Source organism: Bradyrhizobium sp. WSM4874 (assembly GCF_055811835.1).
The window spans coordinates 1-54,307 of the sequence record NZ_JBVVPR010000022.1 but is presented as its reverse complement, the minus strand read 5'-3'; the positions used below and the strand labels follow the sequence as shown (position 1 = coordinate 54,307).

Sequence of the window (54,307 nt, the reverse complement as noted above, 5' to 3'; positions counted from 1 at the left end):
AGATGCTTGAGCACCTCGGCATCGTCCTTCGACACGCTCTTCGGCGGGATCCGCGCCATCGAGGCGATCGTGGTCTCGATCTCCTTGATGCCGATGGTCTTCTTGCGCTTGTTCTCGGCGACCAGCATCTGCGCTGCGCCGGATTCGTCGATCACGTCGATCGCCTTATCCGGCAGCTTGCGGTCGTGGATGTAGCGCGAAGAGAGCTGCACCGCAGCCTCGATCGCCTCATTGGTGTATTTCAGCCGGTGGTAGTCTTCGAAATACGGCTTGAGGCCCTTGAGGATTGCGATCGCATCCTCGACAGTCGGCTCGTTGACGTCGATCTTCTGGAAGCGCCGCACCAGCGCGCGGTCCTTCTCGAAGTGCTGGCGGTATTCCTTGTAGGTGGTCGAGCCCATGCAGCGGATGGTGCCGGAAGCGAGCGCGGGCTTGAGCAAGTTCGAGGCATCCATCGCCCCGCCCGACGTCGCGCCCGCACCGATCACGGTGTGGATCTCATCGATGAACAGGATGGCGTTGGGATGCGCCTCGAGCTCCTTCAGCACCTGCTTCAAACGTTCCTCGAAGTCGCCGCGATAGCGCGTGCCGGCGAGCAGCGTGCCCATGTCGAGCGAGAACACGGTCGCAGCCGCCAGAACCTCCGGCACCTCGCTGTCGACGATGCGCTTGGCCAGGCCCTCCGCAATCGCGGTCTTGCCGACCCCGGCTTCGCCCACGAACAGCGGATTGTTCTTCTGCCGGCGGCACAGCACCTGGATCGCACGGTTGATCTCGGAATTGCGTCCGATCACCGGATCGATCTTGCCGTCGCGCGCCTTCTTGTTGAGGTTGACGCAATAGGTCTCGAGCGCCTCGCCCTTCTTCTTGGCGTCCTCGCTGCCCTTGGTCTCGGTCTCCTCGTCGACACCGCGCACCGGCCGCGCCTCGGAGACACCCGGCCGCTTGGCGATACCGTGGCTGATATAGTTGACGGCGTCGTAGCGCGTCATGTCCTGCTCCTGCAGGAAATACGCGGCATGGCTCTCGCGCTCGGCAAAGATCGCGATCAGCACGTTGGCGCCGGTCACCTCTTCGCGACCGGACGACTGCACGTGGATCACCGCGCGCTGGATCACGCGCTGGAAACCTGCGGTCGGCTTGGCGTCGTCGGCGCCGTCCGTCACCAGGTTCTCGAATTCGGTCTCAAGATAATTGACGAGGCTCGTACGGAGCTTGTCGAGGTCGACGCTACAGGCGCGCATGACGGCGGCTGCATCGGAGTCGTCGATCAGGGAGAGCAAAAGATGCTCGAGCGTCGCGTATTGGTGATGACGCTCGTTTGCGATCGCCAGTGCACGATGCAGGGATTGTTCAAGGCTTTGGGAAAAAGTCGGCATTCGCGTCCTCTATGGCCCCCACCATCATGATCGTCATCGCCCGGTCAGGCAACAACAACCTTTGTCACATATAGTTATACAAGATCGCGGCGAAAGACCGGTTCCGCGACTCAGGCGGCTGCACAGCTGCGGTACTTTTCGATGCAAAACCCGTTCCGATTGGGGCACGATCCGCACCGGTCCGAAATTCCGTAGTTTTGCCGTCTGCAACGAACATCACGCGCAGACATCACGCGGCAATCACTGCGACATGTCCAAGCACCGGCTTCAAACGTGCCGTAACGTGTGGTGTTTTACTTCTTTTCCATCACGCATTGCAGGGGATGCTGGTGCTTGCGAGCGAAATCCATCACCTGCGTCACCTTGGTCTCGGCGATCTCGTAGGTGAACACGCCGCACTCCCCGATCCCGTGATGATGAACGTGCAGCATGATCTTGGTTGCGGCCTCGGCGTCCTTCTGGAAGAATTTCTCCAGCACATGAACGACGAATTCCATCGGCGTGTAATCGTCGTTCAGGATCAGCACACGGTACAGGTTCGGCCGCTTGGTCTTCGGCTTGACCTTGGTGATGACGGACGTGTTTGGCGCAGAGGGACCGCCGGAACGGTTCTCGTCGTTGCTCATCAGGGGAGCGTGGGCGGCGGCGGCCGCGGACAGGTCTGGTCTGGAAGACAGTTGCGGCATGGCTCAGGCGTTCAAATTCCCCACGGAAGCGTATGGCGGTTCGCCGCGCAGCCCCGGCCTTCGGAGTTCGCACAGGCGCACCGCCTTGTTGGATCGCCGCTTCCAACCGGTCCGGTCCAAGCCAGATCGGCTTCACCGAATATGGGCCTGACCCCGGCTCGCCGCAAGCGTGCGACAGCTCGGCCGAGGCGGCCATGGCGGTCCCGATTCCCGGGTCGGGCGATCCTCGCCAAGGTTAGTCAATCCGGACTGATTTGACAAAACCTTCCGCCCCGCCCGTTTAGAAGATGTTGACCAGGAACCCGGCCGGTCACGCGGCTGCGGCGGTTTCGAGCGGGATATCTCCGGTTTTCTACGGACCAATTGACCCTCAATGGCGTGACGCGAAAAGGGGCAAAGGCACAGATTTCCGGGGATCGTCACGCCTCGCAGATCGACGCGCGGCAGAAGAAGCTGTGCGATAACGCCAAGGCGGCGAACATCACGATCCATACGGTGCAGGTGAACACCGGCAGCGACCCGACCTCCAGCGTGCTGCAATATTGCGCGAACGGCACCGACAAGTTCTATCGAGTGACGAAGGCAGATCAGACGTCTCGGTGTTCAAGGACATCGGCACGTCCCCGTCGAAGCTGCGCGCGGCGCGCTGAGACCACACCCCGCGATAAACAAAAAAGCCCGGCTGCTTCAGCCGGGCCTTTGATTCCAGGACGTCGAGGAAACGTTAGTTCGTCGCCGGAGTGAACTTCGACACGATGGTCTCGACCGGCTTGAACGCCTGCTTGGCGAGGTCGCTGTAGAGGCCGGCGATCTTCTGCGATTCCGCGACGAAGGTCTCGTAGGCGGAACGGGCGAAATCGGTCTGCGCTTCCATCGCCTTGTCCAGCGACTTCACGCCGGAAAGCTTCTCGACAAAGGACTTGGTGTCTTCGAACGACTTCTTGGTGTAGTCGCCGTAGGCGCTGGCGATCGCCTGAAGGCCGTGCTGCATCGAGGTCGCGGAGGCGACGTACTGCTCGAAGTGCTCTTTCCCGTAGCCTTGAAAGTCTTCAACCTTGAACATTCGGAATCCTTTTCCCTAGCTCTCGTCGGGAAGCCCCGGCTCCCTGACTCTGCTCACAATTAGTGCAACGCACAAAAAAGTCAAGAATTTTGTGCGTCGCACAAATTACATACAAAATTCGCCACGATTCCCGGGGTTTCCCGCAATGGTTCCTTAAGCTTTTGGAAACCGCGGCGCCCTACCTTGATTCCCTGGACGTGTTCAACTTCCACAAGCGGCCAAAAGCCGTTGGAGAACATCACCTTAGCCAGAACAGCGGCTCAGGCCCAACGTCCCCCGCGGCGAACATCTGCGGAGGGCCAGCCTGAGCAGGTAATGATCCCGGGTCCATTGGGCACAATTTCGCCTCACGAGCCGGTGATCAAGTCAGAAACGGGGACGGGGTTTCATGCTTCGTAAAAACTTGTCTTCCTCGCGCTTGGCGCGGGTTGGCGTTTTTGGGCTTCTTGCGGTCACCACTGCAGTCATCTTCACCACAGATGCTGCCGAGGCGCGGCGCCACCGGCGTCACACTGCGCACCACCGCGTGCAGCGCGATGTGTCCGAGAGTTCCAGCCCGAAATTCGCGTCGATCATCGTCGACGGCAATTCCGGCTCCGTGCTTCAGGCCACGAGTCCCGACGGGATCCGCCATCCGGCCTCGCTGACCAAGATCATGACGCTCTATCTGCTGTTCGAGCGCCTCGAGTCAGGGAAGATGAAGCTCGATACCGAGATGCCGGTGTCGCAGCACGCCGCCGATCAGGATCCGACCAAGCTGAACCTGCGTGCCGGCCAGACCATTCGCGTCGAGGACGCGATCAAGGGTCTCGTCACCCGCTCCGCCAACGACGCAGCCGTTGTGATCGCGGAAGCGATTGGCGGCGACGAGGACGACTTCGCCCAGATGATGACGCGCAAGGCGCGTTCGCTCGGCATGTCCAGGACGGTTTACCGCAACGCCAACGGCCTTCCCAACGACGAGCAGGTCACGACCGCCCGCGACCAGGCCACGCTCGGCCGCGCCATCCAGGAGCGCTTCCCGCGCTACTATCGTTATTTTGCGACCTCGACGTTCAACTGGCGCGGACAGTCGATCCGGAACCACAATCATCTGCTCGGTAATGTCGAGGGCGTGGACGGCATCAAGACCGGCTACACCCGTGCCTCCGGCTTCAATCTCGTGACCTCGATGCGCCGCGGCAACCGCCACCTGATCGGCGTGGTGCTGGGCGGCCGCAGCGGCGGCTCGCGGGACGCCATCATGCGTAACCTGCTCGCGGAGAACCTCGATAAGGCCGCGACCACCCACACCGTCGCGGCGGTCACCGAGCGCAACGGCTCCGACGCCGCTGCCGAGGTTGCCGATGCGTCGGACACCCCGGCCCGCTCCGCTCCGCAGGTCCAGGCTGCCCCTGCTCCCGAAGCAGCCCCGTCGCGTCTCGCCGCGCGCCTGGCGACGCTTGCGGCTGCGACCGCCGCGGTGCCGCCGGCTCAGCCCAGATCTGAAGCCAACAAGCCTGAAGTTCGGCCGACTGAATCCAAGATCGAGCCTGCGCCGCTCACCAATGGCGTGATCTCGAGCCAGCCGCTCTCGATCATCCCCGGCTCGTCCGAGCCGATGAAGCCGGTCCGGGTCAAGACCGTCCAGGTCAAGGCCGGCGCCGTGAAGGTCGCCTCGGCCGCCCCGGCTCAGATCGCACCGCAGGTCACGAGCACGATTGCGGCTCGCTCCGACATCGCCGAAACCTCCGGCGCCGTCGTCGCCCGGGCAGACCTCATCAACAAGCACGAGATCGTCAGCCAACCGGAAGCGCCGAAGGCCGAGATTGCCCGTGCCGAGCTGCCGCGGCAGCCGGCGGGCTTCGGCACTGGCAACGGCATCCTCGGCGTATTGCCGGCCGCAACCGCCGCTGCGCCCGCCCCGGCTGCTCCGAAGCTCGCGTCAGCCGACCCGGCGCTGCAGCCGATCCAGATGAGCGCCACCACGAAGCCGGTCGTCACCCACAGCGGCTGGATCGTCCAGGTCGGCGCGCTCGAGAGCGAGAACGAAGCCCAGCAGCGCATCGACGCCGCACGCAGCTCGGCCCGCGGCCTGCTCAGCAAGGCCGACCCGTTCACCGAGCCGGTCGTCGCGAAGGACAATCGCAAGCTCTACCGCGCCCGCTTCGCCGGGCTCGACCGAGACCAGGCCGAAGCCGTCTGCCGCACCCTGAAGCGCGCCGATATCTCCTGCATGACCGTCCGCAACTGATCTTTCGCACCGCTCCAATGAAAATGCCCGCGCCTCGCGCGGGCATTTTCATTTTTGGGATGCGGTGACCGACGAGGCTGTTCCACGACAACCTCTCGTCAAGGATTTACGGTTAAAACTTTACGCAAGGGATCGACCACGCCGACAATGGCGGGCATCGGGGCGACGGCAAACAGAGCAAACGGAGCTCACACGGGACGAGCGTTTGTAGCGTGGTGCCGGAGTTAGCCGTTATGCGTGCGAAGCAGAGTATCCTTGGCCTCGTTTACACGGGCAGCGAGATACGTCGAGCCCCCCTGGTCGGGATGCAGTTTCTTCATCAGGGACTTGTGAGCCCGGCTGATGTCGTCACGCCCCGCCCCAGGCTGCAGGCCAAGGATCTGATAGGCCTCCTCCGTCGTCATTTTGCCGGTCGCCACCGTGCGGCGCTGCCCCCCTGCCGCGTCGCCCTGCGCGTTTTGACGCCAAGCGGGAAACCGGCGGTCCAGATAGCTTTCAAGTAAGGCCACGCTCTCGGCGTCGAACGCCGGGACCATTGCCAGCAGGGCCGCGAGATCGAACTCATCGAGATCGCGCCCGGCGTGAGGACCGGCGACGATCCGGCCTCCGAGCTGGCCGGAATCGTGATCGAGCCGCATATCCAGGAATTGCGAGCGCACGCGCGAGGCCTGACCTGCCGGGCGCGTCGCGCCCCCGCCGAACAGCCCGCCGATATTGCCGAAGCCGGCGTTTGCCATCGGTGTCCAGCCCAGGAGCCCGGCACCGAATATCCCGAGCGGGATCGCCACCACCAGTTCGCCCTTCAAGCCCGTGAACGCTGCGACAGCCAGCGCCACCACGCCGCCGCCGAACCTGATCGCGCGTGCCAGCACGGCGGGATTGGCCGAACGGAACATCTGGAGCAGCAGATAAAGGGTGATAACAGCGATAGCGCCGGCGATCAGGGTCATGGCCGGAATATAGTCGGCCTACCGCCAAAAAGCACCGTGTCCTTGTTTCCCTCAGACAGCGCCAGCGCTACTTCATCTGGCCGATCAGCCTGGCCGCGCCACTGGCGGTCTTCGCCAATTGCATCAGCGCCTCGCGTCCGCCGGCCGCGTAGGCGGCGGCTGCGCGCAACAGCTCGCGCAACTGCGCCGCCGCGCCCGGATCGAACCGGCACCAGGCGCCGCCGGTCAGGCGCGCGATCTCGCGAAAGGCCTGCTCGGCCACCGCGTCATGACCTTCCTGAAATACGAACACAGGCACTTTGAGCATGCCTAGCTCGCCGGCCTTGGCGCAGAGCTCGTCGACGTTCTCCTCCATGGCGTCGCCGACGAAGACAACGGCGCGCACGCCGGATGCGACCGCCTCGCGCCGCGCCTCGCTCAGCACCTTGCCGATCTGGGTGTCGCCGCCACGGCAATCGATCTTGCTCATCAGCGCCGCAAGCCTGGCGCTGTCGGAGATCCATCCCGTGGCGCGGCACTCGTTGAAGCCGCGATAGTAGACGAGCCGGATGTCGAGACTGCCGAGCGCGGCGCTCTCACGGAACATGTCGGCTTGAAGCGCGCAGGCCATGTCCCAGGTCGGCTGCCGACTCATCGTCGCATCCAGCGCGAAGATCAGCCGTCCCTTCGCACCGGGCGCATGCGGTGACAGCGCGCGCGCGTTGGCGACGAAGGCGGCAATGTCCTCCGAGGTCGAGGTCCCCGCCTGCGGCACAGCGCCGCCTGGTTGCGCCGAGACGGCATCGCGGCCGCGCGGTTTGATGGGTTCGCCGGACATTTCCCTTGACCCTTGCGTGAGCGGCTAATGTGGTCAGCGCATGCAGCCCGGTCAATGTGCAAAGCCCCCGCAGGCGGCAGCCGGCGGGGGCTTTGAAACGCGATCCACGACGAGGAAGGCGTCAGCTCTTGGCAGGCGCCATCAAGGCGACTGGCCCGGGCTCGAGAATCTTGGGCGGGGACGATTGCGTGTCGACCGGCGCCACTTCGCTGTCGGTCGCGCTCAGGAACTTGTCGAGCATGCCCTGGATCGAGTTCTTGGCCGCGTCCGGACCGGTGTCGCGCATGTCGTTGTGCTGGAATTCAGTCTTCACGACCTGGATGCCGGCCTTCTCGCATTCCTCGTCGGTCGGGATCACGCCCGCATCGGCCTTGAACTGCGGGTCGGTGGAGCGGAACGACAGGATCTTGAACTTGCCGGCGGTGACGAAGGGCACGCGAAGATTGTCGAGCGTGACGACCTTCTTGACCTCATCCGGATACTGCTTGGCGAAATACATCGTGATGTCGCCGCCCATGGAGTGGCCGACCATTGTCACCCTGTCGTAGTCGGCGTTGGGCTGAACCTTCTTCATCTCCTGCATGGCGAGATGGATGTTGGCGACGCCGCGCAGGATCTGCGGCAGCCGGCCGACATAGATCTCGCCGGGCTTGGTCACCATCGGAGGATCGGTCGGCAAATCATGCTGCGGGCTGACGACGAGGTAGCCGCGCGCCGCGAAAATGTTGGCGAGGAAGCCGTACTCGGTGTTCTTGACGGTGTTGCCGTGGTTGATCACGGCGACCGGCATCGTGATCATGCCGGCATTGGCCTGCATTTCCTTGTCACGACGGATCGCGATATCGACGGGCACCGCACGGTTGTCGCGCGAGGCATCGTAGAAGGTGATGGTCTCGTGCCTGATTGCCCACTTGCTCGCCGTGAAATAGGCGACGCCACAGAGGGCACTGACCGAAACCAGAACGGCAATTCCACGCTTCATTTTCGTCCTCAGCCTCAGGCTCTTGCGGCCTGAATCCCTGTTGAAAATCGTGTTCTTCCGGAGCTCTTCGGCCCCTGGTCGCCTATTCCCTAATATATGTCACAGGCGCGTGACAGGAAGGCTAAATATTGTGAACCATCAGCCCTTTCATTGTGCGGCGCACACGTTTCTTGGGCACCCCGCTCTCACGCGGCTACGCCAGGGTGCACCTCACCTTCCGACGCAACCTGTCTCGATCGGGTTCAATTTTGCAGTAAACGCTGGGTGAAAACGGCTGAGCGCAGGCTCGGTTCCCGCGGGAGACCGGCCGCTTTGATCGACTGGAAGTAGCGATATACCGCCGCCTCAGGCGCCGAGGATGTCGTGGACCTCGAGCGGCTTGTCGACCTGATTGAACCACTCGGCGCGGTTGGCCGCGCGGCGACGTCCGCGCTCGTCGAGCGGAAGCTTGAGCTGGCGGAGCAGGCTCGTCACCTCCTCCCGCGCGGTGAGATGGCCGAGATTGGGCCGCATGCCGAGGGTGGCCTCGTCGATCTCGTCCAGCGCGGTCAGGCCGCGCGGGAAGAACTCGCGATAGACAACGCGTTCGGCGAAGCCGTCGACGTAGCGGAAGCCGAGCCGCAACGACAAATCCTTCAACCCCTCGGCAACCAGCTGCTTGTTGCGCGAGCCGAGCATCGACAGGCGGTTGCGCACGACGATCCAGTCGGTGGTCGCGCCGTCGAGCTGGCGACGCTTGCGCCTGACATCCCGCACCATCTCGGCGTAGTGGCTCTCGCCCGTCACCGCGTAATTGGCGGGATCGACGGTGCCGAGCACATCGAAATCGAGAAAGCTGTCGTTGATCGGGGTCACCAGCGTGTCGGCCATCGAATGCGCAAGCCGCATCAGGTAGCTGTCGGTGCCGGGGGTATCGATGACGATGAAGTCGAAACTGCTCTCGACCGCCGAGACCGCTTCCATGAACTGAAGGAACTCCGAATTCTCGTTCTCGGCGACCTGCATGGTCTCACCGAGCTTGATGCAGCGATGCAGCGGCAGTTCGAGGTCGAGCTTGGTGCGGCGCGCCCAGGCGGAACGGTTGTTGATGTAGTGAGTAAAGCTCTGCTGACGGCAGTCGAGGTCGATGGTGGCGACGCGCTGGCCGGCTTTCAGAAGCGCGACTGCGATGTGCAGGGCGGTCGTCGACTTGCCGGAGCCGCCCTTCTCGTTGCCGAGCACGACAACATGCGCCGAGCCGGACTGGCCTTGGCTAGCTTGCACAAGCATCGCGATCCTCAACACCCCTAACGAATATCTTCAAGTTGGCCGCGTCTGCGGTCAAGTGAAATGCGTGACAGGGAATACAATTCGCGGCGCGCCGTCCTTCATCATGAATCGCCGCGCCGCTTCGCGTCTGTGATCCAGCCCACAATGTCGCGACCTCTTGCGCGCGGGATGCTGTGCCGCATCCGGATGCGTGGCGTCCATGGTCGCCGCTTGTTAAGGTTAGCCTGCCGGGCGCCGGGACGCGCCCGTCGATTCCCAACCGCGTCGAGTTCTGATGTCACGCAGCCCCTTGATCGCCCGCACGGTCCCCAACTTGCGACGCGCCATCGACAATCTTCGCAAGCGAAAGGCCACGATCGCGCTGGTCCCGACCATGGGAGCGCTCCATGACGGCCATGTGTCGCTGGTGCGCCTGGCCCGACGGCGCGCGAGCCGCGTCGTGGTGTCGATCTTCGTCAATCCGACCCAGTTCGCTCCGACCGAGGATTTTGGCGCCTATCCGCGAACCTGGAAGGCCGATCTCGCCAGGCTCGCCGCCGAGGACGTCGATATCGTCTGGCATCCCGGCGCCGAGGCCATGTATCCGGAGGGCTTTGCGACCCGCATCGTGCCGGAGGGACCGGCGCTGGCCGGCCTCGAGGACCGCTTCCGCCCGCATTTCTTCGGCGGCGTCGCCACCGTCGTCGGCAAGCTGTTCACGCAGTGCCGGCCGGATGTCGCGATCTTCGGCGAGAAGGATTTTCAGCAGTTGCGAGTGGTGGCGCAGATGGCCCGCGACCTCGACCTCGGCGTCAAGGTGATCGGTTCCCGCACCGTGCGCGAGCGCGACGGGCTCGCGATGTCCTCGCGCAACGTCTATTTGTCGCCACAGGAGCGGCAGACCGCAACCACGCTGTACCGCGCCATGAAGGAGAGCGCCGGGCGCATCCGCGCCGGCGAAGCGATCGCGGCCGCAATGGCGCGCGCAGCCGCGATGATCATGGCGGCCGGCTTTGAGCTCGACTATTTCGAGGTCCGCCATGCAGCGACCCTGGCGCCTGTCACCTCGCGCAAGGACGGCCCCTTGCGCATCCTAGTCGCGGCCAAGCTCGGCACGACCCGGCTGATCGACAATATCGCGGTTTAGAGCAGCCCGAGATCGCGCAGCTCGCGCCGCATCGGCTCCGGCATCGCCGCGATCGAGCCGGCGGCGGACTTGCCGAGATCGGGCGGCACCGAATCGTCGGCAAGGTAGCGCCAGCCCTGGAACGGGCGCATCGGCCGCGGCGACACGGGGATCACCTTCGGCTGCATCACGATCCGGCAGCGCCCGATGCCGTCCTTGTCGCGGAACGGCTCGATGCCGATGATCTTTTCGCGCGCGGCGACCTCGCCCTTGATCACCCAATAGAGCGACCCGCCCGACAGGATCTCGGCGTCGCGCTTGGGCATCATGCGGGTGATGTGGATGTGATGTTGCGGCAGACCCTTCTTCTTGGCGGTCTGCATCCGTTCGGCGGTCCACTCCTTCAATTCCTTGACGGATTCGCAGCCGACGGCGAGCTTGATCAGATGTAGTGGCATGCCCCAGCATTAGCCGGGCAGCCACCCATTTGGAATGCCGATCTACTCGTTATCCGCAGCCGGGGGAGCCCCAGGCGGCGGCGTGAGCGGAACCGGTGCTGCCGCCGGCGCCCGCGCAGCCTTCGGCGCAGGCGGCCTCTTCGCGGCGGGAGCTGCGGCCTGTGCCGAAGCGGCTGCCGGGGCGCGCGGAGCCGGCGCGGCCGCTGCGTTCGCGGCGGGCGCCGTGTGGCGCGTCGGCTCCGGATTCATGATGCTGACCGGCGGCGTCGACGAGGCGCTCGGGAATTCCGCATTGGTCGGCTTGCCCGTCGGCATCGACGGCGGCAGTCCGGCGAGCGCGGCCGTGGCCGGCAACGATTGCGCCGCTGCAGGCGCATTCCAGGTCGGGGCGTAGCGCGCGACCAGCGTGTCGTAGAGATGGGAATCCATGTTGGCGGCGACCTGCTGCTGATCGGTCAGCGAGCGGAAGGCCGCGCAGTCGAACTGCGTGCAGCCGTCGCGCACGACCAGCACCTGCGCGACCAGGCCGTAGCGATCACGCTCCAGCGACTTGCGCAGCACCTTGATGTCGGGCGTCAGGCTGTTCTCGGCGGTCGCGGCATCGCCGAGCGCCGTCAGCCGGTCGATCCTGGCCGCGGTGGTGGAGACGGCCGCCGCCGCCGCGTCAGGCGCGCCGAACAGCGCCTTCTCGCAGCCAATGGCCACGGCATCGCCAGCGAGTTCGTCAAGGCAGGACAGCGCCGGCAGGCTCGCGATCATCGCGGCCTGTGCGCGCGCCTCGGTCGGCGTGGTCTGCCCCGCCGGTCCATCGACGCGCACGACGGCAGCCAGCGCGATGGCAATGGCGAACAGCGTAATGACGCTCAGCGCACCGTTGGCGACCGACCTCTCGGCGCGCAGCAGCGTGACCAGGAGGATCAGTCCGAAGAAGCCGGCAGCCGCCAGCATCATCCACATTGGAAGGGCCGGCGAGCGCCAGATTTGGTCGAGCGACGAGGCCCATGCCCAGTTCATGCGCGACGTCCCCTCACGCGAGCAGAGAGCGAATGGTCAAAGCGAGCACCGAGAGTCGGCAACTGCCCCCGGCCCACCTTTTGAAGGTGAAGCGGGCCTTTTGACGGCGGCAGAATACAATTCCCCGAGGACGCGCCAATGCGCGGATAGCGTCGGCCTTCAGGACAGCGCGAGTTGGCTTTCCTTGGCGACGCGTTCGAAGGCTTCGGTCGAGCTCTTGATCCGGTACTGACAGTCGTCACCATCGGTCGGCAGGAGGCGGATGACCTCATACGAGCCGCTGGCAGCGGGGCGTGCGACATTGCTCGCGGTGAACAATACGCGCGCGCCAATAGGGAATTTGTGCTTCAACACCCTCTCCATCACTCAAACAACGCCTGCCACGCCCATGGTCCCACTGCGTCGGCCGGCCGGAAACCCGGCCGCTGTATAGCATGCAGCGGGCGTTTTTGGCCAGCAGTATGCAACATGGCAAACGTGCGAATTTTGCAGTTATTTCAGCGTGATGCCGCCAGCCGATGATACCGCTGGAACCGGTCCTTCAGGCGGTATGAAGCCAACGGCCGTCGGGGCTGGCGTGATCCACCGCCTTGCGCGGTTCCTGGGCCAGAATCTGGCCCAGCCGGTCGATCGGGATGTCGTGGCGCGCAGCCAATGGGTCGACATTGTCGCTGCGGAACTGGTCGGCCGAGCAAGCCCAGGATTCCCGTGAGGTCCCTCTCCTCGCCGACCACTCGGGCGATCGAGCGAGGCCCGATCGCAACCACGGATTACACGTTCTCGAACTTTTCGATGACCAGCGTTTCGGCGAGCCCGTCCCGAGTCCATTCCTGGAGCGCCGGCAGCGCCAGCATCGTGTCCATGTAGGCCTTGGTCTCCGGCGTGACCTCGATTGCGTAGGTGCGGAAGCGGTGCACCACCGGGGCATACATCGCATCCGCCGCGCCGAAGCGCCCGAACAGGAACGGTCCATCGGCGCCATACCGGGTCCGGCACTCGCGCCAGATCTCCTGCACGCGCGCGATGTTGGCCTCTGCGTCCGCCGACAGCGTCACGGCGCGCACCGGGCGATGCAGGTTCATGCCGCATTCGTTGCGAAGGGCCATGAAGCCGGAATGCATCTCGGCGCACACCGAACGGGCATGGGCGCGGGCGGCGGCATCGTGCGGCCACAGTTTCACTTCCGAATAGCGCTCGGCAATGTATTCGATGATGCTGAGCGAATCCCACACCGTGATGTCGCCGTCGACCAGCACCGGCACCTTGCCGGCGCGGCTGAACGAGATGATCTGCTCCTTGTCCGCGGGATTATCGGTGTAGAGCGGGATGAGGGTCTCCACGAACGGGATGTCGTTGGCGCGGAGCGCGAGCCAGGGCCGCATCGACCATGACGAGTAATTCTTGTTGCCGATTGCGAGTTTCAGCGCAGCCATGTCATCCATCCTTCCCGATACGCCTTGAAGCGAGCCGCTTTTAACGCCATCGCCTGCCGCCAATCAATCGTTGCTGCACCTCGCCATGCGTGGCAAGCGTTGCGATCCTCGCCAGGAGACAGACATGAGCAGGCATTGGGTCGACATCACCGCCGTCGGCTTCTTCATCATCGAATGGCTGGTCTACGCGCTGACGCTGGAGCATTCGGCCTATGGCCGCGACAGCCTGTCGGCGCGCATGAACCGCTACCGCGAGGTGTGGGTGCGCCGCCTGCTCGACCGCGACGCGCGCATGGTCGACATGCAGATCATGGCCTCGCTGCAGAACGGCACCGCCTTCTTCGCCTCCACCAGCCTGATCGCGCTCGGCGGCGCGCTGGCGCTGCTGCATGCGACCAACGACGCGATCACGATCTTGAGCAAGCTGCCGATCGATCTCAGCACCTCGCCGGCCATGTGGGAGCTGAAATGCGTCGGCCTTGTCCTGATCTGCGTCTACGCCTTCTTCAAATTCGCCTGGTCGTACCGCCTGTTCAACTATGTCGCGATCCTGTTCGGTGGCATGCCTGCGGCCTCGCAGCGTGACACGCCGGAGGCCGAAGCTCATGTGATCCGCACCTCGCGCCTGTTCGAATCCGCCGGCCGCCATTTCAACCGCGGCCAGCGTGCCTTCTTCTTCGCACTCGGCTATCTCGGCTGGTTCGTCAGCCCCTGGGTATTGTTCGTGACCACGGCAGCCGTGGTAATCGTGACCTGGCGACGGCAATTCGCCTCGAGCGCGTGGGAGGCCATGGCGCCGGAGGTGGTGGATGGCGAGGAGATGCGGAAGCGCGGTCGTTGACGCGCTCGTGTCCCGGACGCGCTGCAGCGCTCTTGCGCTGCGTCCGGGGTACGAGAGCGGGAGTGTGGCGGACAAGTCGCTGCGCTCGCATTGACGCAGTATGAGGCGGCAGCGCCACTTTTCCAGCTCGCATTTTGAATTGCAGACATAGCTTCGCACTCTCGCGGCGCATTTCCCCCGTATCTTTGCCTGGTCACTTCACCCTCTTATCCAAGAGGGCACAGGGAAGCCTGCGATCAAAGTCCTAAGCCGGCGGTCTCGGCCTGCTATGCGTAGCGATTGCCGCACGGGAAGTCCGTAAAGCCGCTTTGATCTATCTCAATTCTCTGACAGGAGCGGGCATCAGTTTGAGAGAGTCGCGTCCATCGCTTCGCCGCGCCGGCCGGGCGGTTGGGCGCTTCCAGGGAGCTCGATATGATCAAGTCGCTCGGAATTGCCACGTTCGCCTTCTTCTTCGCAGTATCGGCTCAGGCGATGACACCTGCCCCGATTGCACAGCCCGAAAGCCTGATTACGGAAGTCGCTGCTGCTTGCGGCATCGGCAGGACGCGTATCAACGGCGTGTGCGTGGCACGGACGACCGTCCGGCATACCCGTCGGGCGGTTCGCAGATGTGTGAGAGGGACGACGTGCTGATTGGTTGTCCTCAAGGACAATACGCAAATTGGTGCGTCGCGATTAGAATTCCGGAGTACCGACCCCAACGGTACATCGACGCCCCCACCGGCCTCAGTCTTTCCAGACTGAGGCCGTCTTGCGCCTGAAAGGTTGGACGGACCGGTCACCTTGTGGGATTTATCGACGCGGGGAACAACTCCAACCGCAACGCTGATGCCGGCACGCCAACAATCAGTCTTCGAGAGCCGGTCATCGTCAACTGACAAAGCTGACGCTGCAGGTGAATAGCGCAAACACAAAAAGCAAATGTTTACGCAATTTGCCACTCGACCATCAACGCGATGGTCTTCATTTTCTCGTCTGATAATTGCCTTGCGCACCTTGTTTGGTCGGATGCTCGGAGTGGTCCTGTCGTAGTGGAGGTGGCGGCATGTCCGAAATGGTGGAAGTGCTCGCCGGAACGAGTTTATTTCTACTCGCCTTCTCGCTGCTGATATTCGACATCCCCCGCTACACCTTATCGCTGGTGTCTCTTGCTCTGTTCAGCTCGAAGCGGCGAAGCGCCAGCGCGACGGTTAGCCAGGCGACAGTAAGCGTGATTATCCCGACATTCAACGGCGGCTCCGGGCTTGGTCCTTCGATCAACTCGCTGCGCCGGCAAACCCTGCGACCTGTCGAAATCATCGTCGTCGACGACGGCTCCACCGACGAAACACGCGCGGTAGCGGAGCGGGCGAGAGCGCAGGGCCTGGTTGACATGGTCATCTGCCATGGGACCCGCTGCGGCCGCAGCGCTGCCATCAACGCTGCAGCACGGTTCGCCCGCGGCGCTCTGCTTTTGACCGTGGATGCCGACACTGTCTTCGAACCGAACGCGGTTGAGCGCCTCGCTGCTGCGTTCGGCGATCCGCTCGTCGCCGGCGCAAGTTGCAGCATCGCGGTCAGCAACGAGCGCGACTCGATATGGACAGGACTTCAAAGCGTCGAATACCTGATGTCGATCACCGCGGGGCGGTCGATCCTCGACGTGGTGGATGCGATCGCGTGTCTGTCCGGCGCCTGTTCCATGTATCGCCGGGATATTTTCGCGCAGCAGGGCGGGCTCGACGTCGGCCCGGGAGAGGATATGGAGTACACCTTGCGGCTCCGCAGGCTCGGCTATGTCATTCGCTTCGTGTCGGACGCCTGGGCGGAAACAGCCGGCCCCGCAGGCGGCGTAAGTCTGTTGCGCCAGCGGGCGCGCTGGGATCGCGATGCTCTGCGCATCCGTTTCATGATGTATGGCGAGCTGAGTTTTCGCCACCCGCTGGAGCGTTTACCGGACACAATCCAACGGCTGGACTTCATCGTCTTCGATCTCGTTCCGACGCTCAGCCTGCCATTCTACTTGGCCTACATCGTGCTGCTGTTCGGCTCGAATGCCGTGTTGTTTCTGTCGGCGATCTACCTATTGTTGCTCTGGATCTCGGTATTCAATATGGCACTTGTGTTCGCCCTATTCCATCGATCCGTCGGAACCTTCGGCTGGAAGATGGCGCTGATCTTTCCGCTTTACCAAGGCGTCTATCTGAAGTGCGCGCGGTTCTTTTCCTATTCTTCAGAAATTATCTTTGCCTCGTCGCGGAACGATGATTTCGTACCGCCGCGCGTTCGCCGTGCATTATTCGGAGATCGGACAGAAGAGGTGGCCAAATGACAGTCACCCTGACGCGACTCGATCCGCATATTCCCGATCCTATCGAGAGCCGTCGGCGTGCGGCCGGACGGGCCGTCCGCGCCGCCTATGCGACAATCGTATTCGGCATACTCGCATTCTTTGTCGTCTATTTCGGGAGGCCCCTCCTCTATCTCGGCGGCCCAGGTAGCGTGTCCTCGCCGAGATATTTGGTTTCACTGCCTTACATCGTGCAGATTAACAGCATCACCGTGCTGAGAGGTGCATCGGTCAGGGCCGGCGAAGAAATCGGAAGGGTTCGGTCTCCGCAGCACGATGAAATCGTCGCGACTTATATGCGCTCGCTCGCGGACATCGCTGGCCGCAAGGCGGAACTGCGTGTCAAAGCCCGGGTTGCGCGCGAATCTCTCGACGCGACGCGCTCACATTTGCGCCTTGCTGAGGAAGCTGTCGAGCTTATCGCAACCTCATCGGCTGCGAGCCTGAATTACCGCATAGACATGTCCCGGGAGCGCGCCCTGGCGAACAAAGCCGTGGTCTCGCAGGAGGCGGAAGCCGCCGAAGCCAGCACTCAATTGGCTGCTCTCGACGAATTCAGCCGGCAACTCGGTGACCGCCTCGAAAAAATTGAAAGCAGATTTGCCGATGGGAGAGTCTTTGCGCCCATAGCTGGCATCGTCGCGAACAATCCTGCGCGTGCCGGCCAATCGCTGGTGGCGGGCACTCCGATTGCAGAAATTCTCGACCCTACGGATGTCTTCGTCGACTGGTACGTTCCCAACGAACGCCTGTCCGATCCAAAAGTCGGCAACGAAGTCTTTGTGCTGTTCGGCAACCGACGAATTCTGGGCAAAATCGCGGAAATTTTGCCTGTGTCCGATGTGTACCCCGGAGCGGGCTCATCGGCGGCGCGCGAGCGTACCGCCTCGCAAATCGCGCGAATTCGGTTCAGCCCAGGCGCACATCCCCCGGCGCTGAACTCGGCCGTCGACGTTCACATGCACTACACACAACTCAGCGCGCGGATCGCTTCCATGCTGGTGGGACTATTCGGGCTCGACGAGCTGTGAGAGGGAGCGAGGTGCAGCATGCAGATCGAAGGGACTCAAACGAATTGCCCGGCTTGCGGCTCATCCGCTCTGATCTCGTTTCCGGTATTCCACCACATGATCTGCGCCTACGTTGGTCCGGAGTATGACTTCGCACCAAGCATCGCGGGATATACGTGCCCGAAGTGCTGCCGCGACATTGTATCGGCTGACCCGGCTTGCGAGATCGTGGGCACTAGCGCGCGGTGCACAAGGTGTTGGGTTGAGATCGTGGTGTCCCCAGCGTGTGCTCCGGCTGGCTTGTAAGGATTAGCGGCGATCTCGGCTTGTCCGTCGCCAGACGCAACGTTGGACGTCCGGTCATTCTATGCGCTGAGCAGCAAGTGGGGGCCGTACGCTAGGAGGCCATTCCGATCAGGTCTGACAACTTGACGTGCCCGTCGCCGCGACCGACCTGGGTGGTCTCGCTTCAGGCACAAAGCGGAATATATTTGCGAGCGGATTGACAGAGGGGACACAGAGGCGGTCGTGTAGCCCGGATGGAGCGCAGCGGCGCAATCCGGGAAGGTGCCAGACGCAGCGCGAGCGGCCCCGGATTGCGCTGCGCTCCATCCGGGCTAGATGACTACCTGCTAGCCGCCGAAATCCCGTGGTGTGAACGGCAGGTCCATCACCTTCCATTCCCCGTATTTATCGGCCGGCAGCATCTTGTAGGGCTGGCAGGCCTGAAGCGCGCTCATGGCGGACTTCACGAGCGCAACGCCCTTTGCCGACGGCGGGGCTTCGATCAGGATCGGCTCCCGCGCCAGCGTGCCGTCGGTCGCGAGCACCGTGCGCAGCTTGATGTTGACGTTGTCGGTCGGCGCAACCCCGGCCGGCAGTTTGGCGCAGCTACGCAAGTGACGACGCAGCTCGGCGATCACTTCGGCCGGCAACTTGGCCGCGATTGAATCCTTGGCATCGCCGCCATCGTCCTTGGGGGCGTCCTTCGGCAGCTCCGCCGGCAATTCCGGCGGCAGGCCCAGCATGACGCCGTACTTGACAGTGACGTCAGGCTCCGGCGCCTGAAAGGCCGGGGGCGGCGCGGCTGGCTGCTGCATCGCTTGTGGCAGTAGCTGCGGCGCCGGGGGCTGCGGTGTCGGGGGCTGCGGCGTCGCCTGAGGCGGCGGCGACTGCGATGGCTGAGGCTGTGGCTGTGGCTGTTGAGGCTGCGGTTGCGTCTGCGCATTTGCCTCGCGCTGCTGCTGCGACGTCTGTGAAGGCTGTGGCTGCGGCTGTTTCTGCTGCGGCTGTTCAGGCGAGGCCTGCTGCTTCGAGGACGGTGCCGCGGCCTGCTGCCTCGCCTCGGGCTTCGGCGCGGCCGCCGCCTTGTCCTTGTCGGTGAAATCCAACTTCGGCAGTTTCAGGTCAGGGGTCGGCTCCGGCGGCTTCTTGAGTTTTTCCTCGGCCTTCTCCTCGGCCTTGGCCTCCTCCTGCTTCACCTGCTCCGGCGTCACGATGCTGACGGAAACCGATTCGGGCGGGCTGGCGTGAAACGGATGGACTTTGCTGATCACGATGATCAGCGCGACCAGCGTCAGATGGGCGATCGCCGACGCTGCAATGTCCGTCCGTATGATCTTCCGCAGTTCCATCGCCTGACTTCAGGTTGCCAAGCTGGTCCTAGCATACGGCAGCCCCCTCTCAATCCCATTTTGGCGCGAAGCCGAAATCGGTCAGGCGGCCCCTGGGACTGGCCAGCGCGGCGATTTGGGCCATCTCGTCGTCCGAAAGCTCGAAATCGAAGATCTCGATGTTTTCCGACAGGCGTTCGACGCGCGAGGTGCGCGGGATCGCAGCGACATTCTGTTGCACCAGCCAACGCAGGCAGACCTGCGCCGGCGTCTTGCGATGAAGACGCCCGATCTCGGCGAGCGTCTGGTCGGTCTTGATCCGCCCCTTGGCGATCGGGCTGTAGGCGACCAGCGCGAGCCGGTGCTGATCGCAGGCCGCCCTCACCTTCGCCTGGTCCAGATAAGGATGGTATTCGACCTGATTGCAGGCCAGCGGCTCCGGTGACAACGCCACCGCCTGCTCGATCAGCGCGACGGTGAAATTGGAGACGCCGATGTGGCGGGTCAGGCCCATGCGCTTGGCGTGCGACAGTGCGCCCAGCGTCTCCTCCAGCGGCACGTGCGAATTGGGCCAGTGCAGCAGCAGGAGATCGACCGAGGGAAGCCGCATGCGCGCCAGACTCTCCTTGACCGAGCGCTCGAGATCATGGGGCGCAAAATGGTTGGTCCAGACTTTTGTCGTCAGGAAGATGTCGTCGCGGCGCACGCCGGAGGCACGCAAGCCGTCGCCGACCTCGCGCTCATTCTCGTAGACCTGTGCGGTATCGATGTGGCGATAGCCGAGCCGTAGCGCCTGCTCGACCACACGTGCGCACATGCGCCCGCTCAGCTCCCAGGTTCCGAGCCCGATCGCCGGTATTCTTGCGCCATTGGTCTCGACGAACAGCATGAGGAATCCTCTCTGTCGCGGTCGCCCCAAATCATCGTCCAGGCGTCATTATGAACCCGGCTGGCGACACTGCCAACGGACGACGCCGGCCGCCGAGCCGGATCTTGCGCGCAATACTAACGGGAGGTTCGCGCCAGACCTTGACGCCAGACCTTGACGTCAGGCCTTGAGCTCAGGCTTTGGCGAGCGCCTGGAACACGGTGTCGGGCGCATGCGCGATCACCGCGAGCAGCGCGCGGGCGGGTCCCCGCGGGGCGCGCTTGCCCTGCTCCCAGTTGCGGATGGTCTCGACGGGAACGCCGAGTTTGGCCGCAAACTCCATCTGGGTCAGGCAGGCCCGTCGGCGCAAATCGCGCACGGCGAGTGAGCTGGCTTCGGCCGGCGCTGCGCTGGCCGCAGGCTGGATTGGCAAGGGCTGGATTGGCAAGGGCTGGATTGAAAAGGGCTGGATCGGAAGCGGCTGGACAGGAAACTCCTGCCCGTCCCGCAACTCGACGATCCGTCCGTCCGCCTTCAGCCGCACACGCATGCTCATTCCCCCAAGCACGGCGATGATGCGGCAGGCCGCTTAAGTTCGGATTAAAGATGATGGCCAGTAGCCCGGATGGAGCGCAGCGCAATCCGGGGCGTCTCTCGAGCCGACGCAGCGGCACCGGATTACGCTTCGCTCCATCCGGGCTACGAATTTCAACAGCTCCTACCTCAACCCGAACCACAATGTCGCGATGCCGAGGAAGGAGAAGAAGCCGACGACGTCGGTGACCGTTGTCACGAACGTGCCAGAGGCGACAGCCGGATCGGCCCTGACACGTTCGAGCGCCATCGGGATCAGGATGCCTCCGAGCGCGCCGGCGAAGAGGTTCACGATGATGGCAAGCCCGATGACGACGCCGAGGCCCGGGATCCTGAACCAGGCCACCGCGGCCACGCCCGTGATCACGGCAAAGGCGAGACCGTTGACGAGGCCGACCAGGCCCTCGCGCATCACCACGCGCCAGGCATTGGAGGAGCCGAGCTCGCGCGTCGCCAGCGCCCGCACCGCGACCGTCATGGTCTGGGTCGCGGCATTGCCGCCCTGGCTTGCGACGATCGGCGCCAGCACGGCAAGCGCCACCATCTTCTCGAGCTGGCCCTCGAACAGGCCAAGCACGGAGGACGCCAGAAATGCGGTGGCGAGATTGACCAGCAGCCAGTTGAACCGCGCGCGCGCAATGGTGAACACGGTGTCGGAGAGCTCTTCGTCGCTGTTGACGCCGCCGAGTGCCTTGAGGTCCTCGTCCGCCTCTTCCTCGATGACGTCGACGACGTCGTCGACGGTGATGACGCCGACGAGCCGGTCCTGGGTGTCGAGCACCGGGGCTGCGACGAGATTGTACTTGCCGAACATGCGCGCCACCTCCTCCTGGTCCTCCAGGACGGAGACGCGGCGGCGATCCTCGTCGGTCAGCTCGGCAAGCGCCACCGGGCGGCGGGCACGCAGCAGCACGTCGAGCGAGACCGCGCCCTGCCAGTGCTGCTCCTTGTCGACGACGTAGATCTCGTAGAAGCGGTCGGGCAGATCCGGCGTCTCGCGCATGTAGTCGATCGCCTGTCCCACGGTGAAATCCTGCGGCACCGCGATGAACTCGGTCTGCATCCGGCGGCCGGCGGAATTTTCCGGATAAAGCAGGCTGCGCTCGAGCACGACGCGCTCCTTGAGCGGCAGCTTCTCGAGGATCTCCTCCTGATCGGCCTGATCGAGCGTTTCCAGCAGCTCGACCGCATCGTCGGATTCGAGCTCGAGCACACCTTCCGCGACCGTCTGCGGCGGCAGTTCCTCGAGGATCTCCTCGCGCACGCCCTCGTCGAGCTCGTTTAGGGCGGAGAAGTCGAAATCGCGCCCCGTCAGTTCGACCAAGCGGACCCGATCGTCAGGCTCGAGAGCCCCGATGAGATCGCCGAGATCGGCCTCGTGCAGCTCGGCAACGCAGGCGCGTAGCGCAGCGCTGTCGCCGGCCTCGATCGCATGGGCAATTTCCGCGACGAATTCGTGACGAATCTCGCCGTCTTCATTGCGCATCGGCACGTGGTCGAGTACCGATTCCGCGGCAGACGCGGCACCGTCCAGATGTTCATCCATGGCGCGCCTCGCCGTTCGACAGGTTGGAACGAGTGGTCTGAGCTGATGGTTCAGGCAATACCCACAAGGCAACTCTGAGCGCAATGACAAAGATGCTTCGACTGAGGTGGGCCTCGATGGCGGCGGGCGCAGCCCTCGCCGCCATCAGCGGCATCGCCTCGACTGAAGCCGCCGAGTGCCCGCGCAAGGACGCGCTCGGCACCTCCCGCATCCTGAGCGTTGACGCCAAGACCACGCCGCGCGTGGGCCTGAAGAGCTTTCCGCAGACGTTGCCACTCGCCGACCACGAGGTCGTGCTGACCTTCGACGACGGACCGCATCCGCCGACGACGTCGAAGGTATTGGCGGCGCTGGCGCAGGAATGCGTGCGCGCGACCTTCTTCCTGATCGGCCTGCACGCCACCGAACACCCCGACATAGTCAAGCGCATCGCCCGCGAGGGCCACAGCATCGGCCACCACACCTTCTCGCATCCGTTCATGGCGCGGATCCCCCTCGACAAGGCGAAGAGCGAGATCGACCGCGGCATCGCCGCCGACGAGATGGCGCTGCACGGCACGCCGACGACGACACCCTCGACGCCGTTCTTCCGGTTTCCCTATTTCGAAGCCACGCAAGCCCAGCTCGACCTGCTGCAGTCCCGCGGCATCGTCGTGTTCGGGGCTGACCTGTGGGCCAGCGACTGGAACGAGATGACGCCGGAGCAGGAATTGAAGCTCGTCACCGAGCGCCTCGCCGCCGCCGGCAAGGGTATCATCCTCTTCCACGATCCCAAGGCGCGCACGGCTGCGATCATGCCGGCCTTCCTGCGGTATCTGAGGGAGAACGGCTATCGGGTGGTTCACGTCATGCCGGCGGGCACATCACAGAAGAGTGCCGATGCGCATTGATGCCGGAATGTCACGCCGGCGCAAAATGGGGTGATTTGGGCCCTATTAACAGTCTGTTCATGCTACGCCATGCAAGTATCAAGGGGACTTGTCGCGGCACGGTTCGGGGTCGGGGTTCTTGCGCCTGAACCGTTTGCCGATGTCTCCGCCCTACTATGGCGGCAATCGCGCAAGAGGGCAGACGGGGTTCATGATCGGAAGTAGCGTTGTTGCTCGGACGCGATCGTGGATCGTCCTTTGCTTTGGCGGATTTCTTGGTGTCCTGGCCATCGGCTCGCCGGCGGCCATTGCGGCCGACTGCCCCGGCCATCCGGACGCGCTCGGGACCTCCCGCACGCTCGTGGTCGATCCGCACGCGCATCCCCTCATCGGCACCATGCAATACCGCGAGACGCTGCCGCTGAAGGACCATGAAGTCGTCCTGACCTTCGACGACGGCCCGTTGCCGAAATATTCCAACCAGGTGCTGCAGATCCTCGCCGACGAGTGCATCAAGGCGACCTTCTTCATCATCGGCGAACAGGCCAAGGCGAATCCGGAAGGCGTGCGCAAGCTGGTCGCGGCGGGCCACACAGTCGGCACGCACAGCATGAACCATCCGCTCACAATGGACCGGATGCCGCTCGACAAGGCCGAGGCGCAAATCAATGGCGGCATCGAGTGGACATCGGCCGCGATGACCGATCCGTCCAAGCTGGCGCCGTTCTTCCGCATTCCCGGCCTGATGCGCGCCGAAGGTGTCGAGAACCTTCTGATCTCGCGCGGCATCCAGGTCTGGAGCGCCGATTTCCCGGCCGACGACTGGCGCCATGTGTCGTCCGATCGCGTCTATCAGCTCGCGATCCAGCGGCTCGAGGCCAAGGGCAAAGGCATCCTGCTGCTGCACGATATCCAGGCCCGCACGGTGGCGGCGCTGCCGAAGATCATCCGCGACCTCAAGGCGCGCGGCTATCGCATCGTGCACGTGGTGCCCGCGACCGCCGAGCAGCCGGCGACGCCGACAACGCCGGTGGAATGGCTGCTGCATCCGCCGACCGAGACCACACCGATCGCGCGCTGGCCGGCCGTGCCGAACTTTGTGTTCGCGCAGACCAAGACGCTTCCGGCGCCCTCGCTGGCCGACCTCAACGCGCAGACCGCGCATCGGCCGCTGCTGCCGCGCAAGACCATGGCGCTCGCCAATGTCGCGGCCTCCCTGCCCGTGCCCGGCCGCGATCTCTTTGCGATCCCCGAGGGCTCGGTCGAGGTGCTGCTGTCGACGACCTTGTCGCGGCGCGCCGCGCCGCGCCTGGCCATGGCGGCCGAGACGCCCCGTGCGGCCAAGGGCAAAGCCGTCAAGCCGCGCGCTGCCCGCACCGCACATGCTGTTCATGGCACACCGAAGCATGCCGCAGAGGCCGAGGGCACTGCCCCCAAGAGCACTGGCCCCAAGAGCACTGCCCCCAAGAGCGCCGCGCCCAAGAGCACCGCGCCACGCCCGACCCGTGTGGCGAGCCTGAAGAAGCGCGCGCAGTAGAGCCTATTGTCGCATGATGTTAGCGACGCAGAGCAGCACGATCAACGCCAGGAAGAACAGGTCCATATAGGACTTGACCTCGCCGTCGCGCCGCAGCCGTGCGACGTCGACCACGACCTGCCTGCGCGTGTTCGTTCCGCCCGCGCCGTCATTGATCGGGCCTTGTAGGCGCTTCGTCTCGGCCTCCAGCCGCTCGATCTTCTGGTAGAAGTAAAACGCCCGCAGCGTCGAGGCTGCGCGCATGCCGCTATAGATCAGCACGAGGATCGCGATGATCGCCCGGTTCTGGTACTTCTCCATGAAATTCAGGCTGAAATAGACCATCGCCATGAATGCGAAATTGGTCACGAAGCGATAGACGAAGCTTAGAAAGACCATGCGGGCTCAAGCCTTGAAGGGTGGTGCAACCGGACCGTGTTGCGAATGCGGGGATCAGAGGCCAGACCGGAACAGCCGACCTGAATGCACTGCAGGCCGGTCTACGCCAATTTTGTTTCGACAAAGATACTATTGCCCCGGCAATGCCGCCTTTTAGCCACGCCCGGCCATAATGCAAGCCGGAGCACGGCCGTCGGTCCCTTCCGCGCGCCCGTTGGCTGCAAGGGCTCCTTGGAGATTTGGCCGAAGTCCCGATAGACTGGGTTACCACTGTGGGGTCTGCCGATGCCGAAGAAGGGAATTACCGGCCACGACGACTGGGTTCTGACCGAGGCGCTGGCGACTGCGCTGGTCGCGCTGGAGCAGCTCGACACCAAGCACCAGCCGAACGCGCATATGGACGACATCCGCAAGATGCTCTCGAACGGCAAGGAGCCGGCGGCGGTGAGCCTGCACCTCGCCCAGGCCAAATGCCGGCTGTTTCCCGACCTCGATCCGCTGGAGATCTACCGGGAATACGGCATCGGCGAGGAATATGGCTGAGGGCGCCGTTGACCGGCCGGACTCAAGGTCCGCCGGCGACCGATCCGGCGATCACCATGACCAGCGCGGCCAAGTCGATCTTGCCGTTGACGATCAGCTCCTGCGAGGCTTTCGCATCGTCCGCGCGTTCGACCTTCAGCAATTGCGGCTGGTTGGCCGCCTGCCGCTTCAGCTCCTCGACGATGGCTTCCGTGAGTTTCTCTTCCAGCATGGGCTTGTCCTCAGGCCGCCATCGCACGGCAGGATTGTGCGCAGGAGCGGCACATGGCGACGCACTCGTCCATGCCGCCGATCCGCTCGCAATCCTCGGCGCATTCGCTGCAGATTTCGGCGCATTCGCCGCATGTGTGCCGGTGATGCGGCGTATTGATCAGCATGAAATGAGCCGCCGTCCGGCACATTTCGGCGCACGCCATCATCAGGCGGAAATGCTTGGGCTCGACGTGCTTGCCGCCCGTTTCGAGGCAATGGTTCATCGCCGTGCCGAGGCAGGTCTGGTAGCAGCTCATGCAGAGCGCGATGCAGCGCGTCATGTCTTCGGATTGAGCCATCCGTTTTCTCCAATGCTCGCCCCCTGCACGGGTCAACCGAGGGGATGTTGTGATCGTTCCTGCCGTCGTGCCGATTGTGACGTCCAGGGAACCTCGCAAAGCTAGCCGTAACGCCTCGCGCGCACCGCGCGGTAGCGGGCATCGGTCTGCGGCTTGATGAATAGCGCCGCCACGCTTGGATGGCGTTTGCGTATCTCCGTCTCGATCGCAACGACGCATCGCTCGATGTCGTCGGCGCGCTTGTCATCCGCAAATTCGATGCTGAGGGCCGCAACGACCTCGATCGGCGACAGCTGCACCGTCAGAAGGCCGTTGGCCCTGAGCACGCCGGGCGAACGCCTTGCGATGTCGAGGACCGATCGTGCAAGCTCCGGATCGGCGGGCTCGCCGATCAGCAGGCTCTTGCTCTCGCGCGCGAGACCGATCGACACGATCGCCAGCAATATCCCGATCAGGATCGAACCGATCCCGTCCCAGACCGGCTGGCGCAGCCATACGGCGGCCGCAGTGGCCGCCGCGGCAATGGCGATGCCGACCAGCGCCGCGCTGTCCTCGAGCAGCACCATGAATGCCGGAGGATCCTTGCTGCGAACGAAAGCCTGATAATATCCGAACCGCTGGCCGTCGGAGCTGAAGCGCCGCAGGGCAACCAGCCAGGAGCCGCCTTCAAACAGGAATGACAGCCCGAGCACCACGAAGCTGACGATCGGACTCTCGATCGGCTCGGGTGCGGCGACATGCAGGATGCCCTGATACAGCGAGACACCGGCGCCCAGCGCGAAGATCAGCAGCGCAACGATGAAGCTCCAGAAATACAGCTCGCGCCCATAGCCGAGCGGATGGGATTCGTCGGGCGAACGGCTCGCGCGCCGGTAGCCGTAGAGCAGCAGGATCTCGTTGGTCGTGTCGACGAGCGAATGCACCGCTTCGCTCGTCATGGCCGAACTTCCCGTCCACGCGGCGGCGCCGATCTTCGTGACCGCGACCAGGACATTGCCGAAGAGCGCCGCATAGACCGCGGTCTTCGAGGATGATTCTGTGACCAAGGTCCGATACCCCGTTCCTCATGCCAGCCGCCGCGGCAGGCTGTTGTGGATCGTGCAGGCGGCGAGCGCGGCGTGGCCGAACGCGACCGAAATCTGGTGCAGGTCGGTGACGACGTCGCCGATCCCGTAGAGCCCGTCGACCGAGCTGCGCTGATGGTCGTCGACTTTCAGATGGCCGTCTGCGGTGTGTTCGGCCCCAAGCGTCATCGCGAGATGCGAGCGCACTTCCGCACCCATCACCGGGTAGACCATCTCGAATCGCGCCGTCCGGCCATCGGCGAAGACCGCTTCAACGCCGTCGTCTCCCCGTCTCAGGCGCAGGCCGGGCGCGAGCACGATCTCGACACCCGCGTCATTGAGCTCCGGTGCCGCGGCCTTCCCGTCATCCTCGCCCGTTGCCAGCAACGTCACGTCGCGCGAGTAGCCGCGCATGAACAGCGCCTTGCCGGCGGCACGGTGAAGCGGACCGACGATGCCGATGCGACGGCCGATCGCCTCGAAGGCGTCGCAGATGGGACAGTAGCGCAACAGCCCGTCCGCGACTGCCGCGCGCCATTCGTCGAATGGCGGATGGGTATCGACGATGCCGCAGGCAAGGATGACGGTGGCGGCGGTATGCGCGCCGCCGTTCCAGATTGCCAGAAACCCTCGCTCGTGTCGCCGCAAGGCGGTGACTTCGGCGGCCACCCGCGTGACCGCGAGTTCGCCGAGTTGCGCGGACATGCGCGCAAGCAGGTCGGTACCGGACAGGCCGTGGACGAAACCCGGTACATTGTGGCTGCGCGGGATCAGCGCCGCCCGGCTCGCGCCTGCGTCCACGACACAGACGCGGCGCCGAAATCGCGCGAGGTAGATCGCAGCCATCAGCCCGGCGGGGCCGCCGCCGACGATCAGGCAATCATAGGGTTCATCATCCGCCGTCATTTGGGATTTGGATCGGACAGGCCCGCACCGGGCTCGCGAAGCTTTCCGCTCCGCGCCAGCCGGACCGCATTGCCCAGCGCGCGTGCGGCGTTCTGCACCTCTGTCTGGAATGCCCTGTCGTCATCGAGGTCGCGGTGCGAGGTGGCGTATGGCTCCATGTAGCCGACATAGCCATCGAGCTCGGCGAAGCGGCCCGCCGAGATCAGCTGCATATCGGTCAACCAATCCGACAAGGCCCGGCGCACGCCCTCGGCACCGACTGCATCGCCGTGAACGACGAGACCGAAATGACGGCCGGCGAGATGGCGTGGATAAGACCAGCCCTTCAGCTCCAGCTCCTTGGCCTCGGCAGCCTTCTTGCCATGGGTCGAGGTCGGATCGGGATTGCCGCCGTCGGCGCAGACCATGCGGTCCATCATCGCCTTCAGTCCGGCGGGCACGTGGTACCAGTTCACCGGCGTCACGATCAGGATGCCGTGGGCCGCGACCCACAGCGGATAGATATCGTTCATCCAGTCGTCGGTCTGCCCCAGCGAATAGTTCGGATAACAGCTGCACGGCCAGTGGCAGAGCGGCATCGCGGTTCCAACGCAGGATTTGCAGGGATGGATCGTCTTGCCGAACTCCGAAGCCAGGCGCGACAGATCGAGGACGTCGACGGCAAAGCCAAGCTCGGTAAAGACCGGCTCGGCGAGCTCGACCAGACGCCAGGTCTTGGACATCTCGCCGGGACAGGTGTGCTCGCTGCGCGCCGAGCCGTTGATGATGAGGATGCGCGGCGTCTCGTCCGCATCGTCATGGCGCCGCTGCGCCGCCAGGATCTTCGCGCGCGCATCGAGCCAGTCGATGGCGATGTCGTAGTCGGGATCGGCGAATCCGGCGCCCGCCTTTCGCGTCAGCGGGGCCTTTCGTGAATTGCTGTAGGCATCCCAGGCAGCACCAACGATGGCATCGAGCTCGCGCTGGAGCGGTGCAAAGGCGGGATCGACGAACCGGCTCCTGTAGCGGCGCTCGAAGGCCTCGCGCGAGAGCTTGACGGGCGGCATCCCCTTGCGAATGTCGGCTTCCGTCATGCTCGCTCCTCGCAAGGTCGGTACAGTCCCACCAACCCGGGGCGTAGCGTGCGGTTCCTCCTCGCTCTCCTCTCGTGGCTCTACTGGCGAACAACGTCCGGCGGCACATCGAATTGCGCAATGCGCTGGTCCAGCCGCCACAGTTCGATGCGGTGCACCAGCACGAGCGAGGCGGCCTCGCGCTTGGCCTGCTCATCATTATCGCAGACCAGGTTGATGCATCCAAACACATGCCCGTCCGGATCGATCTGGAACGCGCGGTAGTGCTTGATGCTCCGCATCGTCATCCTCCCCGTCTCGGGTACACGGGTTCGCTCAGCCAGTCCGTCAGGTTCGAGGTCACCTCGTTCTGCTTGGCGCGCTGAAGCAGCATGTCGCGCTCCTTGCCGGGCGGCAGGCTGCGCGCGCGCTCGCGAGCGGTTTGGGCAAATGCTGCCAACCGCTCCTGGAGCGATTGGGTCTGTTTCCTGCGGTTGCGTTTCGCGGTCATTGTACCTTCACAAAGCCCTTCAGATGGAAGGAATTGGGATGGGAAGAATTGGCCCCGGCGGGAGGTCGGCGCCGGGGCCAGAGTTTCGTGCCGGTTGGGGCGGCCCACCCCGGCAGTGTTGGCAGCTTCGGCCGCAACCGCAGGTTCCGGCATTTCAATAAGTTAACGGTGCGTGATTTTGCCGGTGCGAAACAAAACGGCCGAGCAGCGACGGATGCGCGCATTCCCTTCGCGCGCCCACGCCGCTTCGACTGGGCCGGAACCGAAATGCTGCAGCGCCCGGTCGCGGCCATTCGCAGCAAAGCGCAGCGCGAAGGCATTTCGCTGAAGCCGGTCAACCGCTCGCCTTACAACAGGCGATCGAAAGCAGCAGCGAAGCGGCGTTGAGTGGGGCGCCCATCCCGGCGCGTGCTGCACGTTTGGTGTCGTCGGCTCCTATTCCGGCGGCACGCGGTATCGGAGATCCTGCTCTTCCCGGTTGTCGCGGAGGGCCTTGAGCTCCGAGCGCAACATCGCGCTTTCCATCACCACTCGGCGCACCTCGCGCGTGGCGTCATCAAGCTGATCCGCGACCGCTCTGCGCTGCGCCCTGAGGGCGCGGCTTGCTTCGATCGCGCGCTCAGCGCGGGCAAGCAGGACGTCGTTCATGAAACGACGATAGAAGATTCGGGACGAAACCGCCTTTACGTAAGTTACGTCAAATACTCAAAACCAGCCATCCGCTCAAAAAACATTCGCGAACGCTAACCTGGATCAAGTCTCCCGGAACCGCAGAGAAAACGCTTAGCCGCGTCGATAGAGTTGCAAATAGCTCGGCGAGAACAGCGCCGCGTCCTTGAGCGCATCGAGATCGGTGATGGTCAGCGTGCGATCGCGCAGCACGATCAGGCCGGAGGCACGCAACTCCTGAACCGTGCGGTTGAGATGGACCACCGACAGGCCGGTGGCGTCCGCAAGATCCATTTGCGTCACCGGCATCACGCAAGAATTGCCTTCGACCATGCCGACGGGACGTAGCCGCTCGATGATTTCGCAAAACAAATGGGCCACGCGCTCGAAGGCCACCCGGCGGCCGAGATTGATAGCCCATTCGCGCTGGATGGCACTGTTGACGAGAGTCTCGCACAAGAACGCTTCCGCCAGCGAGCGATCGGCAGCCACCAGACTCTCGAACCGCGCGCGCTTGATTTCGGTGTAGGCGACCGGCGTCATCGCCGCGATGGAATGATCCATCACGGGCAGCAGGAAGGCGTGCGCATCGCAACTCTCGCCAGGAAAAAGAAAATTGACGATCTGCCGCCGGCCGTCCTCCAGCGTCTTGTAGCGGCAGAGCCAGCCCGACAGCACGAGGCGGATGCTGTCGACCGGATCGCCCTCCGAGATCAGATCCTCGCCCGCCCCTGCGCGCTGGATTCCCTCGAGCATTGCGTATTCGAGCGAGGTGCGGGCCTCCGTCGACAAGGTTCTCAGCGCGTTCAGCCGGCGAATGACCGGGTCCACCTGGCTGCGATCTATCGTCGACAAGGGCATCAGTTGGCCACCGCCGGTGTATGGAACGCCCGCTTGCTGAGAGGAATGGCGATCGTGCATTCCAATCCCCTGGGATTGAACGCCATCGTGGTCTGCCCCTTGAACTCGAACGCGAGTGTGCGCTCAAGAAGCTCGGTCCCAAATCCTTTATGCGGCGGCGGCGCAACCGGCGGCCCACCGCGCTCCCGCCACTCGAACACCAGCTCCGCCGGGTTGGTGCCCTGCTCGAGGCGCCAGGAAATCTCGATGCGACCTGTCGGCCGGCTCAAGGCGCCGTATTTCAGCGCGTTGGTTGCGAGTTCGTGAATGGCAAGGGCAAAGGTTTCCGCGGCCTTCGACTGAAAACGCACGGTGGGGCCGCTGACACGTACCTGCTCTCCTTCCCTGGCATTATAGGCCAGCAGCTCCTCGACGGCGAGGTATTCGAGGTCTACGCCGCCCTCGGGATCGCGGGTCACCAGCGCCTGGGTTCGGGCGAATGCGTTGAGCCGGCCATCGAGATGGGAAGCAAACTCCTCGACCGTCGAACTGCTATCGGCCGTGCGACGGGCGATCGAGCGCACCACGCCCAGCGTGTTGCGGACCCGATGCTGGAGCTCGGCCAGCAGCAGGCGCTGCCGCTCCTCGGCGCGGGTAATCGCGGTGACGTCAACGAACGTGATCACAACCCCGGCGATGAAATTGTCGATGCTGCGATAAGGCAGGATGCGGACGATGTAGCGCGTGCCGCTGTCTGGATCCCTGAGCTCGCGCTCGGCGATGGCAAGCGTCCGCAGCACGCCGCGAATGTCGTCATAGAGCTCCTCGATCGGGATGCGCGCCTTGATGTGCGCGATGGGACGCCCCGTGTCGGTCTCGACGAGATGCAGAACCTGCGTGATCGCCGGCGTGAAGTTCATCACGCGCAAATCGTTATCGAGGAACACGGTCGCGATTTGGGTGCTCTCCAGGAAATTCTCGAGGTCGCTGGTGGCGCGCGTCAATTCCTGGACGCGGTGGGCCAGCTCGCCGTTCACGGTGGTCAGTTCCTCATTGACTGACTGCAATTCCTCGCGTGAAGTTTCGAGCTCCTCGTTTGCCGACTGAAGCTCTTCATTGAGCGACTGGTATTCCTCGTTGGAGGACTTCAGCTCCTCGTTGGTGCTTTCGAGCTCTTCGATGGTTGCCTGAAGGCGCTCCCGCGTCGCCCGCAGCTCGCCTTCGATACGTTCGACATGCTCGGTCTGCACCAGCGCGCTGGGCCTGCTCTCGCCGGCATCGGTGTTGCGCACCGGCCCATCCTTGAACAGAACGACGAAATTGCGGTGGTCGCTGCCGCCATCCTGGATCGGCTCAACCATGATGTCGACGAGAACACGATGGCCGTTGGCGCCGAGCTGCACCTGCTCGGTATGGGCGGGCTCGTTGGTCTCCGCTGCGCGGCTGAGCACCGTACGCAGGTCCAGGCGGAGATCGCGGTGGACGAGTTGAAGCAGATCGAGCGTGGCGGCGCCTGCCGTCGGCTCGATGTAGCGGCCGGTGCGCCCGGAGAAGTGCAGGACCTGAAAGTTGCCGTCAGTGATGACATAAGCGGGCGCGTAGCGCTCCGCGACCCGTTGCGCGCGGCGCTCCAGCCCGACGTCGGGGCGGAACGAGCGCAACGGCGGCACCTCGGCGGGCGCCCTGCCCGCGACGGTCGTGATCGGAAATTCCGGCGGCAGCCGCGTTCCGGTCTCGAGCTTCTTGAAGATGCGGGCGCGGCGATCGATCGGCGCAAACAGTTTTGGATGCCGCGTCACGTTCTCGGAATTGCCGAGGAACAGGTAACGATCCGGCAGAAGCGCGAAGTGGAAGAGCGGGATCACCCGGTTCTGCAATTCGGCATTGAGGTAGATCAGCAGATTGCGGCAGGAGACGAGATCGAGCTTCGAGAACGGTGCGTCCTTGGTCACGTTGTGCTGCGAGAAGATGCACATCTCGCGCAGCTCCTTGACCACGCAATAGGTATCGCCCTCGCGCACGAACCAGCGCGCCAGGCGCTCGCTGGTCATGTCCGTCTCGATCTTGGTGCGATAGCGGCCGACGCGCGCGGCCGCCAGCGCCCGTCCGTCGATGTCGGTCGCGAAGATCTGAACCTGCGGCACGGAGTCCATTTTGGCCATGTGCTCGCGCAGGAGGATACCGATCGAATAGGCCTCCTCTCCGGTGGCGCAGCCGAGCACCCAGACGCGAACCTGCTGGCCCGCGCTCTTGCCTTCGAACATCTTCGGGACGATCTGGCTCTCCAGCACCTCGAATTCGCGCTTATCGCGGAAGAATTCGGTGACGCCGATCAAGAGGTCGTTGAAAAGGTGCTGGGCCTCATCGTCGTCGTTGCGCAGGAAATCGACATAGGCGGAAATCTCGGCGATCTGAACCACCTGCATCCGCCGCTGCACGCGACGCAGGAAGGTGTTTTGCTTGTAGCCGTGGAAATCATTGCCGGTCTTGCTGCGCAGGATGTCGGCGATGCGCGACAGCGAGGTCGCGGCAGCGGCCAGCACCTCGTCGAACCCCTGCTTCTCTTCCAGCCGCCGCAGATGACGGGCATAGACCTGGATGTGCTCGGCGATCTCTTCCGGAGAGAGCACATAATCGGCGATCGCCGCCGGCGTGTTGGAGTCCTCGAGATGCTCAGCCTCGTCGCTCGCGCCCTTTTCGGCGATAGCGAGACCACCATGATCCTTCAGCGTCGCGGTGCCCAGCGTGCCGTGGCCACCGATGCCGGACAGGATCACGCCGATCGATTGCTCGGCGCGTTCTTCCGCCAGCGAGACCAGGAAGCTGTCGATTGTTGCCCGCTCGCCGGGCGCCTGCTCGGCCGCGCGGACGGCGAAGCGACCGCCCTGGATCGTCGTGATCTGCGCCGGCGGGCACAGATAGATCGTGCCGCCCTCGATGGTTTGCCCGTCGCTGATGTCGGCGATCTTGCCGCCGTTGGAGTTTTGCACGATCCGGCGCAGCCGCGGCTCGTCGAGCGCCTCGTGATGTTGCAGCGCCAGCACGACGGCCTGATCGGCGCCCACGGTCAGCTTGGAAAAGAACCGCTCGACGCTATCCAGTGCTGTCGGCGCGGCGCCCACCCCGATGACCAGCGGGGACCTGGTCTGGCGCTCTGTTTCGACCGATTGGTCGCCGATTTCATGCATGGTCTCGGTAGCTCTCATTCATTGGCGTGAAGCGGGACGCCCGCTCGCGGCAATATCAGAAATGATGTTATCCCAACAGGTGGAAGGCGGAAACGTCGCGCTGCGTTCCATACGGCGAACATCGGTGTCAATTGCCGACCAGAGATGTACGCGCCCGGCATGGAGCCAGGCGGCCTGCCAACGCCCCCTGGATCACTCCGGACCGACTTGCTGCCGGAGATAGCTAATCCGCTGCTCGATCAGGATGCGGTGGCGGAGCCATTCCGTCAGGGTCTGCTTCAGCACCTCGACCAGCTGCTCCGCCTGGCCGGCGTCGTGGCCACCGGCACTGAGTTCACGGATCCGCTCCTCCTGATCGCGGATGCGCTGGCAACCCTCCTCGATATCCCGATCGGCCTTGATCAGGTGGCGGCGCTCGGTGTCGAGCTGCTCGGTCCAATCGGCGAGGGAAATGGTCATGGCGACCCTCAAGCCTCCCGCTTGCGAGCCGGAGGATCGAGGGACTTTAGCACGACGCGCCGGATCATGTCGGCATATTCGCGATATTCGGCAGCCCGCGCCTGGTACATCTCGGCAACCGCAGGCCGGCCGTTGCGCCGGCCGTCGGCGGCCATTCGCTGCACCAGCTCAGCCCGCTCCTCGATAATGCGCAGTGCGACCCGCAGGGCTTCATCCACTTGCCCCTCCTGCTCTTTTGCGAGGATGTCGGCGGCGAAGGCGTGACCGACCTGACAGCGGAAGCGCATCGGGTGCGAGTCCTTCATCTCGGACAGCACGCCCCCGCAGGCCGGACAGGTCAGCGCAACCGGATCAGCCACCGAGAGCAGCTTGTCACTGCCGATCCGTTCGCCGGCCGCGATCTCGACCTCGAGCCGGATCTCCGGTGGGATCGGCAGCGCGGCGCCGGCAGCCTCCCTGGCGAGATCGGACAGCACATCGCCCATTCCGGCGCCGGGGACGCAAAGATCGATGATGGTCGCCTCAAGGGCGCTTCTTGGCATTTCATCGGCAATGGCGTCCGAGGGGTCCTGTACCACCGAAATTCCGCCGCAACGCTTGATGGCGTTGAGACCGGCCGAACCGTCGGACAACAGGCCGCTAAGGAGCACACCGATCACGCGCGGGCCGTAATTGATGGCGGCCGAGCGGAACAAGGCGTCGATGGCCGGCCGGACCATGTTCTCGCGCGGACCGCGCCCGAGGAACACGCGATCCTCGGACAGCAGCAGATGATGGTCCGGTGCGGCCAGATAAACCCGGCCGGGCTCGATCTTCATGCCGTTTTCGGCCTGCCGGACCGGCAGCGGGCCGGCACTGCTGGCGACCGTTGAGAGAATGCCGATCCCTTGCGCCGGGATGTGCAGCACGATGAACACCGCCGCGGGCAGATCGGGCGGAAGGCGGCCGAGGATCTGCTTCAGCGGCGCGGTCGCGCCGGCCGAGCCACCTATGACGATGATGTCGCGGTTGCTCATGGAACCCACTATCGGTTGTATTCGTTTGTACCAAGGCGGGTCACCGCCCTATGTTCCTACCGACCGCAAAGGAAGGCACGAGGCACCATGGCGATTTCGCCTGGATCGTCAGGTCCACAGTCGCCGCTCAGCGGGCGGCGCATCTTCATTGTCGAGGACGAATATTTTCTCGCCGATGACATTGGCAAGGCATGTCAGGCGCTCGGTGCAGAGGTCGCGGGGCCGGCCGGTGATCTCGACGACGCGCTCAGGATCCTGCGAGATGGCGGCATCCTGGATGCCGCCGTGCTCGACGTGAACATCCGAAGCGAGATGATCTTTCCTGTCGCACGCGAACTTAAGGCACGGAACATACCGTTCCTGTTCACGACCGGCTACGACAAGGTCACGATCAGTCCGGAATTCCACGACGTGCCGATCCTGGAGAAACCGATCGATCTGCCGGCGATGGCTCAGAGGCTGGCCGCGCTAATCGCCGATCCGCACGGTTGAGCCTGATAGCGATCAGAATAGATGCGCGAAAGCGAGCCAGGCGGTCACCGCCAGGCACAGGAGCACCGCAGCATAGGGCAATGCGATCCGCAATCAGCAGCCCTCCCGGCCGTCAGCCCATCATCATCCAGACGATCGCCGCCATCATCACCAGAAAGCCCGTGATCGCCGTTGCGACAAACGCCTGTTCGACGCGATCCATCGGCATCGCAGCCCCCTTTTTTCCAGCCCAACCAATTTGAAGGCTCGGGGAGCTTTGCGCATTAGGCTATGTGAATCGGCGTGCTCCTTTGTTGGTCCGCGGGAACGACCGCACCGCCCAGCAGAGATTGCGGGAGCATCGTTCTACGACTTCGCCGTGCCCGGCTCCGCCATCTTGCGATGCTGTTTTGCCAACATCTCGTTCGGCGTGACGTTGGCGATTGTGGTCTGAAGCTTGTTCTTCATTCCGGTCACGATGTCGGACTCGCCGCGCAACATGGCGTCGAAGCCGGCCTTCGCGACGTCGTAGGCACTGTCCTTCGGCTCCGTGCCGACCTTGGTGTCCATCATGTCGGCGCGGCGGAAGAACTCGGTTTCCGTGGCGCCCGGCATCAGGCAAGTGACGGTGACGCCGCTGTCGCGCAGCTCCTCGCGCAGTGCAAACGAGAATGAATCGAGAAACGCCTTGCTGGCGTTGTAGACCGCCTGAAAACTGCCCGGCGTGAATCCGGCGATCGAGCCCGTGATCAGGATACGGCCCGAATTGCGGCGAAGCATCTCGTTGCCGGCGCGATGGATCAGATACAGCGTGCCGGTGATGTTGGTATCGACGAGGTGCTTGATCCTGGCAAAATCCTGATCGAGGAAGGCCTTGCCGAGGCCGACACCGGCATTGGCCAGCAGCGCGTCCATCGGCCGGTCGCCGACCGCGGCGCAGAGCTTGTCGACGCCTTGGGTGGTGGCGAGATCAGCCTGCACCGCCTCGACGCTGGTGCCGAGCCTGCGGAGATCGACGGCCACCCTCTCGATCTCGGGCTCGTCCGCCGCGATGACAAGGTTGAAGCCTCCTTGGGCACAACATCTGGCGAGTTCCAGGCCGATGCCGGTGGAGGCGCCGGTGACGACGGCGAGTTGATTGGCGGCCATGAGCGTATCCTTCGCTTGTCCTTGAGTGGGATTGATGACGCTCCAATCACCGCAATGGCCGCTCGTTCCTATCGGGACACAGGCTGGTGCGGCGCAAAGATTTTGCACCGTGCGATAGCAACCATCGTTCGTTGTTCGACTTGGATGCCTCGTAGCTCGCGGGAGAACAGAGATGAAGGCGCTGGTCTGGCACGGCAAGGAAGACATACGCTGCGATACCGTCACCGATCCGGAGATTCAGGATCCGCGCGACGCGATCATCAAGGTCACGAGCTGCGCCATCTGCGGCTCGGACCTCCACCTCTTTCACAACTACATTCCGGGCATGCTGCCCGGCGACATCATGGGCCACGAGACCATGGGCGAAGTGGTCGAGGTCGGCTCCGGCGTCGACGGCAAGCTGAAGAAGGGCGACCGCGTCGTCGTGCCCTTCACGATCATTTGCGGCGAATGCGACCAGTGCAAGCGCGGCAATTTCTCAGTGTGCGAAACCACCAATCGCAAACGACATCTGGCAGACAAGGCGTTCGGACACACGACGGCCGGCCTGTTCGGCTACACCCATCTGACCGGCGGCTATCCCGGCGGCCAGGCCGAATATCTACGGGTGCCGTTCGCCGATGCCACCCACATCAAGGTGCCCGACGGCATTCCCGACGAGAAGCTGCTGTTTCTCAGCGACATCTTCCCGACCGGCTGGCAGGCCGCCGCGCAATGCGACATCGAGCCGACCGATACGGTCGCGATCTGGGGCTGCGGGCCCGTGGGGCAGATGGCGATCCGCAGCGCCATCCTGCTCGGCGCCAACCAGGTGATCGCGATCGACTGCCTTCCCGAACGGCTCAGCATGGCCGAAGCCGGCGGCGCCACCACCATTAATTTCGAAAACGAAAGCGTCCTGGAGCGGCTCGAGGAGCTCACCGACGGCAGAGGCCCCGAGAAATGTATCGATTGCGTCGGCATGGAGTCGCATGTGATGGCCTCCCTGCCCGACACGCTGCTCGATCGCGCCAAGCAGATGGTGATGGTGGAGAGCGACCGGCCGCATGTGCTGCGCGAGATGATCTATGTTTGCCGTCCCGGCGGCATCATCTCGGTGCCCGGCGTGTACAGCGGATTCTCCGACATGCTTCCGATGGGCGCCTTCATGAACAAGGGCCTGCAGATGCGCACCGGCCAGACCCACGTCAACCGCTGGACCGACGACCTGCTCCGCCGCACCGAGGAAGGCGAGATCGATCCGTCCTTCGTCATCACCCACACCGTCCCGCTCAGCCAAGGCCCCGAGATGTATCAGGTGTTTCGCGACAAGCGCGACTCCTGCGTCAAGGTCGTGCTGAAGCCCTGAGGAGTAAGTCCATGTTTCATTTTTCCAACATCGTTCGCACCAAGGGCGACCCGAAAATCGTCGAGGGCGGCCCGAGCCTGAAGCGGCCCGAAGACCAGCTCGCCCGTGCGCTCGGCTGGTTCAGCATCGGTCTCGGCGTCGTGGAATTCTTCGCCCCGCGGCGCGTCACGGAGACGCTGGGCATGGAAGGCCATGAGACGTTGGTTCGCACCTTCGGCGTGCGCGAGATTCTGGCCGGGATCATGACGCTCTCGGTCGAGAAGAACGCCGGCCTGTGGGCCCGCGTCGGCGGCGACGGCCTCGATGCCGCCGCGCTGCTCTCGGGGCTGACCGCGGACAATCCCAAAAAGGGCAATATCGCGCTGGCGCTGCTGATGGTCGGCGGCATCGCGATGCTCGACTACCGCGCCGCGCAGGATACCAAGCCGCAGCGGCCGCCGCGCGACGCACGGCGCAAGCTGTATCCGAACCGTAGCGGCTATCCCAAGGGCATCGAGAGCGCCCGAACCGCGGCCAAGCAGATCGCAGCGAACGCTACGGCGGGACGTACCTGAAGGCCACACGACGAGGTGATGCAAGACGAGGTGATGCAAGGCAATGAGCGAGGCGTCCCGTAACGAAGGTGCGTGGTGGGAATCCGCCGTCATCTACGAAATCGCACTGATCTCGTTCCAGGACTCGGACGGCGACGGCAAGGGCGACCTCGCCGGCCTGACCTCGCGGATCGACTATCCGAAATGGCTCGGCGTCGACGCGGTGTGGCTGACGCCGATCCACAAGAGCCCGTTCCGCGACCTCGGCTACGACATCTCCGACTACTGCTCCATTGACCCTGCGTTCGGCAACCTCGACGCGTTCGACCGCCTGCTCAAGGCCCTGCACACGGCGGGGATCCGCGTGATCCTCGATCTCGTGCCCAATCATACCGCGAACGACCACGCATGGTTCGTCGAGAGCAGCAGTTCACGGAACAGCGCGAAGGCCGATTGGTACTTCTGGGCCGACGCGGCCGAGAATGGCGGCCCGCCCAACAACTGGCTGAGCCGGTTTGGCGGCAGCGGCTGGGAATGGTGCGAGGCGCGGCGGCAATATTACTACCATTCCTTCTTGGTCGAGCAGCCCGATCTGAACTGGAGAAACCCGCAGCTGCGCGCTGCGATCGCCGATGTCATGCGCTTCTGGCTCGATCGCGGCGTCGACGGCTTCCGCGTCGACGCCAGCGCGGTGCTGATCAAGGACGCGCTGCTGCGCGACAATCCGCATAACCCGCAAGCGGAAGGCAAGCCGCCGCCGCAGCGCCAGACGCCCGTCTTTACCGACGACCGGCCGGAGACGATGGATTGCATCGAATTCATCCGCGAAGTGATCGACGGTTATCCCGGGCGGATGTTGTGCGGCGAAGTCCAGGGCAAGACCGACCGCATCGGCCACTTCTACGGCAACGACCGGCCGCGCCTGCATCTGCCGCTCAATTTCGCACTGCTCGACTCGCAATGGGACGCGCTGTCCCTGCAAGCGACGATCGACGCGTATTTCAACGCTATCCCGGATCATGCTTGGCCGGTCTGGGTGATCGGTGGCCATGACAAGCAGCGGATCGCGAGCAAGATTGGCGAGCCGCAGATGCGGGTGCTGGCGATGCTGCTGATGACGTTGCGGGGAACGCCGTTCTTCTTCATGGGCGACGAGATCGGCCGCAAGCGCGTTCCCATTCCGCCCGACCGCGTCCACGATCCCTTCGAGAAGCTCGTGCCGGGGTACGGCCTTTGTCGCGATCCCGAACGCGCGCCGATGCGATGGGATGACAGCAGCAACGGCGGCTTTACAACGGGCGATCCATGGCTGCCGCTGGAGCCTCCCGAAGGCGCGGCCAACGTGGCCGCGCAGCAGCGCGACGCGCGTTCGATCCTGGCGCTGTTTCGCGCGCTGATGACGCTGCGGCGTGAGCATGCCTGCCTGCGCCACGGCGGCTACGAGCCGCTACGCTCGCAGAACGACGTTCTTGCCTACAGGCGGACGGACGGCGGCAAGGAAATTCTGGTCGTGCTCAACATCGCCGCCGAGCCGCGGAAGTGGCATTGGCAAGGTCGCGGCCGCCTGCTGATGTCGACGCATCTCGACCTGCCGTCCGAGCCGTTGCCGGGCGCCTCAATCCTGCTCCGCGGCAATGAAGGCGTGATCATCGAACTCGAGCCAAGATGACCGCCGAGGAACCATCCGCGCGGCAGCGAGTCTCATTCAACGCTTCCGACGTCCCCCCTGCCGGAGGCTGAATAGACGAAACCGCGGCCCCGGCGCTCATCCCCCTTCAAGCGCCGGGGTAGCGGCGCGAGCGTGGAGGCAGACCATGAGCAAGACCAAGGGCCTCGGTCAGCGGATCGCTGGCAAGGCGAAACAGGCCGTCGGCGAGATCGTCGGCGATCAGGATCTCCATGAGGAAGGCAAGGAGCAGGCGGAGCGCGGCCGGGACGAACAGAGCAAGCCGAGCGAGCTCAATCCGTTGAAGAAACTCAATCAGCTGACGTGAACGCCGCCGCGCCGTCAGCCATTTCCAATTCGATTCGCACCGGTGATGAAGGCGCCTCACGGCGACGCTCGCGCTGGATCGCCGCTGCCGAACTCGGCCTGATCAGCAGCACCTTCTCGACCATCGTCAGCCAGCTCTCCGCCGCGCGCCTCGGACGCGATGCCGCCGTCGACTGGATGACCGTCGCCGCCATTCCCGCGCGCGATTGGGCGATCAGCGCAGAGCCGTCGTGGAGCGCGGTCCTTGCCGGGATCGCCTTCCATCAATGGGCGGACTTCTCCTGGGCGGTGGTGTTCTTCGGCGTGCTCGGGCGCTGGACCGCCGAGTTGCGGCCGCTCACGATCCTGCTGCTCGCACTGCCCTGGGCCGTGTTCTCGTCGAGCATGGAATGGTTCGTGCTGGTGCCGCTGTTTCCGTTCTGGCAGCCGCTGTTCACGCTGCAGCAGCCCTACTGGATCGGCCTGCTCGTTCACGCCTCCTCGGCAGTGATGTATCCCCTGTTCGCCCGGTTGCGCTGGAGGCGAGGCGCGGCACCCGCGCGCGATATTCGCTTCACCAATGCCTGGATCACCGGCGCGCTGGCTCTGATCGCGCTGCTCGGCGCGACCGCGTTGTTCGGCAGCCATGGGTACGAGCCGCCATGGATGGGCCGCGACAGGGACGCGGACCAGAGTTACATCCGTCATATGACCGCGCATCATGCCCAGGGCATCGAGCTGGCCCGGACCGCAACGGAGCGCGCGCAGGACCCGCATCTGCGAAAGCTGGCGATGCTGATGGTCGCAAGCCAGACCGGCGAGAACCGGATTTTCGAGACGTGGTGGTTGAGCTGGTTCGACACCGAGATGCCCGATTGCAGCTCGGACGAACGTGCCGCCATGCCGGGCTTCCTGACACAGGCCGAGATGCGACAGGTCAAAGCCGCGCCGGCGGATCAATTCGACACGCTGTTCGTCGAGACGATGAGCAGGCATCACGCCGGCGCCGTCAAGATGGCTGACCAGATGTGGCATAGCGGCGGCGATCTGCGCCTGCGTGTGATGGCCCACGCCATTCGCCACGAGCAGCAGGGCGAGATCGCGCTGATGCACGGCGCCAGCGGCATTGCCGCCGTCGCCACCGCCTTCCACAACATGCTCGGCGACAATTTCAATTGAGCGGATCGTCCCCTACTCGCGCCAGAACTGCGCCAATTCCTCGGCGGTCATCAGATCGACCTGGCCGTGAAAGCGGGTGCGGTACATCGTCATGAGCGCATCATGGCCGACGTCGGACGAGCTGCACAGCGCATCCTCGATGATGACGACCCGAAAGCCGAGATCGACAGCGCTCAGGACCGTCGAGAGCACGCAGACGTCCGTCTCCGCCCCGGTGATGACGACCGTGCCGACGTTCTTGTCGATCAGCAGGCCGGCGAGGCCGGGATTGCTGAACGCGGAATAGGCCGGCTTGTCGATGATGGCAGCCGGCGGAACGAAGCGGCTCAGGGCCGGCACGAGTTCAAGACCGGACGGCGGAAGCTGCTTGCGGGTCGCCTGTCGCCAGCGACGAAAATAGCTCTGCCACTGTCCGGGCCGATCCTCCGGGTTCTCCGGCGTGATGAATCGCGTGAAGATCGTTCTGGCCTGATGGCGCGAAACGATCGAGGCGATCGTCGGCAACACTCGCGCCATCCATGGCGTCTCCCAGAGACTGCCAGGAGCGAAGATGTTCTGCATGTCGATGCACAAGTGAACGGCGTCGCTGATGTCGGTCACTTCCGACGCGCTGTCTTTCATCGTTCTCCACCATCAGGAACATGGCCATGCGCCGGAGCCGGCATTTCCGCAGCGACCTCACCGAGTGCAATGCGATTCCGACGGCCATCGTTCCACGGTCATCCGCGCCGGAGGAAGTGCTTGCCGACGCAGACCAATCAAGAGAAGCCCGGCGTCGGTGGAATCGGCTTGCGCAGCTTCCCAACCAAGCGTAATTTTCAACTCTACGTAGCTCATTCGAAAGCATCTATCGGGTTCGGCCAAGCGGGAGACAGCAATGGCGGATGTCCCATGGCACCTTTCCGGTGACTATTTCGAGAATTGCAGTTGCAGCATCGTGTGTCCCTGCCTGGTGTCGGCGGCGCCCCCGTTGACCGCGCGACCGACCGAGGGCTTCTGCAACGTACCGCTGATCTTCCACATCGAGACCGGCCGCTACGGCGATATCGCGCTCGATGAGCTCAATGTGCTCGTCATCCTCCACGCACCTGGGGTCATGGCAGACGGAGACTGGTCGGTGGCCGTCTATATCGATCAGCGCGCCAACGATGACCAGACCGAGGCCCTGGCTGCAATCTTCACCGGCGGTGCCGGCGGTCCCATGGCCGCGTTCGCGCCGCTGATCAGCAAGAACCTTGGGGTGCGCAAGGTCCCGATCACGTTCCGGATCGACGGCAAGACGCGCTCCGCGGAAATACCCGGCATCCTGCACATGTCCGTCGATCCGCTACCGACCATGCATCCGAGCGGCGAGATGTGGGTGAACATCGGTCATCCGGTCAGCCCCGACGCCATGGTGATGGCCGTCGGCGCCGCCGGCAATACCTTTAGCGATCATGGCATGCGCTGGGATAATTCCGGCAGGAACGGCCTGTATGCACCGATCCGCTGGTCGAACCAGGCGTGATGTAAACTCCCGATACCGGCTGTATCGGCGCTGGCAACATCGATCGTACAACATCGATCGCAAATGACGGACAGCCCCCTGGAAGCCGTGCTGCGGCGCGATCGCTGCATCGTCGGCGGTGCGATCGTCCTCATTGTCGCGCTGGCATGGAGCTATGTGCTCTGGCTTGCCAACGACATGGACATGGGCGGCATGGACATGACCGAGTTCCGCATGATCCCAGCCGGGACCGGAATCATGCTGCCGGCCAACGAGCCGTGGCGAACGATCGAGTTCGCCTATGTGTTCCTGATGTGGGCGGTGATGATGGTTGGAATGATGGCTCCCTCTGCCGCGCCGATGATCCTGATGTACGCCCGCGTAGGCCGACAGGGCAAAGCGCAAGGCAAGCCATTCGCCGCGACCGGCTGGTTTGCTGCCGGTTATCTTTTCGCCTGGTGCGGCTTTTCGCTGGCAGCCACTTTGCTCCAATGGGCGATCGAGCGGGCCGCCCTGCTGAATTCCCGGATGGCGATCGCGAGCAACCTGCTCGGCGCCATCGTGCTGATCGCGGCGGGCGTCTATCAATGGACACGGCTGAAAGACGTCTGTCTTGCCCAATGTCAGTCGCCGTTTCTATTCCTGATGCGCCACGGCGGCTTTCGCAGCGACGTGCGAGGCTGCGTCCTGCTGGGCTTTCGGCACGGAGGCTATTGTGTCGGCTGCTGCTGGGTTTTGATGGCGCTGTTGTTCGTGGGTGGTGTGATGAACGTGCTCTGGATCGCGCTTCTGTCGCTGCTTGTACTTTTGGAGAAAGTCACACCGGTGGGACGCTGGATCGCGCGGGCTGCCGGCATCGCCTATGTGGCCACTGGCGCCTGGCTCCTGCTGACCTTGCCGCGGTGATTGCGGCGGCGGCCGATCACGCCGACGGAGTGAACCCTCGGCCGCGAGATCGAACATCGGAGACTGGTGGAGGCCCAATTCCAGGGTTCGCAGTGCGAACACTGAGGGCACTGCGGACCGCGAAAAGATCCTTCGCGTGTCTGTTTGCTTGGTGCGCTCGGAGGGACTCGAACCCCCACGATTTTACTCACTGCCACCTCAAGGCAGCGCGTCTACCAATTCCGCCACGAGCGCTTTTGGGGATGCCGGCTTGAGGCTTGAAGGCCAACCGGATCAACGGCGCCGATCTAACAAATCCATCAGAGGGGTACAAGCCTCCAAAAGCCCTGAATTCCACAAGCTTGGCAGGAAAGTTCCGGCTCTTCGCGCCGGGATCGGCCTTTTCCGCCTGCCTAGGCCGCTACACGTGCCCGGGCCGCTACCGCGTGCCCAGGCCGCTACCGCGTGCCCGGGATGCGTGGCAGCATCTGCTTGACCTCGACCGCGATCCGGTTGCGGTCGACCAGCACGACGCCGGAGGCGACCGGCAAATTATTGGCCAAAACCTTGACCTCGTCGGCCTCGGTTGCGTCCAGCTCGATGATGGCGCCGCGGGAAAGACGTAATACCTGATGGATCGGCATGGTGGTCGTCCCGAGGACGACCATGAGATCCACGGTGACTTTGTCGAGAGTAGGCACTGCAGCACCACCGCAACTTGGGACTAGGACTAGGGACTTGGTATTTGCGCCTGCGATCATCACCCGGTTATGGTTAGCCAATGGTTAATTCACCCCAAAACCCCCGCCAAGAGCTCGATTTGACGTCGTTTTCCGCCTCCTCCGGCGAGCCCGTGGAGTGGCGGATTTCGGACGCGCCCGTGCCCTATCCGGAGGCCGTGACCGAAATGGAGGCGCGCGTCGCGGCGATCGCCGCCGGTGAAGCCCCGGAGCTGGTCTGGCTGCTGGAGCACCCCCCGCTCTACACGTCCGGTACCTCCGGCAAGGAATCCGACCTGCTCGATGCCCGATTCCCGACCTTTGCCACCGGGCGCGGCGGCCAGCTCACCTATCACGGGCCCGGCCAGCGCGTGGCCTATGTCATGCTCGACCTCAAGCGCCGCCGGCCGGATGTCCGGGCCTATGTCGCGAGCCTGGAGGAGCTGATTCTGCGGACACTCGCTGCCTTCAACATCCGTGGCGAACGGCGCGAGGACCGGGTCGGCGTCTGGGTCAAGCGGCCCGACAAGGGACCCGAGCACGAGGACAAGATCGCGGCGATCGGCGTCCGGCTGAAGCGCTGGGTCTCGTTCCACGGCATCGCCATCAATGTCGAGCCAGAGCTGTCGCATTTCGCCGGCATCGTGCCCTGCGGCGTCGCCGATCCCCGCTACGGCGTCACCTCGCTGGTCGATCTCGGCCAGCTCGCGACGATGGCCGATGTCGACGTCGCGCTCCGGCAAGCCTTCGAGGAGCTGTTCGGGCCGACCCGGGTGCTGATGCCCGAAGCAGCGGCCTAACTTCCGGTCTCCCTCATTCTCCGCAAACCCGGAATCAGCTACGCTCGATTTCGGTGTCGCCCACGCCTCCCCCCTCCGCCGGGAAAGTACATTCATGCCGGGCGAATTGATCATCGGACCGACTGTTCGAGCGCCAGGCATTAGGAGGGGTTGCGTTTCAGCTCGCAATGGGAGGTTTTTGCGATGAGACTGTCTGCACCCATCTATCATCTGAAGCGAAGAGCGAAGCGCCTGTCCCGCGAGGAAGGCATCCCGCTGCACGATGCGCTCGACCGCATCGCCGCGACGGAAGGCTTTTCCGCCTGGAGCATGCTCGCGGCGAAAGCGGCCGCAGCGACGCCGGCCAACAGGCTCTTCCCGCAATTCCGACCGGGCGACCTGGTGCTGGTCGGCGCGCGCCCCGGCCAGGGCAAGACGCTGATGAGCCTCGAGCTTGCCGTGGAGGCGATGCGGTCGGGCCACCGCGCGGCGTTCTTCTCGCTCGAGTACACCGAGAAAGACGTCTTCGATCGCTTTCGGGCGATCCGCGTGGACCTCGCGCAATTCGACAAACTCTTCGAGGTCGACTGCTCCGACGCCATCAGTGCCGACTACGTCGTCAAGCAGATGGCCGCAGCACCGCGCGGCACGGTCGTGGTGATCGACTATCTGCAACTGCTCGACCAGCGGCGGGAAAACCCCGACCTCACCGTTCAGGTGCGCGCGTTGAAATCATTCGCGCGCGACAAGGGATTGATCGTCGTCTTTATCTCGCAGATCGACCGCTCCTATGATCCCTCGCTCAAGCCCTGCCCTGACCTGGACGATGTCAGGCTGCCAAACCCGCTCGACCTGAAGCTGTTCGACAAGACCTGTTTCCTGAACAAGGACGAAGTTCAGTTTCGCATAGCGAGCTGACGATCAGGAGGCCCAACCGGTTCAGGCCGCGGGTGCGGTTGTTCACCCGCGGCCTCGCTCCTCATGCCTTCTCCGGCGAAACCTCGAGCTTGCCGGCGATGTAGCGCCGTTCCTGGGTCATGCCGCCAAAGCCATAGGCGTCGCCCTTGACCTCGTCGACATGCAGATAGGTCTCGTGATGCAGCGGGCCCAGGATCCCGGCCATGCGCTGGAACATCGCGGCGAGGTAGGTGGCCTTCTCGTCCTTGGTGTTGGTGCCTTCGCTGACGTGGATGTCGATCCAGTAGCTCGCCAGCTTTTGCTCCGCGAGCGACTTGCCGCCGGCGAACCAGTCGCCCGCCTCCACTGACTTCACGATGATGGCGGTGACCTCCGGATCCTTGTGCAGGATTTTTGCGGTAAGCTCGGACACGGCGCTCGCGATGTCGGCTTTCAGCGAAGGCGACTGGCGGGAGGTGGTGTAGGACACGGTGATCAGCGGCATGGTCGTTCTCCTCGGATGTCGCGCAAGTGTTGCGCGGGGTTGGGGAGAAGCTAGACCCGCCCTCCACATTTTGGTATCTTATCTCTGTTGATACCAGTGATAAGATATCATAATGACAGCAACGCTCGACATCGCCACGGTCCAAGCCTTCCTGCTGGTCGCCGACCTCCAGAGCTTTACGCGGACCGCCGAAGCGCTCGGCACGACGCAGGCAGCGGTCAGTCTGAAGCTGCAACGGCTGGAGACGCTGCTCGGCAAGCGCCTCGTCGAGCGCTCGCCGCGCGCAGTCCGGCTCACGGCAGACGGCGCGACTTTCCTCGAGCGCGCCCGCGCCCTGATCGCGGCACATGACCTCGCGCTGTCGGGCGAGGCGTCAGTCGCGCAGTCGCTCTCGCTTGGCATCTCCGATCACGCCGCAGGCCCCGAACTGGTACCCCTGCTCGAACGCCTGCATGCGATGTCGTCGAACTTCACGCTCGCCGTCGCCATCGGTTTCTCGCGCGAGATGCAGGAGGCCTATGATTCGGGCCAACTGGATGCGGTGATCGTGCGCCAGGAAGGCAGCCGCCGCGGCGGCGAGACGCTGGCCGAGGACGAGTTCGGCTGGTTCGCATCACGACGCTTTGCCGTGCCGAAGGGCGAACAGTTGCCGCTCGCGACGCTCGCCCCACCCTGCGGCGTTCGCGCCATCGCCGTGCGCGCGCTCGACAAGGCCGGCCTCAAATGGCGTGAGCGCTTCGTCGGCGGCGGCGTCACTGCCGTGGTGGCAGCCGCGCTCGCCGGACTTGCAATCGCGCCGCTGGCGCGACGGATCGCGCCTCCCGGGCTGGTCGACATTGGGCCGACGCACAAGCTGCCGAAACTCGGCAGCTCGAAGGTGATGTTGCATTCGAAGGTCAGCGATCCCGCCAAGCTGGCGGCATTGCGCGCGGTGGCGGCGACGTTTCGGAGCGTGGCGGCGGTCTGACGCCGCACGGCCTTACAAGATCGCCTCGAACGCGCTTCGCAGCGTCTCGTGGCGAAACACAAAACCGCGGCTTAACGCCTTGTTCGGCAGCACGCGCTGGCCGCCGAGCAGGAGTTCGTCGGCGAAGCCGCCGCCGATCCGGCGCAGCAGCCCGCCGGGAATGCGAAACACGGCGGGCCGATGCAGACGGCGGCCTAGCTCCTCGCTGAACTTTGCGTTGGTGACGGGGATCGGCGCGGTGGCATTGACGGGACCCGTCAGATCAGGCGTCGCCATCACATAGGCGATCAGCCGGATCAGATCGTCGCGCTCGATCCAGGACATCCACTGCCGCCCGGTGCCGATGGGACCGCCGAGCCCGAACTCGAACGGCGTCAGCATGCGCGTGACGAAGCCGCCTTCGGTGCCGAGCACGAGGCCGATGCGCAAATTGACCACGCGGACGCCGAGCTCCTCCGCCGGTCGCGCCGCCGCCTCCCAGGCCGCGCACAGCTCGTGGCTGAAGCAGGCGTGCGACTTCGCCGATTCCGTCAGCACCTGGTCGGCCCACAGGCCATACCAGCCGATCGCAGAGCCGCTGACGAGCACCTCGGGCTTGCGCTCCAGCCGCGCGATCAATCTTACGATCTCGCCTGTCATGTCGATGCGCGACCCGAGGATCTTCGCGCGCTTCGCCTCGGTCCACAGGCCGTTGCCGATCGGCTCGCCGGCGAGATTGACGATGGCATCGATAGGCGTGTCCGAGGCGAGCTGATCGAGGCTGGTGATCAGCGTGACCGGCGGCGGCAGCATATCGGCCTTCGCGGGATTGCGGATCAGCGCAATCACCTGATGCCCTGCTCCGCTGAGGCTCGCTGCGAGGCGGCTGCCGATGAAGCCGGTGGCGCCTGATATCAGCACGGTCTTGCGGCCGGAGAGCTTTTCGACGAGCCCATGCGCGGGAACGCTTCGCATGCGGCCGAGCCGGCGCATCGCCGCGAAATCCCTGAGCCCGCAGAGCGCCGCACCAACCGCACAGGCCATCGCGGCAATGCTGAGCAGGCCCTGATACACGACCGTCACGCCGACGGGCTGCATGGCCCAGTCGATCAGCACCGGCAGCAGCAGCACCAGGATGGCGCCGTAATTGATCGCGAGCAGCGTGTGATTGATCCGCTCGCTCGGCGGCAGTTTTCGGCTGAGATCCTCCTCGACGAAATCCATCAGCGTGATGACGATCTCGGCAACCAGCACCGCGACGACCAGCAGCGCCAGCACGCCATAGACTTCGAGCCAGCCGAGCACGAGGAACAGCAGCGCATAAAGCATGTTGCGGATGCCGTGCAGCTTCAGCTCAAAACGCTGTGACGGACGCCAGGCCAGCCGTTCGGTGAATTCGTGGTGATAGAAGGTGTCGAACACGCCCATCACGATCTGGATGGCGATGAGCGTCCACATGAGCTGTGTCATGACACGGCCTCCCTAAACATGGCGGACTGGTGGATCAGCGCGCCGTAACGCGGATGAACGACATCGAGGGTGAAGCGGAAGGCGCCCTCGCCGAGATCGCTGTGCGTCACCGTGAGTTCGCCCGGCGTCAGCCATCGCGGCAGCGGAATCCACAGACGTCCAAACTGGAGCCCATAACCGGCGCTGCGAAACGTCAGCGCCTGGTCCTCGACTGCGATGCGGAGCGCCATCGAAACGCCGAAGCCGACATATTCCTCGAGCCCGGTCGGACCGGCAAAGCGTTTGGCGGAATGGATCACTTGCGGAAAGCCGCGCTTGCGCGCGCAGATGCGGGTCCAAGTCTGGCCGCCGCCCCCGGCGTCTTCGGTCACCGTGACGACGATGGGGACGCCGGTGTCGCGGCCGGTCGGCAACGGACCGCCGATCAGGCGCGCGGCTTGGGCGAACCACCAGCCGATGCCGCTGAAGCCGATCTCATCGACCACGCCGACATAGACGATGCTGTCGCCGTCGGCGACACGTTTCGAAAAGCGTCGCCAGGTCGCCAGCGGCAGCCGGCCCCAATCCTCGTCCGACAGCAGCGCGCGGAAGCGGCGATCGTCGAGCAGTTTCGTGTGAGCGAAGGTCGATGCGTTGGAGCCTGATAATCTTGCCGACGTCATCGCACCCTCCTCAAACCTATTTGGCCTTCCCCAGCGGCAGCAGATTGGCGATCTTCTCGCCAAGCCGCATCAAGGCGACCAGCCGCGGCCGCGGCACCTTCAGCATTTGCATGAACCAGTGGTCGGCGAGCTCGGTGAAGGCGAGCATCTCCTTCAGCCGTTTGCTCGCGACCGGATTGATGGTCGGATCGTCGGCGGCATCGGACACGCAGGCCCTGAGCGCTGTGATCGCCGGATCAAGCTCCCGCTCCTTGCGCCGCGCCGCGATCCTGGCAGCGACTTCCCAGATGTCGGTCTCGGCCTCGTAATGGTCACGGCGATCACCGAGAATCGGGACGCGCCGGATCAAGTTCCAGGCGAGCAGTTCCTTGAGCGAGTTGGAGACGTTGGAGCGGGCCATACCGAGGGTGTCGGCGATGTCCTCGGCCGTCATCGGCGCCTCGGCCAGATAGAGCAGCCCGTGGATCTGGCTCACCGAGCGATTGACGCCCCATTGGTCCCCCATGTCGCCCCAATGCAGGATGAAGCGCTCGACGGCGGCTGGGAGTTTCTTTCTTCCGGTTATTTCTGTCATAACAGAAATATCTGACGAATAGGATCGGCTGTCAAGAGCATCCCCTGGCTTGCGCCCTGCATACGGGCTCGCAATATTGCCTAAAAAGGTTCCAAGCTCGGGGAACAATCCGCCACCTGCGGCGTTTGCCCCCGTTAAGGCAGGGTCCGGGAATGGTCGAGAAGTTCAGTCAGCAGAGAGACTTGTTCGAGAGTGAACGCAGTTTCCGCCTGTTGGTTGAAGGGGTCGCGGACTACGCGCTCTACATGCTCGACCCCACCGGGATCATCACCAGCTGGAACATCGGCGGCGAGCGCATCAAGGGCTATTCGCCCGGGGAGATCCTCGGCCAGCACTTTTCCCGTTTCTACACCGAGACCGACCGCGCCAACGGTAAGCCCGCCCGTGCGCTCGGGATCGCGCGGGACAAGGGCCGTTACGAGGAGGAAGGCTGGCGCGTCCGCAAGGACGGCACCTTCTTCTGGGCGAGCGTCGTGATCGATCCGATCTACGAGGACGGCAAGCTGGTCGGCTTCGCCAAGATCACGCGCGACATCACCGAGCGCCGCAATACCCAGATCAAGCTCGAGGCGATGCAGAAGCAGCTCGCCGAATCCCAGAAATTCGATGCGCTCGGCCAGCTCACCGGCGGGGTCGCCCACGACTTCAACAACCTCCTGATGATCATCAGCGGCAGCCTCCACATGCTGAAACGAGGGGCCGACGACGAAGCCAAGCTTCAGCGCGCGATCTCGGCGATCGAGACCGCCGCCAGGCGCGGCGCGGCGCTGACCAACCAGCTCCTCACCTTCGCACGGCGGCAGAGCGTCAATCCGCAGGCGATCGACTTCGCCGACCGCATCGCGGCGATCCGCGAGGTGCTCGACGCCGGCGTCGGCAGCTCCGTGCGCCTGGCTTTCGACGTCAGCAGCGACGTCTGGCCGATCAGGACCGACGTCTCCGAGCTCGAGACCGCGCTGCTCAACCTCGTCATCAATGCCCGCGACGCGATGCCCGACGGAGGCACGGTGACGATCGCAGCGCGCAATCTCGTGCTCGACGAGGACCCCCTCGTGGGCGAATTCATCGCGATCGACGTCACCGATACCGGCCTCGGCATTCCCTCCGACGTTCTCGACAAGATCTTCGAGCCGTTCTTCACGACCAAGCCGATCGGAAAAGGCACCGGCCTCGGTCTCTCCCAGGTGCACGGCTTCGCCCATCAGGCCGGCGGCACGGTCCGGGTCGCGAGCGCGCTCGGCAAAGGCACGACCTTCACCATCCTCCTGCCGCGCGGCGAAGACGCACCGTCGCGCGATGCGGCGGCAGAACCGGCGTTTCAAGGCAGCGGCACTGTGCTGCTGGTCGAGGACAATCCGGACGTCGCCGCCGTCAGCATCGGTCTTCTGGAGCAGCTCGGCTATCACGTGCGCCGGGTCGCGGACGCCGAAGCCGCCTTGAGCGAGATCGAGAAGAACGGCGTCGACTTCGTGTTCTCGGATATCGTCATGCCGGGCAAGATGGACGGGCTCAGCCTCGCCCATCACCTCCGCCAGATCCGCCCCGGCCTGCCGATCCTGCTCGCCACCGGCTACAGCGAAGTCGCCGCAGGCGTGCGCGGCGACTTCCCGATCCTGCGCAAGCCCTACGAGATCCACGAATTGAGCGAAGCGATCGCCAAGCTGCCGCGGTGATTCTTTAGCTACACCGTCGGCAACACCGAAAACGCCTCGCCTGCCCGGCGCAAGTTCAGCTCATCGACGTCGGCCGTCTCGCTGGTGACGCTGTCGACGCGCGAGGACGGCGGCCCGTGGCGGCACAGCGCAACCATGTCGGCGACGTGCTTTGGCGGCCCTGCGAACAGCGCTTCGACGCTGCCGTCGCGGCGGTTGCGGACCCAGCCCTCGAGACCGCACGTCGTCGCCTGATGCTCGAGCCAGGCCCGATAGCCGACGCCCTGCACGCGCCCGCGGATCATCACCTGGAGGATCGCCCGGCTCATTGTTTCAGTCCGAGGACATCGGCGCTGCGCGCCTTGACGTCGGCCTCCCGCGTGACGCGGCTGATCAAGTCCGATGACGGAAGGCCTTTGAGATTCTTCGGCGCAGTGCCGTCGCGCAGCGCCTTCTGCGTCTCGTAGACGGCCTGCGTTGCGGCCGCGATCGGCGCATGGCCCTGAAGCGCGATGCGAACGCGCCAGCCAGCGAGATCATCGAGCACGTTCAACTCCTCCGGCGCGCCGCCGAGCACGATCGGCAGGCGCGTGGCGGATGTGATCGCCTCGAGCTCGGCGCGCGACTTGATGCCGGTGAAGAACAGTGCATCGACACCGGCATCCTCATAGGCCCTGGCGCGGCGGATCGCATCCTCGATCGAGGTGATCGAGGCCGCACCGGTGCGGCCCATGATGACGAGCGAGGGGTCGCCGCGGCCGTCGAGTGCCGCCTTCATCTTGCCGACGCCCTCCTCCAGCGAGATCAGCTGCGTCTTCGCTGCGCCGAAGCCAGCCGGCAGCAGCGTGTCCTCAATGGTAAGGCCGGCGGCGCCCGCCGTCTCCAGCTCCTGCACCGTGCGGCGCACGTTGAGCGCATTGCCATAGCCGTGATCGGCATCGACCAGCACCGGAAGTGCTGCCGCACGCGACATCCGCCGCATCTGCTCGGCAAGCTCGGTGAGCGTGATCAGCGTGATGTCGGGGTCGCCGAGCACCGCGAGCGAAGCCACCGAGCCGCCGAACATGCCGAGCGGGAAACCGAGATCCTCGGCGATGCGGATCGAGATGGCGTCGTAGACCGAGCCGGGATGGACGCAAGTCCCGCCCGACAGGATCGATCGCAGTTTTTCGCGGCGGGAACGAAAGGCCATGGTGATGTCTCGGTTAGTTCGAATTGCGTCCCGCCGTCGTCCTGGCGAAAGCCAGGACCCATTACCCCAGGGAGTAGTTGTTGACGGCGATGGTGGCCGTCATTCTCTGTCG

59 protein-coding genes and 1 tRNA gene (1 of these 60 cut by a window edge) are annotated in these 54,307 nt (G+C 64.2%); 21 read left to right on the top strand and 39 right to left on the bottom strand.

What is annotated here, in order from left to right:
- The 4 genes from clpA to AC0L3P_RS22405 all read right to left on the bottom strand — a co-directional run.
- On the bottom strand, positions 1-1,379 hold the 5' portion of the coding sequence (gene clpA, locus AC0L3P_RS22420) for an ATP-dependent Clp protease ATP-binding subunit ClpA (RefSeq protein ID WP_275167959.1). 1,027 nt of this gene lie to the left of the window's left edge; 1,379 of the gene's 2,406 nt are visible here — the first part of the coding sequence; its start codon is at positions 1,377-1,379; the stop codon falls past the left edge of the window.
- 293 nt (positions 1,380-1,672) lie between these two features.
- Complete coding sequence (gene clpS, locus AC0L3P_RS22415) at positions 1,673-2,005, bottom strand: ATP-dependent Clp protease adapter ClpS (RefSeq protein ID WP_018455182.1); 333 nt, start codon at positions 2,003-2,005, stop codon at positions 1,673-1,675.
- A gap of 479 nt (positions 2,006-2,484) precedes the next feature.
- On the bottom strand, positions 2,485-2,628 hold the full coding sequence (locus AC0L3P_RS22410) for a hypothetical protein (RefSeq protein ID WP_354058829.1): 144 nt from the start codon (positions 2,626-2,628) through the stop codon (positions 2,485-2,487).
- 161 nt (positions 2,629-2,789) lie between these two features.
- Positions 2,790-3,128: a phasin family protein gene (locus tag AC0L3P_RS22405; protein WP_275167961.1), complete on the bottom strand. Its 339-nt coding sequence runs from the start codon at positions 3,126-3,128 to the stop codon at positions 2,790-2,792.
- Positions 3,129-3,516: 388 nt separating this feature from the next.
- On the opposite strand from AC0L3P_RS22405, the gene AC0L3P_RS22400 reads away from it, so the two are divergent.
- Positions 3,517-5,361, top strand: coding sequence for a D-alanyl-D-alanine carboxypeptidase (locus AC0L3P_RS22400; RefSeq protein WP_275167962.1), 1,845 nt, complete (start codon positions 3,517-3,519; stop codon positions 5,359-5,361).
- 224 nt (positions 5,362-5,585) lie between these two features.
- Here the strand turns inward: AC0L3P_RS22400 and AC0L3P_RS22395 are convergent, their stop codons facing one another.
- The 4 genes from AC0L3P_RS22395 to AC0L3P_RS22380 all read right to left on the bottom strand — a co-directional run bounded on the left by AC0L3P_RS22395 (position 5,586) and on the right by AC0L3P_RS22380 (position 9,379).
- The gene (locus AC0L3P_RS22395; RefSeq protein WP_007603236.1) at positions 5,586-6,311 is read right to left on the bottom strand and encodes a DnaJ domain-containing protein; all 726 of its coding nucleotides are present in this window, start codon (positions 6,309-6,311) and stop codon (positions 5,586-5,588) included.
- A gap of 67 nt (positions 6,312-6,378) precedes the next feature.
- Positions 6,379-7,128 (bottom strand): vWA domain-containing protein, encoded by a 750-nt coding sequence (locus AC0L3P_RS22390; RefSeq protein ID WP_473305066.1) that lies wholly within the window; start codon positions 7,126-7,128, stop codon positions 6,379-6,381.
- 121 nt (positions 7,129-7,249) lie between these two features.
- Positions 7,250-8,110 (bottom strand): alpha/beta fold hydrolase, encoded by an 861-nt coding sequence (locus AC0L3P_RS22385; protein ID WP_275167964.1) that lies wholly within the window; start codon positions 8,108-8,110, stop codon positions 7,250-7,252.
- Between the two features lie 345 nt (positions 8,111-8,455).
- Positions 8,456-9,379, bottom strand: coding sequence for a division plane positioning ATPase MipZ (locus AC0L3P_RS22380; protein WP_007603231.1), 924 nt, complete (start codon positions 9,377-9,379; stop codon positions 8,456-8,458).
- Between the two features lie 274 nt (positions 9,380-9,653).
- On the opposite strand from AC0L3P_RS22380, the gene panC reads away from it, so the two are divergent.
- Positions 9,654-10,505 (top strand): pantoate--beta-alanine ligase, encoded by an 852-nt coding sequence (gene panC, locus AC0L3P_RS22375; protein WP_275167965.1) that lies wholly within the window; start codon positions 9,654-9,656, stop codon positions 10,503-10,505.
- On the opposite strand, the gene AC0L3P_RS22370 is transcribed toward panC, so the two are convergent.
- The 4 genes from AC0L3P_RS22370 to AC0L3P_RS22355 form a co-directional block, all read right to left on the bottom strand.
- A complete protein-coding gene (locus tag AC0L3P_RS22370; RefSeq protein WP_275167966.1) occupies positions 10,502-10,942 on the bottom strand; it encodes a DUF1489 family protein in 441 nt (146 codons plus the stop codon). The genes panC and AC0L3P_RS22370 overlap by 4 nt on opposite strands.
- Before the next feature lie 42 nt (positions 10,943-10,984).
- Positions 10,985-11,956, bottom strand: coding sequence for a hypothetical protein (locus AC0L3P_RS22365; protein WP_275167967.1), 972 nt, complete (start codon positions 11,954-11,956; stop codon positions 10,985-10,987).
- A gap of 159 nt (positions 11,957-12,115) precedes the next feature.
- A complete protein-coding gene (locus AC0L3P_RS22360; protein ID WP_007611353.1) occupies positions 12,116-12,319 on the bottom strand; it encodes a hypothetical protein in 204 nt (67 codons plus the stop codon).
- A 407-nt stretch (positions 12,320-12,726) separates the two neighbouring features.
- Positions 12,727-13,389 carry a glutathione S-transferase family protein gene (locus tag AC0L3P_RS22355; RefSeq protein WP_473305056.1) on the bottom strand — a complete coding sequence of 221 codons (663 nt, stop codon included), beginning with the start codon at positions 13,387-13,389 and terminating at the stop codon, positions 12,727-12,729.
- Positions 13,390-13,513: 124 nt separating this feature from the next.
- Between AC0L3P_RS22355 and AC0L3P_RS22350 the strand changes: the two genes are divergently transcribed.
- From AC0L3P_RS22350 to AC0L3P_RS22340, 3 genes are all read left to right on the top strand, one after another.
- Positions 13,514-14,230: a DUF599 domain-containing protein gene (locus AC0L3P_RS22350; RefSeq protein WP_275167969.1), complete on the top strand. Its 717-nt coding sequence runs from the start codon at positions 13,514-13,516 to the stop codon at positions 14,228-14,230.
- Positions 14,231-15,278: 1,048 nt separating this feature from the next.
- Positions 15,279-16,544: a glycosyltransferase family 2 protein gene (locus tag AC0L3P_RS22345; protein WP_473305051.1), complete on the top strand. Its 1,266-nt coding sequence runs from the start codon at positions 15,279-15,281 to the stop codon at positions 16,542-16,544.
- Positions 16,541-17,593 carry an HlyD family secretion protein gene (locus tag AC0L3P_RS22340; protein ID WP_473305049.1) on the top strand — a complete coding sequence of 351 codons (1,053 nt, stop codon included), beginning with the start codon at positions 16,541-16,543 and terminating at the stop codon, positions 17,591-17,593. Before AC0L3P_RS22345 ends, AC0L3P_RS22340 begins: the two co-directional genes overlap by 4 nt.
- Positions 17,594-18,204: 611 nt before the next feature.
- Here the strand turns inward: AC0L3P_RS22340 and AC0L3P_RS22335 are convergent.
- From AC0L3P_RS22335 to mgtE, 4 genes are all read right to left on the bottom strand, one after another.
- The gene (locus tag AC0L3P_RS22335; protein WP_473305047.1) at positions 18,205-19,206 is read right to left on the bottom strand and encodes a hypothetical protein; all 1,002 of its coding nucleotides are present in this window, start codon (positions 19,204-19,206) and stop codon (positions 18,205-18,207) included.
- 49 nt (positions 19,207-19,255) lie between these two features.
- The gene (locus AC0L3P_RS22330) at positions 19,256-20,074 is read right to left on the bottom strand and encodes an aldo/keto reductase (protein WP_354209375.1); all 819 of its coding nucleotides are present in this window, start codon (positions 20,072-20,074) and stop codon (positions 19,256-19,258) included.
- A 172-nt stretch (positions 20,075-20,246) separates the two neighbouring features.
- Complete coding sequence (locus AC0L3P_RS22325; RefSeq protein ID WP_473305042.1) at positions 20,247-20,609, bottom strand: helix-turn-helix domain-containing protein; 363 nt, start codon at positions 20,607-20,609, stop codon at positions 20,247-20,249.
- A gap of 162 nt (positions 20,610-20,771) precedes the next feature.
- On the bottom strand, positions 20,772-22,193 hold the full coding sequence (gene mgtE / locus AC0L3P_RS22320; protein ID WP_354058817.1) for a magnesium transporter: 1,422 nt from the start codon (positions 22,191-22,193) through the stop codon (positions 20,772-20,774).
- 116 nt (positions 22,194-22,309) lie between these two features.
- Between mgtE and AC0L3P_RS22315 the strand changes: the two genes are divergently transcribed.
- Together AC0L3P_RS22315 and AC0L3P_RS22310 are read left to right on the top strand one after the other, a co-directional pair.
- Complete coding sequence (locus tag AC0L3P_RS22315; protein ID WP_473305167.1) at positions 22,310-23,083, top strand: polysaccharide deacetylase family protein; 774 nt, start codon at positions 22,310-22,312, stop codon at positions 23,081-23,083.
- Positions 23,084-23,273: 190 nt separating this feature from the next.
- Positions 23,274-24,599 carry a polysaccharide deacetylase family protein gene (locus AC0L3P_RS22310; protein WP_473305039.1) on the top strand — a complete coding sequence of 442 codons (1,326 nt, stop codon included), beginning with the start codon at positions 23,274-23,276 and terminating at the stop codon, positions 24,597-24,599.
- A gap of 3 nt (positions 24,600-24,602) precedes the next feature.
- On the opposite strand, the gene AC0L3P_RS22305 is transcribed toward AC0L3P_RS22310, so the two are convergent.
- Positions 24,603-24,977, bottom strand: a complete 375-nt coding sequence (locus tag AC0L3P_RS22305) for a hypothetical protein (protein ID WP_275167978.1) — start codon at positions 24,975-24,977, stop codon at positions 24,603-24,605.
- Positions 24,978-25,262: 285 nt separating this feature from the next.
- Between AC0L3P_RS22305 and AC0L3P_RS22300 the strand changes: the two genes are divergently transcribed.
- The gene (locus AC0L3P_RS22300; protein ID WP_275167979.1) at positions 25,263-25,520 is read left to right on the top strand and encodes a hypothetical protein; all 258 of its coding nucleotides are present in this window, start codon (positions 25,263-25,265) and stop codon (positions 25,518-25,520) included.
- A 22-nt stretch (positions 25,521-25,542) separates the two neighbouring features.
- Here the strand turns inward: AC0L3P_RS22300 and AC0L3P_RS22295 are convergent, their stop codons facing one another.
- The 7 genes from AC0L3P_RS22295 to AC0L3P_RS22265 form a co-directional block, all read right to left on the bottom strand.
- The gene (locus AC0L3P_RS22295) at positions 25,543-25,731 is read right to left on the bottom strand and encodes a hypothetical protein (RefSeq protein WP_473305034.1); all 189 of its coding nucleotides are present in this window, start codon (positions 25,729-25,731) and stop codon (positions 25,543-25,545) included.
- 10 nt (positions 25,732-25,741) lie between these two features.
- Entirely contained in the window at positions 25,742-26,071 is a 330-nt protein-coding gene (locus AC0L3P_RS22290; protein WP_275167981.1) for a four-helix bundle copper-binding protein, read from the bottom strand.
- A 101-nt stretch (positions 26,072-26,172) separates the two neighbouring features.
- Complete coding sequence (locus AC0L3P_RS22285; protein ID WP_473305029.1) at positions 26,173-27,117, bottom strand: cation diffusion facilitator family transporter; 945 nt, start codon at positions 27,115-27,117, stop codon at positions 26,173-26,175.
- Between the two features lie 18 nt (positions 27,118-27,135).
- A complete protein-coding gene (locus tag AC0L3P_RS22280; RefSeq protein ID WP_473305026.1) occupies positions 27,136-28,041 on the bottom strand; it encodes an NAD(P)/FAD-dependent oxidoreductase in 906 nt (301 codons plus the stop codon).
- Positions 28,038-29,114, bottom strand: coding sequence for a flavodoxin family protein (locus AC0L3P_RS22275; RefSeq protein WP_473305023.1), 1,077 nt, complete (start codon positions 29,112-29,114; stop codon positions 28,038-28,040). Before AC0L3P_RS22275 ends, AC0L3P_RS22280 begins: the two co-directional genes overlap by 4 nt.
- Positions 29,115-29,194: 80 nt before the next feature.
- Positions 29,195-29,395: a hypothetical protein gene (locus AC0L3P_RS22270; RefSeq protein WP_275167985.1), complete on the bottom strand. Its 201-nt coding sequence runs from the start codon at positions 29,393-29,395 to the stop codon at positions 29,195-29,197.
- A gap of 2 nt (positions 29,396-29,397) precedes the next feature.
- On the bottom strand, positions 29,398-29,604 hold the full coding sequence (locus AC0L3P_RS22265; protein WP_018455208.1) for a hypothetical protein: 207 nt from the start codon (positions 29,602-29,604) through the stop codon (positions 29,398-29,400).
- 168 nt (positions 29,605-29,772) lie between these two features.
- Here AC0L3P_RS22265 and AC0L3P_RS22260 point away from each other — a divergent pair, with 168 nt between their 5' ends.
- Positions 29,773-29,991 carry a hypothetical protein gene (locus AC0L3P_RS22260; RefSeq protein WP_473305020.1) on the top strand — a complete coding sequence of 73 codons (219 nt, stop codon included), beginning with the start codon at positions 29,773-29,775 and terminating at the stop codon, positions 29,989-29,991.
- 48 nt (positions 29,992-30,039) lie between these two features.
- On the opposite strand, the gene AC0L3P_RS22255 is transcribed toward AC0L3P_RS22260, so the two are convergent.
- From AC0L3P_RS22255 to AC0L3P_RS22235, 5 genes are all read right to left on the bottom strand, one after another.
- Positions 30,040-30,252: a hypothetical protein gene (locus AC0L3P_RS22255; protein ID WP_473305018.1), complete on the bottom strand. Its 213-nt coding sequence runs from the start codon at positions 30,250-30,252 to the stop codon at positions 30,040-30,042.
- A 135-nt stretch (positions 30,253-30,387) separates the two neighbouring features.
- The gene (locus AC0L3P_RS22250) at positions 30,388-31,134 is read right to left on the bottom strand and encodes a Crp/Fnr family transcriptional regulator (protein ID WP_354209367.1); all 747 of its coding nucleotides are present in this window, start codon (positions 31,132-31,134) and stop codon (positions 30,388-30,390) included.
- Positions 31,134-34,301, bottom strand: coding sequence for a CheR family methyltransferase (locus AC0L3P_RS22245; protein WP_275167989.1), 3,168 nt, complete (start codon positions 34,299-34,301; stop codon positions 31,134-31,136). Before AC0L3P_RS22245 ends, AC0L3P_RS22250 begins: the two co-directional genes overlap by 1 nt.
- 192 nt (positions 34,302-34,493) lie before the next feature.
- The gene (locus tag AC0L3P_RS22240) at positions 34,494-34,760 is read right to left on the bottom strand and encodes a hypothetical protein (RefSeq protein ID WP_275167990.1); all 267 of its coding nucleotides are present in this window, start codon (positions 34,758-34,760) and stop codon (positions 34,494-34,496) included.
- Between the two features lie 8 nt (positions 34,761-34,768).
- A complete protein-coding gene (locus tag AC0L3P_RS22235) occupies positions 34,769-35,776 on the bottom strand; it encodes a chemotaxis protein CheB (protein WP_473305013.1) in 1,008 nt (335 codons plus the stop codon).
- Positions 35,777-35,863: 87 nt separating this feature from the next.
- On the opposite strand from AC0L3P_RS22235, the gene AC0L3P_RS22230 reads away from it, so the two are divergent.
- On the top strand, positions 35,864-36,268 hold the full coding sequence (locus tag AC0L3P_RS22230) for a response regulator (protein WP_275167992.1): 405 nt from the start codon (positions 35,864-35,866) through the stop codon (positions 36,266-36,268).
- 345 nt (positions 36,269-36,613) lie between these two features.
- Here the strand turns inward: AC0L3P_RS22230 and AC0L3P_RS22225 are convergent, their stop codons facing one another.
- Positions 36,614-37,396, bottom strand: a complete 783-nt coding sequence (locus tag AC0L3P_RS22225) for an SDR family NAD(P)-dependent oxidoreductase (RefSeq protein ID WP_275167993.1) — start codon at positions 37,394-37,396, stop codon at positions 36,614-36,616.
- 172 nt (positions 37,397-37,568) lie between these two features.
- Here AC0L3P_RS22225 and AC0L3P_RS22220 point away from each other — a divergent pair, with 172 nt between their 5' ends.
- The 5 genes from AC0L3P_RS22220 to AC0L3P_RS22200 all read left to right on the top strand — a co-directional run bounded on the left by AC0L3P_RS22220 (position 37,569) and on the right by AC0L3P_RS22200 (position 42,428).
- The gene (locus AC0L3P_RS22220) at positions 37,569-38,744 is read left to right on the top strand and encodes a zinc-dependent alcohol dehydrogenase (RefSeq protein WP_473305006.1); all 1,176 of its coding nucleotides are present in this window, start codon (positions 37,569-37,571) and stop codon (positions 38,742-38,744) included.
- An 11-nt stretch (positions 38,745-38,755) separates the two neighbouring features.
- Entirely contained in the window at positions 38,756-39,298 is a 543-nt protein-coding gene (locus AC0L3P_RS22215) for a hypothetical protein (protein WP_275167995.1), read from the top strand.
- A gap of 43 nt (positions 39,299-39,341) precedes the next feature.
- Positions 39,342-40,946: an alpha-amylase family glycosyl hydrolase gene (locus tag AC0L3P_RS22210; RefSeq protein WP_275167996.1), complete on the top strand. Its 1,605-nt coding sequence runs from the start codon at positions 39,342-39,344 to the stop codon at positions 40,944-40,946.
- A gap of 145 nt (positions 40,947-41,091) precedes the next feature.
- Complete coding sequence (locus AC0L3P_RS22205; protein WP_007603181.1) at positions 41,092-41,271, top strand: CsbD family protein; 180 nt, start codon at positions 41,092-41,094, stop codon at positions 41,269-41,271.
- The gene (locus AC0L3P_RS22200; protein ID WP_275167997.1) at positions 41,268-42,428 is read left to right on the top strand and encodes a DUF305 domain-containing protein; all 1,161 of its coding nucleotides are present in this window, start codon (positions 41,268-41,270) and stop codon (positions 42,426-42,428) included. Before AC0L3P_RS22205 ends, AC0L3P_RS22200 begins: the two co-directional genes overlap by 4 nt.
- Before the next feature lie 12 nt (positions 42,429-42,440).
- Here the strand turns inward: AC0L3P_RS22200 and AC0L3P_RS22195 are convergent, their stop codons facing one another.
- A complete protein-coding gene (locus AC0L3P_RS22195; protein ID WP_275167998.1) occupies positions 42,441-43,049 on the bottom strand; it encodes a cysteine hydrolase family protein in 609 nt (202 codons plus the stop codon).
- 256 nt (positions 43,050-43,305) lie between these two features.
- Here AC0L3P_RS22195 and AC0L3P_RS22190 point away from each other — a divergent pair, with 256 nt between their 5' ends.
- Positions 43,306-43,935, top strand: a complete 630-nt coding sequence (locus tag AC0L3P_RS22190; protein WP_275167999.1) for a DUF1326 domain-containing protein — start codon at positions 43,306-43,308, stop codon at positions 43,933-43,935.
- 63 nt (positions 43,936-43,998) lie between these two features.
- Entirely contained in the window at positions 43,999-44,820 is an 822-nt protein-coding gene (locus AC0L3P_RS22185) for a DUF2182 domain-containing protein (protein WP_275168000.1), read from the top strand.
- A 149-nt stretch (positions 44,821-44,969) separates the two neighbouring features.
- On the opposite strand, the gene AC0L3P_RS22180 is transcribed toward AC0L3P_RS22185, so the two are convergent.
- Both AC0L3P_RS22180 and AC0L3P_RS22175 read right to left on the bottom strand, forming a co-directional pair.
- Positions 44,970-45,054 (bottom strand) — tRNA-Leu (locus AC0L3P_RS22180).
- A gap of 203 nt (positions 45,055-45,257) precedes the next feature.
- Positions 45,258-45,500 carry a FliM/FliN family flagellar motor switch protein gene (locus AC0L3P_RS22175; protein ID WP_007603171.1) on the bottom strand — a complete coding sequence of 81 codons (243 nt, stop codon included), beginning with the start codon at positions 45,498-45,500 and terminating at the stop codon, positions 45,258-45,260.
- Positions 45,501-45,580: 80 nt separating this feature from the next.
- Here AC0L3P_RS22175 and lipB point away from each other — a divergent pair, with 80 nt between their 5' ends.
- Positions 45,581-46,318, top strand: coding sequence for a lipoyl(octanoyl) transferase LipB (gene lipB / locus AC0L3P_RS22170; RefSeq protein WP_275168001.1), 738 nt, complete (start codon positions 45,581-45,583; stop codon positions 46,316-46,318).
- Between the two features lie 183 nt (positions 46,319-46,501).
- A complete protein-coding gene (locus tag AC0L3P_RS22165) occupies positions 46,502-47,215 on the top strand; it encodes a DNA helicase (RefSeq protein WP_275168002.1) in 714 nt (237 codons plus the stop codon).
- 61 nt (positions 47,216-47,276) lie between these two features.
- Here the strand turns inward: AC0L3P_RS22165 and AC0L3P_RS22160 are convergent, their stop codons facing one another.
- On the bottom strand, positions 47,277-47,699 hold the full coding sequence (locus AC0L3P_RS22160) for a tautomerase family protein (RefSeq protein WP_275168003.1): 423 nt from the start codon (positions 47,697-47,699) through the stop codon (positions 47,277-47,279).
- A 112-nt stretch (positions 47,700-47,811) separates the two neighbouring features.
- Between AC0L3P_RS22160 and AC0L3P_RS22155 the strand changes: the two genes are divergently transcribed.
- Entirely contained in the window at positions 47,812-48,666 is an 855-nt protein-coding gene (locus tag AC0L3P_RS22155; protein WP_275168004.1) for a LysR family transcriptional regulator, read from the top strand.
- Between the two features lie 12 nt (positions 48,667-48,678).
- Here AC0L3P_RS22155 and AC0L3P_RS22150 read toward each other — a convergent pair whose 3' ends face one another.
- The 3 genes from AC0L3P_RS22150 to AC0L3P_RS22140 are packed head-to-tail and all read right to left on the bottom strand — an operon-like array spanning position 48,679 to position 51,351.
- Positions 48,679-50,115: a TIGR01777 family oxidoreductase gene (locus tag AC0L3P_RS22150; protein ID WP_473304998.1), complete on the bottom strand. Its 1,437-nt coding sequence runs from the start codon at positions 50,113-50,115 to the stop codon at positions 48,679-48,681.
- Positions 50,112-50,777, bottom strand: a complete 666-nt coding sequence (locus AC0L3P_RS22145) for a DUF4166 domain-containing protein (RefSeq protein ID WP_275168006.1) — start codon at positions 50,775-50,777, stop codon at positions 50,112-50,114. The genes AC0L3P_RS22150 and AC0L3P_RS22145 overlap by 4 nt, the downstream gene beginning before the upstream one ends.
- A 16-nt stretch (positions 50,778-50,793) precedes the next feature.
- Complete coding sequence (locus AC0L3P_RS22140) at positions 50,794-51,351, bottom strand: GbsR/MarR family transcriptional regulator (RefSeq protein ID WP_275168401.1); 558 nt, start codon at positions 51,349-51,351, stop codon at positions 50,794-50,796.
- 152 nt (positions 51,352-51,503) lie between these two features.
- Here AC0L3P_RS22140 and AC0L3P_RS22135 point away from each other — a divergent pair, with 152 nt between their 5' ends.
- Positions 51,504-53,024: a PAS domain-containing sensor histidine kinase gene (locus AC0L3P_RS22135; protein ID WP_275168007.1), complete on the top strand. Its 1,521-nt coding sequence runs from the start codon at positions 51,504-51,506 to the stop codon at positions 53,022-53,024.
- Between the two features lie 8 nt (positions 53,025-53,032).
- Here the strand turns inward: AC0L3P_RS22135 and AC0L3P_RS22130 are convergent, their stop codons facing one another.
- Positions 53,033-53,332: an acylphosphatase gene (locus AC0L3P_RS22130; protein WP_027518495.1), complete on the bottom strand. Its 300-nt coding sequence runs from the start codon at positions 53,330-53,332 to the stop codon at positions 53,033-53,035.
- Complete coding sequence (locus AC0L3P_RS22125; protein ID WP_275168008.1) at positions 53,329-54,195, bottom strand: isocitrate lyase/PEP mutase family protein; 867 nt, start codon at positions 54,193-54,195, stop codon at positions 53,329-53,331. The genes AC0L3P_RS22130 and AC0L3P_RS22125 overlap by 4 nt, the downstream gene beginning before the upstream one ends.
- Positions 54,196-54,307: the final 112 nt, after the last annotated feature.

Excerpts from the sequence above, each read along its gene's own strand:
- AC0L3P_RS22270 (WP_275167985.1), bottom strand. The coding sequence starts at position 29,395 with ATGCGGAGCATCAAGCACTACCGCGCGTTCCAGATCGATCCGGACGGG.
- AC0L3P_RS22145 (WP_275168006.1), bottom strand. The coding sequence starts at position 50,777 with ATGACGTCGGCAAGATTATCAGGCTCCAACGCATCGACCTTCGCTCAC.
- AC0L3P_RS22370 (WP_275167966.1), bottom strand. The coding sequence starts at position 10,942 with ATGCCACTACATCTGATCAAGCTCGCCGTCGGCTGCGAATCCGTCAAG.
- AC0L3P_RS22310 (WP_473305039.1), top strand. The coding sequence starts at position 23,274 with ATGATCGGAAGTAGCGTTGTTGCTCGGACGCGATCGTGGATCGTCCTT.
- AC0L3P_RS22355 (WP_473305056.1), bottom strand. The coding sequence starts at position 13,389 with ATGGCTGCGCTGAAACTCGCAATCGGCAACAAGAATTACTCGTCATGG.
- AC0L3P_RS22185 (WP_275168000.1), top strand. The coding sequence starts at position 43,999 with ATGACGGACAGCCCCCTGGAAGCCGTGCTGCGGCGCGATCGCTGCATC.
- AC0L3P_RS22135 (WP_275168007.1), top strand. The coding sequence starts at position 51,504 with ATGGTCGAGAAGTTCAGTCAGCAGAGAGACTTGTTCGAGAGTGAACGC.
- AC0L3P_RS22405 (WP_275167961.1), bottom strand. The coding sequence starts at position 3,128 with ATGTTCAAGGTTGAAGACTTTCAAGGCTACGGGAAAGAGCACTTCGAG.
- AC0L3P_RS22345 (WP_473305051.1), top strand. The coding sequence starts at position 15,279 with ATGTCCGAAATGGTGGAAGTGCTCGCCGGAACGAGTTTATTTCTACTC.
- AC0L3P_RS22210 (WP_275167996.1), top strand. The coding sequence starts at position 39,342 with ATGAGCGAGGCGTCCCGTAACGAAGGTGCGTGGTGGGAATCCGCCGTC.
- AC0L3P_RS22350 (WP_275167969.1), top strand. The coding sequence starts at position 13,514 with ATGAGCAGGCATTGGGTCGACATCACCGCCGTCGGCTTCTTCATCATC.
- AC0L3P_RS22190 (WP_275167999.1), top strand. The coding sequence starts at position 43,306 with ATGGCGGATGTCCCATGGCACCTTTCCGGTGACTATTTCGAGAATTGC.
- AC0L3P_RS22280 (WP_473305026.1), bottom strand. The coding sequence starts at position 28,041 with ATGACGGCGGATGATGAACCCTATGATTGCCTGATCGTCGGCGGCGGC.
- AC0L3P_RS22240 (WP_275167990.1), bottom strand. The coding sequence starts at position 34,760 with ATGACCATTTCCCTCGCCGATTGGACCGAGCAGCTCGACACCGAGCGC.
- AC0L3P_RS22220 (WP_473305006.1), top strand. The coding sequence starts at position 37,569 with ATGAAGGCGCTGGTCTGGCACGGCAAGGAAGACATACGCTGCGATACC.
- AC0L3P_RS22390 (WP_473305066.1), bottom strand. The coding sequence starts at position 7,128 with ATGTCCGGCGAACCCATCAAACCGCGCGGCCGCGATGCCGTCTCGGCG.
- AC0L3P_RS22360 (WP_007611353.1), bottom strand. The coding sequence starts at position 12,319 with ATGGAGAGGGTGTTGAAGCACAAATTCCCTATTGGCGCGCGCGTATTG.
- AC0L3P_RS22195 (WP_275167998.1), bottom strand. The coding sequence starts at position 43,049 with ATGAAAGACAGCGCGTCGGAAGTGACCGACATCAGCGACGCCGTTCAC.
- AC0L3P_RS22335 (WP_473305047.1), bottom strand. The coding sequence starts at position 19,206 with ATGGAACTGCGGAAGATCATACGGACGGACATTGCAGCGTCGGCGATC.
- AC0L3P_RS22295 (WP_473305034.1), bottom strand. The coding sequence starts at position 25,731 with ATGCTGGAAGAGAAACTCACGGAAGCCATCGTCGAGGAGCTGAAGCGG.
- AC0L3P_RS22205 (WP_007603181.1), top strand. The coding sequence starts at position 41,092 with ATGAGCAAGACCAAGGGCCTCGGTCAGCGGATCGCTGGCAAGGCGAAA.
- AC0L3P_RS22140 (WP_275168401.1), bottom strand. The coding sequence starts at position 51,351 with ATGACAGAAATAACCGGAAGAAAGAAACTCCCAGCCGCCGTCGAGCGC.
- mgtE (WP_354058817.1), bottom strand. The coding sequence starts at position 22,193 with ATGGATGAACATCTGGACGGTGCCGCGTCTGCCGCGGAATCGGTACTC.
- AC0L3P_RS22365 (WP_275167967.1), bottom strand. The coding sequence starts at position 11,956 with ATGAACTGGGCATGGGCCTCGTCGCTCGACCAAATCTGGCGCTCGCCG.
- AC0L3P_RS22330 (WP_354209375.1), bottom strand. The coding sequence starts at position 20,074 with ATGCTGTTCGTCGAGACCAATGGCGCAAGAATACCGGCGATCGGGCTC.
- AC0L3P_RS22230 (WP_275167992.1), top strand. The coding sequence starts at position 35,864 with ATGGCGATTTCGCCTGGATCGTCAGGTCCACAGTCGCCGCTCAGCGGG.
- AC0L3P_RS22250 (WP_354209367.1), bottom strand. The coding sequence starts at position 31,134 with ATGCCCTTGTCGACGATAGATCGCAGCCAGGTGGACCCGGTCATTCGC.
- AC0L3P_RS22315 (WP_473305167.1), top strand. The coding sequence starts at position 22,310 with ATGGCGGCGGGCGCAGCCCTCGCCGCCATCAGCGGCATCGCCTCGACT.
- lipB (WP_275168001.1), top strand. The coding sequence starts at position 45,581 with ATGGTTAATTCACCCCAAAACCCCCGCCAAGAGCTCGATTTGACGTCG.
- AC0L3P_RS22125 (WP_275168008.1), bottom strand. The coding sequence starts at position 54,195 with ATGGCCTTTCGTTCCCGCCGCGAAAAACTGCGATCGATCCTGTCGGGC.
- AC0L3P_RS22155 (WP_275168004.1), top strand. The coding sequence starts at position 47,812 with ATGACAGCAACGCTCGACATCGCCACGGTCCAAGCCTTCCTGCTGGTC.
- AC0L3P_RS22255 (WP_473305018.1), bottom strand. The coding sequence starts at position 30,252 with ATGAACGACGTCCTGCTTGCCCGCGCTGAGCGCGCGATCGAAGCAAGC.
- panC (WP_275167965.1), top strand. The coding sequence starts at position 9,654 with ATGTCACGCAGCCCCTTGATCGCCCGCACGGTCCCCAACTTGCGACGC.
- AC0L3P_RS22225 (WP_275167993.1), bottom strand. The coding sequence starts at position 37,396 with ATGGCCGCCAATCAACTCGCCGTCGTCACCGGCGCCTCCACCGGCATC.
- AC0L3P_RS22160 (WP_275168003.1), bottom strand. The coding sequence starts at position 47,699 with ATGCCGCTGATCACCGTGTCCTACACCACCTCCCGCCAGTCGCCTTCG.
- AC0L3P_RS22305 (WP_275167978.1), bottom strand. The coding sequence starts at position 24,977 with ATGGTCTTTCTAAGCTTCGTCTATCGCTTCGTGACCAATTTCGCATTC.
- AC0L3P_RS22395 (WP_007603236.1), bottom strand. The coding sequence starts at position 6,311 with ATGACCCTGATCGCCGGCGCTATCGCTGTTATCACCCTTTATCTGCTG.
- AC0L3P_RS22215 (WP_275167995.1), top strand. The coding sequence starts at position 38,756 with ATGTTTCATTTTTCCAACATCGTTCGCACCAAGGGCGACCCGAAAATC.
- AC0L3P_RS22400 (WP_275167962.1), top strand. The coding sequence starts at position 3,517 with ATGCTTCGTAAAAACTTGTCTTCCTCGCGCTTGGCGCGGGTTGGCGTT.
- AC0L3P_RS22275 (WP_473305023.1), bottom strand. The coding sequence starts at position 29,114 with ATGACGGAAGCCGACATTCGCAAGGGGATGCCGCCCGTCAAGCTCTCG.
- AC0L3P_RS22300 (WP_275167979.1), top strand. The coding sequence starts at position 25,263 with ATGCCGAAGAAGGGAATTACCGGCCACGACGACTGGGTTCTGACCGAG.
- AC0L3P_RS22340 (WP_473305049.1), top strand. The coding sequence starts at position 16,541 with ATGACAGTCACCCTGACGCGACTCGATCCGCATATTCCCGATCCTATC.
- clpS (WP_018455182.1), bottom strand. The coding sequence starts at position 2,005 with ATGAGCAACGACGAGAACCGTTCCGGCGGTCCCTCTGCGCCAAACACG.
- AC0L3P_RS22245 (WP_275167989.1), bottom strand. The coding sequence starts at position 34,301 with ATGCATGAAATCGGCGACCAATCGGTCGAAACAGAGCGCCAGACCAGG.
- AC0L3P_RS22380 (WP_007603231.1), bottom strand. The coding sequence starts at position 9,379 with ATGCTTGTGCAAGCTAGCCAAGGCCAGTCCGGCTCGGCGCATGTTGTC.
- AC0L3P_RS22150 (WP_473304998.1), bottom strand. The coding sequence starts at position 50,115 with ATGACACAGCTCATGTGGACGCTCATCGCCATCCAGATCGTGATGGGC.
- AC0L3P_RS22130 (WP_027518495.1), bottom strand. The coding sequence starts at position 53,332 with ATGAGCCGGGCGATCCTCCAGGTGATGATCCGCGGGCGCGTGCAGGGC.
- AC0L3P_RS22235 (WP_473305013.1), bottom strand. The coding sequence starts at position 35,776 with ATGAGCAACCGCGACATCATCGTCATAGGTGGCTCGGCCGGCGCGACC.
- AC0L3P_RS22325 (WP_473305042.1), bottom strand. The coding sequence starts at position 20,609 with ATGAGCATGCGTGTGCGGCTGAAGGCGGACGGACGGATCGTCGAGTTG.
- AC0L3P_RS22265 (WP_018455208.1), bottom strand. The coding sequence starts at position 29,604 with ATGACCGCGAAACGCAACCGCAGGAAACAGACCCAATCGCTCCAGGAG.
- AC0L3P_RS22385 (WP_275167964.1), bottom strand. The coding sequence starts at position 8,110 with ATGAAGCGTGGAATTGCCGTTCTGGTTTCGGTCAGTGCCCTCTGTGGC.
- AC0L3P_RS22290 (WP_275167981.1), bottom strand. The coding sequence starts at position 26,071 with ATGGCTCAATCCGAAGACATGACGCGCTGCATCGCGCTCTGCATGAGC.
- AC0L3P_RS22165 (WP_275168002.1), top strand. The coding sequence starts at position 46,502 with ATGAGACTGTCTGCACCCATCTATCATCTGAAGCGAAGAGCGAAGCGC.